The organism is Pseudomonas sp. ACM7, assembly GCF_004136015.1.
In the GTDB taxonomy this organism is placed as follows: domain Bacteria; phylum Pseudomonadota; class Gammaproteobacteria; order Pseudomonadales; family Pseudomonadaceae; genus Aquipseudomonas; species Aquipseudomonas frigoris.
In genome coordinates, this window is the sequence record NZ_CP024866.1 from 3841030 (window position 1) to 3898526 (window position 57497).

50 protein-coding genes, 1 other RNA gene, 2 pseudogenes and 1 riboswitch (1 of these 54 running past the window's edge) are annotated in these 57497 nt (G+C 59.1%); of the genes and pseudogenes, 36 read left to right on the plus strand and 17 right to left on the minus strand.

What is annotated here, in order from left to right:
• On the plus strand, positions 1-262 hold a 262-nt coding region (locus CUN63_RS18185; protein WP_256657542.1), incomplete at its 5' end, for a transposase.
• A 118-nt stretch (positions 263-380) separates the two neighbouring features.
• On the opposite strand, the gene CUN63_RS32775 is transcribed toward CUN63_RS18185, so the two are convergent.
• Together CUN63_RS32775 and CUN63_RS32780 are read right to left on the minus strand one after the other, a co-directional pair.
• Complete coding sequence (locus CUN63_RS32775) at positions 381-1223, minus strand: methyl-accepting chemotaxis protein (protein WP_371928236.1); 843 nt, start codon at positions 1221-1223, stop codon at positions 381-383.
• A gap of 15 nt (positions 1224-1238) precedes the next feature.
• A pseudogene (locus CUN63_RS32780) lies at positions 1239-2639 on the minus strand (HAMP domain-containing protein); the annotation flags it as partial.
• A 156-nt stretch (positions 2640-2795) separates the two neighbouring features.
• Between CUN63_RS32780 and CUN63_RS18195 the strand changes: the two are divergent.
• Entirely contained in the window at positions 2796-3611 is an 816-nt protein-coding gene (locus CUN63_RS18195; RefSeq protein ID WP_129441321.1) for a M48 family metallopeptidase, read from the plus strand.
• A gap of 142 nt (positions 3612-3753) precedes the next feature.
• Here CUN63_RS18195 and CUN63_RS18200 read toward each other — a convergent pair whose 3' ends face one another.
• From CUN63_RS18200 to CUN63_RS18210, 3 genes are all read right to left on the minus strand, one after another.
• The gene (locus tag CUN63_RS18200; protein WP_129441323.1) at positions 3754-4338 is read right to left on the minus strand and encodes a TMEM165/GDT1 family protein; all 585 of its coding nucleotides are present in this window, start codon (positions 4336-4338) and stop codon (positions 3754-3756) included.
• 89 nt (positions 4339-4427) lie between these two features.
• Positions 4428-4550: riboswitch (yybP-ykoY riboswitch) on the minus strand.
• A 51-nt stretch (positions 4551-4601) separates the two neighbouring features.
• Positions 4602-5600 carry a class I SAM-dependent methyltransferase gene (locus CUN63_RS18205; protein WP_129441325.1) on the minus strand — a complete coding sequence of 333 codons (999 nt, stop codon included), beginning with the start codon at positions 5598-5600 and terminating at the stop codon, positions 4602-4604.
• Positions 5601-5634: 34 nt separating this feature from the next.
• Complete coding sequence (locus CUN63_RS18210) at positions 5635-6600, minus strand: 2-hydroxyacid dehydrogenase (protein WP_129441327.1); 966 nt, start codon at positions 6598-6600, stop codon at positions 5635-5637.
• A gap of 91 nt (positions 6601-6691) precedes the next feature.
• Here CUN63_RS18210 and CUN63_RS18215 point away from each other — a divergent pair, with 91 nt between their 5' ends.
• The 5 genes from CUN63_RS18215 to CUN63_RS18235 all read left to right on the plus strand — a co-directional run bounded on the left by CUN63_RS18215 (position 6692) and on the right by CUN63_RS18235 (position 15946).
• Positions 6692-7321 (plus strand): LysE family translocator, encoded by a 630-nt coding sequence (locus CUN63_RS18215; protein WP_129441329.1) that lies wholly within the window; start codon positions 6692-6694, stop codon positions 7319-7321.
• A 161-nt stretch (positions 7322-7482) separates the two neighbouring features.
• On the plus strand, positions 7483-9165 hold the full coding sequence (locus CUN63_RS18220; RefSeq protein ID WP_129441331.1) for a fatty acid--CoA ligase: 1683 nt from the start codon (positions 7483-7485) through the stop codon (positions 9163-9165).
• Between the two features lie 336 nt (positions 9166-9501).
• Entirely contained in the window at positions 9502-11439 is a 1938-nt protein-coding gene (locus CUN63_RS18225; RefSeq protein WP_129441333.1) for a DUF1302 domain-containing protein, read from the plus strand.
• Positions 11440-11467: 28 nt separating this feature from the next.
• Complete coding sequence (locus CUN63_RS18230) at positions 11468-12832, plus strand: DUF1329 domain-containing protein (RefSeq protein ID WP_129441335.1); 1365 nt, start codon at positions 11468-11470, stop codon at positions 12830-12832.
• A gap of 375 nt (positions 12833-13207) precedes the next feature.
• Positions 13208-15946, plus strand: coding sequence for a LuxR C-terminal-related transcriptional regulator (locus tag CUN63_RS18235; protein WP_129441337.1), 2739 nt, complete (start codon positions 13208-13210; stop codon positions 15944-15946).
• A 54-nt stretch (positions 15947-16000) separates the two neighbouring features.
• Here CUN63_RS18235 and CUN63_RS18240 read toward each other — a convergent pair whose 3' ends face one another.
• Complete coding sequence (locus CUN63_RS18240; protein WP_129441339.1) at positions 16001-16819, minus strand: PP2C family serine/threonine-protein phosphatase; 819 nt, start codon at positions 16817-16819, stop codon at positions 16001-16003.
• A gap of 233 nt (positions 16820-17052) precedes the next feature.
• On the opposite strand from CUN63_RS18240, the gene CUN63_RS18245 reads away from it, so the two are divergent.
• Both CUN63_RS18245 and CUN63_RS18250 read left to right on the plus strand, forming a co-directional pair.
• Positions 17053-17697, plus strand: coding sequence for an MBL fold metallo-hydrolase (locus CUN63_RS18245; protein WP_056740859.1), 645 nt, complete (start codon positions 17053-17055; stop codon positions 17695-17697).
• 116 nt (positions 17698-17813) lie between these two features.
• Positions 17814-18542, plus strand: a complete 729-nt coding sequence (locus tag CUN63_RS18250) for an OmpA family protein (protein WP_129441341.1) — start codon at positions 17814-17816, stop codon at positions 18540-18542.
• 255 nt (positions 18543-18797) lie between these two features.
• Here CUN63_RS18250 and CUN63_RS18255 read toward each other — a convergent pair whose 3' ends face one another.
• Entirely contained in the window at positions 18798-19232 is a 435-nt protein-coding gene (locus tag CUN63_RS18255; protein WP_129441343.1) for a YhcB family protein, read from the minus strand.
• Between the two features lie 144 nt (positions 19233-19376).
• On the opposite strand from CUN63_RS18255, the gene CUN63_RS18260 reads away from it, so the two are divergent.
• From CUN63_RS18260 to zapE, 3 genes are all read left to right on the plus strand, one after another.
• Complete coding sequence (locus CUN63_RS18260; protein ID WP_129441345.1) at positions 19377-20006, plus strand: alpha/beta hydrolase; 630 nt, start codon at positions 19377-19379, stop codon at positions 20004-20006.
• 24 nt (positions 20007-20030) lie between these two features.
• Positions 20031-21386 carry a tryptophan--tRNA ligase gene (locus CUN63_RS18265; protein ID WP_129441347.1) on the plus strand — a complete coding sequence of 452 codons (1356 nt, stop codon included), beginning with the start codon at positions 20031-20033 and terminating at the stop codon, positions 21384-21386.
• A gap of 91 nt (positions 21387-21477) precedes the next feature.
• Positions 21478-22572 carry a cell division protein ZapE gene (gene zapE / locus CUN63_RS18270; RefSeq protein ID WP_129441349.1) on the plus strand — a complete coding sequence of 365 codons (1095 nt, stop codon included), beginning with the start codon at positions 21478-21480 and terminating at the stop codon, positions 22570-22572.
• 56 nt (positions 22573-22628) lie between these two features.
• Here the strand turns inward: zapE and CUN63_RS18275 are convergent, their stop codons facing one another.
• The 5 genes and pseudogenes from CUN63_RS18275 to CUN63_RS18295 form a co-directional block, all read right to left on the minus strand.
• Positions 22629-23609, minus strand: a complete 981-nt coding sequence (locus CUN63_RS18275) for an asparaginase (RefSeq protein ID WP_129441351.1) — start codon at positions 23607-23609, stop codon at positions 22629-22631.
• A gap of 78 nt (positions 23610-23687) precedes the next feature.
• A pseudogene (locus tag CUN63_RS18280) lies at positions 23688-24895 on the minus strand (hypothetical protein).
• 16 nt (positions 24896-24911) lie between these two features.
• On the minus strand, positions 24912-25799 hold the full coding sequence (locus CUN63_RS18285) for a nitrilase family protein (protein WP_129441353.1): 888 nt from the start codon (positions 25797-25799) through the stop codon (positions 24912-24914).
• Positions 25800-25998: 199 nt separating this feature from the next.
• Complete coding sequence (locus tag CUN63_RS18290; protein ID WP_129441355.1) at positions 25999-27945, minus strand: FAD-dependent oxidoreductase; 1947 nt, start codon at positions 27943-27945, stop codon at positions 25999-26001.
• 155 nt (positions 27946-28100) lie between these two features.
• Positions 28101-28997 carry a GlxA family transcriptional regulator gene (locus tag CUN63_RS18295; protein ID WP_173860460.1) on the minus strand — a complete coding sequence of 299 codons (897 nt, stop codon included), beginning with the start codon at positions 28995-28997 and terminating at the stop codon, positions 28101-28103.
• A gap of 244 nt (positions 28998-29241) precedes the next feature.
• On the opposite strand from CUN63_RS18295, the gene CUN63_RS18300 reads away from it, so the two are divergent.
• Positions 29242-30378, plus strand: coding sequence for an acyl-CoA dehydrogenase family protein (locus CUN63_RS18300; RefSeq protein ID WP_129441357.1), 1137 nt, complete (start codon positions 29242-29244; stop codon positions 30376-30378).
• Positions 30379-30482: 104 nt separating this feature from the next.
• Here CUN63_RS18300 and CUN63_RS18305 read toward each other — a convergent pair whose 3' ends face one another.
• Complete coding sequence (locus CUN63_RS18305; protein WP_129441359.1) at positions 30483-31523, minus strand: NADP(H)-dependent aldo-keto reductase; 1041 nt, start codon at positions 31521-31523, stop codon at positions 30483-30485.
• 245 nt (positions 31524-31768) lie between these two features.
• Here CUN63_RS18305 and rplM point away from each other — a divergent pair, with 245 nt between their 5' ends.
• The 7 genes from rplM (at position 31769) to CUN63_RS18340 (ending at position 36654) form a co-directional block, all read left to right on the plus strand.
• Positions 31769-32197: a 50S ribosomal protein L13 gene (gene rplM / locus CUN63_RS18310; protein ID WP_007905295.1), complete on the plus strand. Its 429-nt coding sequence runs from the start codon at positions 31769-31771 to the stop codon at positions 32195-32197.
• Between the two features lie 14 nt (positions 32198-32211).
• Positions 32212-32604, plus strand: coding sequence for a 30S ribosomal protein S9 (gene rpsI / locus CUN63_RS18315; RefSeq protein ID WP_003216038.1), 393 nt, complete (start codon positions 32212-32214; stop codon positions 32602-32604).
• Between the two features lie 267 nt (positions 32605-32871).
• The gene (gene petA, locus CUN63_RS18320) at positions 32872-33465 is read left to right on the plus strand and encodes a ubiquinol-cytochrome c reductase iron-sulfur subunit (protein ID WP_129441361.1); all 594 of its coding nucleotides are present in this window, start codon (positions 32872-32874) and stop codon (positions 33463-33465) included.
• Positions 33465-34676 (plus strand): cytochrome bc complex cytochrome b subunit, encoded by a 1212-nt coding sequence (locus tag CUN63_RS18325; RefSeq protein ID WP_008155974.1) that lies wholly within the window; start codon positions 33465-33467, stop codon positions 34674-34676. Before petA ends, CUN63_RS18325 begins: the two co-directional genes overlap by 1 nt.
• Positions 34676-35458: a cytochrome c1 gene (locus CUN63_RS18330; protein WP_129441363.1), complete on the plus strand. Its 783-nt coding sequence runs from the start codon at positions 34676-34678 to the stop codon at positions 35456-35458. Before CUN63_RS18325 ends, CUN63_RS18330 begins: the two co-directional genes overlap by 1 nt.
• A gap of 148 nt (positions 35459-35606) precedes the next feature.
• Positions 35607-36224, plus strand: a complete 618-nt coding sequence (locus CUN63_RS18335) for a glutathione S-transferase N-terminal domain-containing protein (protein ID WP_008155978.1) — start codon at positions 35607-35609, stop codon at positions 36222-36224.
• 16 nt (positions 36225-36240) lie between these two features.
• Positions 36241-36654 (plus strand): ClpXP protease specificity-enhancing factor, encoded by a 414-nt coding sequence (locus CUN63_RS18340; protein ID WP_008155980.1) that lies wholly within the window; start codon positions 36241-36243, stop codon positions 36652-36654.
• A 185-nt stretch (positions 36655-36839) separates the two neighbouring features.
• Here the strand turns inward: CUN63_RS18340 and CUN63_RS18345 are convergent, their stop codons facing one another.
• The 4 genes from CUN63_RS18345 to CUN63_RS18360 form a co-directional block, all read right to left on the minus strand.
• Positions 36840-37418 carry a BON domain-containing protein gene (locus CUN63_RS18345; protein WP_008147477.1) on the minus strand — a complete coding sequence of 193 codons (579 nt, stop codon included), beginning with the start codon at positions 37416-37418 and terminating at the stop codon, positions 36840-36842.
• Positions 37415-38008: a phosphoheptose isomerase gene (locus tag CUN63_RS18350; RefSeq protein WP_123365680.1), complete on the minus strand. Its 594-nt coding sequence runs from the start codon at positions 38006-38008 to the stop codon at positions 37415-37417. The genes CUN63_RS18345 and CUN63_RS18350 overlap by 4 nt, the downstream gene beginning before the upstream one ends.
• Positions 38009-38112: 104 nt before the next feature.
• Positions 38113-38475 (minus strand): YraN family protein, encoded by a 363-nt coding sequence (locus CUN63_RS18355; protein WP_019582357.1) that lies wholly within the window; start codon positions 38473-38475, stop codon positions 38113-38115.
• On the minus strand, positions 38475-40286 hold the full coding sequence (locus CUN63_RS18360) for a penicillin-binding protein activator (RefSeq protein ID WP_129441365.1): 1812 nt from the start codon (positions 40284-40286) through the stop codon (positions 38475-38477). The genes CUN63_RS18355 and CUN63_RS18360 overlap by 1 nt, the downstream gene beginning before the upstream one ends.
• Positions 40287-40462: 176 nt before the next feature.
• Between CUN63_RS18360 and rsmI the strand changes: the two genes are divergently transcribed.
• The 16 genes from rsmI to ftsA all read left to right on the plus strand — a co-directional run.
• Positions 40463-41368 (plus strand): 16S rRNA (cytidine(1402)-2'-O)-methyltransferase, encoded by a 906-nt coding sequence (gene rsmI, locus CUN63_RS18365; protein ID WP_165353260.1) that lies wholly within the window; start codon positions 40463-40465, stop codon positions 41366-41368.
• Positions 41369-41443: 75 nt separating this feature from the next.
• Positions 41444-41797: RNase P RNA component class A (rnpB, locus tag CUN63_RS18370), an RNA gene on the plus strand.
• A gap of 356 nt (positions 41798-42153) precedes the next feature.
• Complete coding sequence (mraZ, locus tag CUN63_RS18375) at positions 42154-42609, plus strand: division/cell wall cluster transcriptional repressor MraZ (protein ID WP_008147486.1); 456 nt, start codon at positions 42154-42156, stop codon at positions 42607-42609.
• The gene (gene rsmH, locus CUN63_RS18380; RefSeq protein WP_008147489.1) at positions 42606-43553 is read left to right on the plus strand and encodes a 16S rRNA (cytosine(1402)-N(4))-methyltransferase RsmH; all 948 of its coding nucleotides are present in this window, start codon (positions 42606-42608) and stop codon (positions 43551-43553) included. Before mraZ ends, rsmH begins: the two co-directional genes overlap by 4 nt.
• Positions 43550-43843 (plus strand): cell division protein FtsL, encoded by a 294-nt coding sequence (ftsL, locus tag CUN63_RS18385; RefSeq protein WP_033053422.1) that lies wholly within the window; start codon positions 43550-43552, stop codon positions 43841-43843. Before rsmH ends, ftsL begins: the two co-directional genes overlap by 4 nt.
• Positions 43843-45582 carry a penicillin-binding protein 2 gene (locus CUN63_RS18390; protein ID WP_178082709.1) on the plus strand — a complete coding sequence of 580 codons (1740 nt, stop codon included), beginning with the start codon at positions 43843-43845 and terminating at the stop codon, positions 45580-45582. Before ftsL ends, CUN63_RS18390 begins: the two co-directional genes overlap by 1 nt.
• A complete protein-coding gene (locus CUN63_RS18395; RefSeq protein WP_129441369.1) occupies positions 45582-47045 on the plus strand; it encodes a UDP-N-acetylmuramoyl-L-alanyl-D-glutamate--2,6-diaminopimelate ligase in 1464 nt (487 codons plus the stop codon). Before CUN63_RS18390 ends, CUN63_RS18395 begins: the two co-directional genes overlap by 1 nt.
• The gene (gene murF / locus CUN63_RS18400; protein ID WP_129441371.1) at positions 47038-48405 is read left to right on the plus strand and encodes a UDP-N-acetylmuramoyl-tripeptide--D-alanyl-D-alanine ligase; all 1368 of its coding nucleotides are present in this window, start codon (positions 47038-47040) and stop codon (positions 48403-48405) included. The genes CUN63_RS18395 and murF overlap by 8 nt, the downstream gene beginning before the upstream one ends.
• Complete coding sequence (gene mraY, locus CUN63_RS18405) at positions 48405-49487, plus strand: phospho-N-acetylmuramoyl-pentapeptide-transferase (protein WP_033061333.1); 1083 nt, start codon at positions 48405-48407, stop codon at positions 49485-49487. The genes murF and mraY overlap by 1 nt, the downstream gene beginning before the upstream one ends.
• Before the next feature lie 5 nt (positions 49488-49492).
• Positions 49493-50839, plus strand: a complete 1347-nt coding sequence (gene murD / locus CUN63_RS18410; RefSeq protein ID WP_129441373.1) for a UDP-N-acetylmuramoyl-L-alanine--D-glutamate ligase — start codon at positions 49493-49495, stop codon at positions 50837-50839.
• A complete protein-coding gene (ftsW, locus tag CUN63_RS18415) occupies positions 50836-52053 on the plus strand; it encodes a putative lipid II flippase FtsW (RefSeq protein WP_095130486.1) in 1218 nt (405 codons plus the stop codon). Before murD ends, ftsW begins: the two co-directional genes overlap by 4 nt.
• On the plus strand, positions 52043-53113 hold the full coding sequence (murG, locus tag CUN63_RS18420) for an undecaprenyldiphospho-muramoylpentapeptide beta-N-acetylglucosaminyltransferase (protein WP_129441375.1): 1071 nt from the start codon (positions 52043-52045) through the stop codon (positions 53111-53113). The genes ftsW and murG overlap by 11 nt, the downstream gene beginning before the upstream one ends.
• Positions 53106-54566, plus strand: coding sequence for a UDP-N-acetylmuramate--L-alanine ligase (gene murC, locus CUN63_RS18425; protein ID WP_129441377.1), 1461 nt, complete (start codon positions 53106-53108; stop codon positions 54564-54566). The genes murG and murC overlap by 8 nt, the downstream gene beginning before the upstream one ends.
• Complete coding sequence (locus CUN63_RS18430) at positions 54563-55531, plus strand: D-alanine--D-alanine ligase (protein ID WP_129441379.1); 969 nt, start codon at positions 54563-54565, stop codon at positions 55529-55531. Before murC ends, CUN63_RS18430 begins: the two co-directional genes overlap by 4 nt.
• Positions 55532-55535: 4 nt before the next feature.
• Positions 55536-56405: a cell division protein FtsQ/DivIB gene (locus CUN63_RS18435; protein ID WP_008147517.1), complete on the plus strand. Its 870-nt coding sequence runs from the start codon at positions 55536-55538 to the stop codon at positions 56403-56405.
• 14 nt (positions 56406-56419) lie between these two features.
• A protein-coding gene (ftsA, locus tag CUN63_RS18440; RefSeq protein ID WP_033061341.1) for a cell division protein FtsA crosses the window boundary here: on the plus strand, positions 56420-57497 show its 5' portion. The gene runs 182 nt beyond the window's last position; 1078 of the gene's 1260 nt are visible here — the first part of the coding sequence; its start codon is at positions 56420-56422; its stop codon lies off the right edge, out of view.

Genomic DNA, 57497 nt, shown 5'->3' on the forward strand with positions numbered 1-57497 from the left:
TCTAGGGATGGACCTTACGGTTGATGACTCCGGGAAGAAGAACGGCCCCCGGCACCTGACCAAAAAAGGGGATCCGGAAGTACGCCGGTTGGCTTACAACGCCGCAATGGCAGCCTGTCGCTCAGCTAAATGGAAACCGTTTTACGAGTCATATTTGGCAAGAGGCTTCTCGAAAACCCAGGCATTGGTGGCCCTTGCCCGGAAACTCTGCCGGGTGGCATTTGCCCTGATGAAAAATCAGAGCAAATACCAGCCGGCCTGAAGTTGCGGGGTTGCCCTGCAACATAGAATCTCCCACATTTGACTTTTAGTGTTCACAAATAATGTGTTCACAGGGAGTCCCTTGTGGGAGCGGGCTTGCTCGCGAAGGGGCCCTTTGATCAGACCTTGAACTGATTGATCAACCGCCGCTGCTGCTCAGCCAGCTTGGTCAGATCCGCACTGGCCGCACTCGATTCATCCGCCCCGCCAGCCACTTCATTGGCCACTTGCCCGATGTTGATCACATTCCGATTGATGTCGTCAGCCACCGCACTCTGCTCCTCAGCCGCACTGGCAATCTGGGTGTTCATGTCGTTGATCACCGACACCGCCTGCGTAATCGTCTCCAGCGCCTCGGCCGCTTTCGCCGCGTGCTGCACGCTTTCGTCGGTACGGTTCTGACTGTCCTCCATCACCCGCACCACATCGCGCGTGCCTTGTTGCAGCTGCTGAATCATGCTCTGGATTTCTTCAGTGGCTTTCTGAGTCTTCTGCGCCAGGTTGCGCACTTCATCGGCTACCACCGCAAAACCGCGTCCCTGTTCGCCAGCTCGCGCCGCTTCGATGGCGGCGTTCAAGGCCAGCAGGTTGGTCTGTTCGGCGATCCCGCGAATTGCGGTGAGGATTGCGTTGATGTTCTCGCTGTCCTTGGCCAATGTTTGCACCACGCCAACGGCCTTACCGATTTCTATCGCCAGTACGCCAATCGAGTTCGACGTGTCGCGCACGATTTGCATGCCCTGCGCTGCTGCTTGATCGGCATGGCTGGCGGCTTGCGCAGCCTGAGTCGCGTTGCGTGCCACATCCTGAGCGGTCGCTGTCATTTCATGCACCGCCGTGGCCACCTGATCAATCTCGGCCATTTGCTTGTGCACGCCGATGTTGGTGCGGATGGCGATGTCGGCGGTGTGTTCCGACGAATCACTGACGCTCTGCACCGAAGTCACCACCTGGGTGATCATCACCTGCAACTTGGCCAGGAAGGTGTTGAAGCCTTTGGCGATCGAGCCCAATTCGTCGGCGCGGTCGCTGGTCAGGCGTCGAGTCAGGTCACCTTCGCCCTGAGCGATGTCGTCGAGCATGGCAACCATCTGCTTCAGCGGCCGGGCAATGCCGTGCCCCACCAGCCAGATCACCAGCAAGCCGATACCGGCAATCAACAAGCCGACCATGGCCATGCCGAAGGTGTCGGACTTGCGCTGGGCGTCCAGATCACCCTGAAGTTTTTGCAGGTCGGCCATCACCGCGTTCAGCGGCAATTGCAGCATGAGGGTCCAGCGAGCGTCGGTCTGGCCAATACCGAACGGCAGGTACAACTCGATCCGGCCCTGGGCTTTGTCGACGGTGTAGGTGACTTCGCCGCGCTTGAGATTGGCCATGTTGGCGATCTGCTGGCTGTCGAGGATGTCGCTGACCTTCTCGCCGAATTTGCTCGGGTCCTTGGTGTAGGCAACGATCCGGCTGTTGCCGCCAATCAGGGCCATTTCACCAGCGCCGCTATACAACTTCTGATTCGCGCCGAGGAGCATTTCCTGGATGAAGTTCACCGAGAGGTCGGCGCCGACGATGCCCTGGAAGGCTCCGTTGAGCATGATCGGTTCTATAAAGGAGGCGAGCATGACGATCTTGTCGCCGACCTTGTAGGGCGCCGGATCGATCACGCAGGATTTTTTGGTTTCTTTCGAGCACAGGTAGTACTCGCTGGCGCGTACGCCGGTGGACAGGGTTTTCTGGTCGTCGACGTCCACCAGTTTGTCCAGGCCCAGGCTGCCGTCTTCGTTGCGGAACCACCAAGGCAGGAAGCGGCCGTTGCTGGCGTCGATGCCGACCACCTGGGTGTCGACGTAGGCCGCGTCGTTGTGATCGAGGGCGTTTTTTTCCCAGCCGATATAGGTGCCGAGAATTTTCGGGTTCTTGACGACGTTTTCCTTGATCAGGCTGATCAATTGCTCACGGCTCAGGTTCAACTGTGGCTGGCCATCGGCGCCCGGTGTGCCGATCAATGCGTTGACTCGCACCAGTCCGCCGGTAATCAGCAGTGGCGCTTCTAGCTCGCGCTGGATCTGACTGACCTGGGTTTGCGCCAGTGACGTCAGGCGTTGTTCGATGACTTGCTCGAATTGTGCCTGGGTCCGCTGCTGGACCATGTCTTGTGTCCGTGCGCCGGAAAACAACGCGTACAGCACCAGGGCTGCCACGACACTAAGAATGATGGCGCCGGCGAGGGCCGCCACAGAAAACTGGATCGACTTGAATTTCATGGGTGCTCCGCACGCAAGAGGACGTCTGCGGTGCTGTATCGGCAGGGGGCTGGATGACCATGAGCGGGCGGTGACGAATTGGCTGTTTTGGAGAGGTTGATGTCGCAAATGAGTCATTGCGGGACCGGACCGGCCGTGGCGGATGAGGTTATGTGAATTTTTTCCTGCGGCGACGGGAGCTTTGTCCGAAATATGCGTCTGAATGTCTGATGTATCTGGCGCCGATACAATTCACCGCCTAGGATACGCGGCATGTTTTCAGAGAGATTTTTGATGAACAAGACATTGGTTTTGTGTGCGCTGAGCGCAGGTTTGCTCCTCGCCGGTTGTCAGTCGGTCAACACCACCAGCGGTGGCGCGGTGGGCGTTGAGCGCAAACAGTACATGTTCAGCATGCTGTCGACCGACGAGGTCAATCAGATGTACGCCCAGTCTTATCAAAAGACTGTCGGCGAGGCGAACACCAAAGGCGTGCTGGACAAGACCAGTAACGAGGCCAGACGTGTCCAGGCGATTGCCGACCGGCTGATTGCCCAGGCGCCGGTTTTTCGTCCGGATTCGGCCCAATGGAAATGGGAAGTCAACCTGATCAAGAGCGACGAGCTCAACGCCAATTGCGGGCCTGGCGGCAAGATCATTTTCTACACCGGCCTGATCGACAAACTGCAACTGACCGATGATGAGATCGCCGCGATCATGGGCCACGAAATCGCCCACGCCCTGCGCGAGCATGGTCGTGAAGCGATGTCCAAGGCTTACGGCATCGAAATGGCCAAACAGGGCGCCGGTGCCTTGTTCGGTCTGGGTCAGGACAGCCTGGCGCTGGCGGACACTGTGGCCAACTACGGCATGACCTTGCCCAACAGTCGCGCCAATGAAAACGAGGCGGACCTGATCGGCCTGGAACTGGCCGCTCGCGCCGGTTACAACCCGAACGCCGCGATCACCCTGTGGAACAAGATGACCAAGGTTTCGGAAGGTTCGTCGCCGGAGTTCATGAGCACTCACCCGGCGTCGGCGAGTCGTATTGCTTCGTTGCAGGCGGCGATCCCGAAAGTCATGCCGCTGTACGAGAAAGCCAAGAAATAATGATAGTCATGTGGTGAGGCCACTGACGCCTTCGCGAGCAAGCCCGCTCCCACATTTGACCGAGTTCTTCCAGAGCATGCGGTCGAATGTGGGAGCGGGCTTGCTCGCGAAGAACGATAACGCGGTCTATAGACCTACCGCATCAGACCCAACCGCTGCTCTGGATCGCCTTGTACACCGCGACAATGGCGAGGATGAAGAATGCCGACGCCGCCAGGCGACGAATTAACGTCAACGGCAATTTATCCGCGGCAAAGTTACCCGCCAAAACCACTGGCACGTTGGCAATCAACATGCCGGCGGTAGTGCCGATGATCACCAGCCACAGTTCCGGGTATTGCGCAGCGAGCATCACCGTGGCGACTTGCGTCTTGTCGCCCATCTCCGCAAGGAAAAACGCGATCAACGTGGTCAGGAACGGTCCGAACTTGCGGGCGGTGCTGGCTTCGTCGTCATCCATCTTGTCCGGCACCAGGGTCCACAATGCGGTCGCGGTGAAGCTCGCGGCGAGGATCCAGTGCAGCGTCGCATTCGAGAAGAAACTACCGACCCAGGCGCCTACCGCACCGGCTGCCGCGTGGTTGGCCAGGGTTGCAGCGACGATACCGGCGATGATCGGCCAGGGTTTGCGAAAGCGAGCGGCGAGAATAAGCGCGAGCAGTTGCGTCTTGTCGCCGATTTCGGCCAAGGCAACGATTGCGGTGGGAACGAGAAGTGAATCCAGCATCAGGGTTTTCCTAAGGGGCGGGTCGACACGGCTATGACACGTACAGCCTTCCCGCCCCGGGTAAGGTGTTCGTGTCATAGGTCTTGTCAAACCCTGCGATCCGTCTGATGCGGACGCTTGGGTCGCATACGCCATGGTCTGTTGACCAAGTATGTTGACGTATGCCGGACGAGCATGGCGCTCGTGGGAGACTACTCCCCTAGGACGGAGCGGATTCTGCCTAGGCAAATCCGATTGGGCAAGCCTCTTTTTTAAAAGAGGTTCTAGCCGCGTTTGGCTCGGTAGATCCTGAAACCCTGTCCTTCAGCCTTGATCGCACACACGCCCAGATGCTCTTCGATCAGCGGCTGGTACTTCAGGAAGCTGTTTGCCACCAAACGCAGTTCGCCACCATTTTTCAGATGTTTGGCGGCTTTTCGCAGCAAGTTCTCAGTAGCGAAGTAGTCGGTGTGAACGCCGACATGGAACGGTGGGTTGCTCAGAATTGCACTCAAGCCCATCGGTGCTGCGTCGATACCGTCACCGGTAATCACGTCAGCTTCCAGACCGTTGGCAGCCAATGTCAGGCGACTGCTGGCGGCGGCAAACGCATCCACATCAAGCAAGGTGACCTGGTTGTGTGGATAGCGACGTTTCACGGCCGCTCCCAACACACCGGCGCCGCAACCGAAGTCCAGCAAATGGCCGCTCGGCAATTTGTCCAAATGTTCCAGCAACAGTGCGCTGCCGCGATCCAGCCGACCGTGGCTGAACACGCCCGGCAGGCTGATGACTTTTAGCGGACCTTCGGCCAGCGGCAACTCATAAGTCTGGGCCAGGCTTTCCAGCGACTTGGCTTCTGGCGCAGTGGCCACGGTCACTTGCCACAGCTGGCAATGCCGCGCGCTGTCGAGCTTACGCGGTTGGCCGAAGGGGTTCAGTTGTTTGGCCGCGCCTTCGATGCCGCTGCGTTTTTCACCCACCAGATACAGTTCACGACCGGCCAGTCTGGAGGCGAGGGCGTTGAGGATGTAGTCGGTCAGGTCCTTGGACTTGGGCAGAAACACCACGGCGGTGTCGAACGCGTGCTCCGTTACAGTCACACCGAAATGGCTGCGCTCGGCGAAGCGGGCATCCAGCGCTGCTTGATCGCCGGCATGCCAGCACCAGCCATGAGCGTCGGGCAGACGGCCCAGGAGGTCATCGGCGGGCAAACCGGCCAGCAGCACCGAACCCTGGAATAACTCGGCCTGACGAAGCAGTACTTCACTGCGCGGATCCATACTCTGCTCCTGTGAAAAAAAGTGCCGCAGTCTATCAACTGACGACCCGCAGCGCTTTACCACTGAAGTATCCCTGCGCGTTTTCGGTCAACTGGCCCACGATCCGCTGGCGTGCCTCGCGACTGCCCCAAGCGTTGTGCGGGGTGACAATCAACCGTGGAATGTCTTGGGCCAGCAGCGGATTGCCGGTGGTCGGTGGCTCGACGCTCAACACATCGGTGGCCGCCCCCCCGAGGTGACCGTTACGCAAGGCATCGGCCAACGCCTGTTCGTCAATCAGGCCACCGCGTGCGGTGTTGACCACGAACGCACCGGGCTTCATCGAGGCCAGCTCACGGGCTCCGATGAAGTGGCGCGTGTGTTCGTTGAGCGGACAGTGCAGGGTCAGCGCGTCGATCTGCGGCAGCAGCTCATCCAGTGGCAAACGATCCGGTCGGGCAGGGCGCCCGGGAATCTGACCGAGCAGCACGCGCATGCCAAAAGCTTCGGCCAGTCGTGCGACCGCGCCGCCCAGTTCGCCGTGACCGAGCAGGCCGAGGGTTTTGCCTTCCAGTTCGACAATCGGGTAATCCAGCAGGCAGAACTGTTTCGCCTGCTGCCAGCGACCTTCGCCAACAGCCTTTTGATAATCGGCCAGGCGCGTTGCCAGATTGAGCAGCAACATGATCGTGTGCTGCGCCACCGACGGCGTGCCGTAACCCTGGCAGTTGCAGACGGTAATCCCGTGGGCGCGGGCGGCGGCGAGGTCAACGTTGTTGGTGCCGGTGGCGGTGATCAGTATCAGCTTCAGCTCGGGGCTGGCGGCGATGGCGGCGGCGTCGATCAGGATTTTGTTGCTGATGGCAACGGTGGCGCCCTTGAGGCGTTCGATCACCTGGTCCGGCGTGGTCTGGGCGAAAAGCTGTAAGTCGCTGAAACACTCTTGCAGCGGGCTGAGGTCGAGGTCGCCCAGGTCCAGGGACGGGTGGTCGAGGAAAACGGCGCGGTGAGTGTTCGTCATCAACTGTACCTTTTGTGCAATGAACTGAAGGCGTAATCTGCCGAGCCTACCAGATGAAACAAACAGTTACGCTTGGCCAAAAGGATCCCCCATGTACTGGACAGAGTTTTTGACCGTTGCCCTGATTCACTTGCTGGCCGTGGCCAGCCCCGGCCCGGACTTTGCCGTGGTGGTGCGTGAGAGCGTGACCCATGGTCGTCGCGCTGGCACCTGGACGGCGCTGGGTGTCGGCACGGCGATTTTCCTGCACGTCGGCTATTCGTTGCTCGGCATTGGCCTGATCGTGTCCCAATCGATCGTGCTGTTTAATGCCCTGAAATGGGCCGCCGCCGCGTACCTGCTGTACATCGGCTTCAAGGCCCTGCGAGCACAGCCGGCCCAACCTGCGGCTGACGATCTGCACAAGGAAGCGGGCGAGCGCACTGCTCGCGGCGCTTTCACTTCGGGTTTCGTGACCAACGGTCTGAACCCGAAAGCGACGCTGTTCTTCCTCTCACTGTTCACCGTGGTGATCAATCCGCACACGCCGCTGGCGGTACAGGCGGGCTACGGCCTCTACCTCGCGGTGGCCACCGCTGTGTGGTTCTGCCTGGTGGCGATGCTGTTCAGCCAGCAGCGCGTGCGCGCAGGTTTTGCCCGGATGGGCCACTGGTTCGATCGGACCATGGGCGCGGTACTGATCGCCATCGGTGTGAAACTCGCGTTTACCGAGATGCATTGATCGCGTTACGAGTCATGGATTAAGAAATACCCGCAGATGCTGGCGCAACGCTAGCATTTGCACGACTTTGCAAATCATTCCTTTGGCTGATTTGGCTGGCGTCCAAGGGCACTAAAGTGCTTACTTTCAGCCACGACCGTGCAGTCAGAAAAGGGACTCTTATGTTGCAGACTCGCGTTATCCCCCCAGCCGAAGGCGCTTACCAGTATCCGCTGCTGATTAAACGGCTGCTGATGTCCGGCGCTCGTTATGAGAAAACCCGCGAGATCATTTACCGCGACCAGTTGCGCTACAGCTATCCGACCCTGATCGAACGGGTCGCAAGGCTGGCCAACGTGCTGACGGCGGCCGGCGTCAAGGCCGGGGATACCGTGGCGGTGATGGACTGGGACAGCCATCGTTATCTGGAATGCATGTTCGCCATCCCGATGATCGGCGCGGTGATCCACACCATTAACGTGCGCCTGTCACCGGAACAGATCCTCTACACCATGAACCACGCCGAGGACCGCTTCGTGCTGGTCTACAGCGAGTTCGTCGGGTTGTACCAGGCCATTGCCGGGCACCTGACCACGGTGGAGAAAACCCTGCTGCTGACCGATCTGCCGGAAAAAACCGCCGACTTGCCGAACCTCATCGGCGAGTATGAGCAGTTGCTGGCGGCGGCGAGCACTCAGTACGACTTCCAGGACTTCGACGAAAACTCGGTCGCGACCACGTTCTACACCACCGGCACCACCGGCAATCCCAAAGGCGTGTATTTCACCCATCGGCAACTGGTGCTGCACACCATGGGCGTGTCGACCATCATGGGCGCCATCGACAGCGTGCGTTTGCTGGGCACCAACGACGTTTACATGCCGATCACCCCGATGTTCCATGTGCACGCCTGGGGCCTGCCGTATGTGGCGACCATGCTCGGGCTCAAGCAGGTCTATCCCGGTCGCTATGACCCTGAGTACCTGGTGGAGCTGTGGCGTAAGGAGAAGGTCACCTTTTCCCATTGCGTGCCGACCATTCTGCAAATGCTCCTTAATTCCAAGGCCGCGCAAGGTACCGACTTTGGTGGCTGGAAAATTGTGATCGGCGGCAGTGCGTTGAACCGCACGCTGTACGAAGCCGCCAAGGCCAATGGCATTCAGCTGACCGCCGCTTACGGCATGTCGGAAACCGGACCGCTGATCTCGTGCGCGCACCTCAACGACGAGCTGATGGCCGGCACCGAAGACGAACGCACTACGTACCGGATCAAGGCCGGTGTGCCGGGGCCATTGGTGGAGGCGGCGATCGTCGACACCGACGGCAACTTCCTGCCCGCCGATGGCGAGACCCAAGGCGAACTGGTGCTGCGTGCGCCGTGGCTCACCGAGGGTTATTTCAACGAACCGCAAAAGGGCGCCGAGCTCTGGGCCGGGGGCTGGCTGCACACCGGTGACGTAGCGACCCTGGACAGCATGGGTGTGATCGACATTCGCGACCGGATCAAAGACGTGATCAAGACCGGCGGCGAGTGGATCTCCTCCCTGGACCTGGAAGATCTGATCAGTCGCCACGCGGCGGTACGCGAAGTAGCAGTGGTGGGGATTGCCGATCCGCAGTGGGGCGAGCGTCCGTTTGCCTTACTGGTGGTCCGCGAAGGCCATGTGATCGGGGCCAAAGAACTGAAGGAACACCTCAAGCCATTCGTGGAGTTGGGGCACCTGAGCAAGTGGGCCATCCCGAGCCAGATCGCCCTTGTTACTGAAATTCCCAAGACCAGTGTCGGCAAACTCGACAAGAAACGTATTCGCGTCGACATCACCGAATGGCAAGCCAACAACAGCACCTTCCTCTCGACGCTTTAAGCGTCACTTGGCGTGCCCAAAAGGGCACGCCAGCCCCACCAAGCAAGCGCTTGGCTTGTCAAATCCGAATTTTCAGCCATCCTAGACGGGCCGACGGGCGTCGGCTTGGCAAAGGACTGTTCCAGAGTGGCTGGCAGCTGCAAATCACACTTTAGAGGGATCAAGCAGTACTACCTGCTGGCTATAGTCCGCTCAAGGATTTTTAAGAACGGAGCAAACGCACAAAAAGGGGCGATGCAACTTTGGAATGACTTAGGGACACCTTGGCTCCCAGTCATCCACAGCGTTTTTAGAAGTGCTCACTGCCATAACAATAATGCACATGGAGTAGCGTCGATGACATCAGTAAACCAGTTCTGGCGCCGGGCGAAACTGCCCCTGGCTGTCAGTCTTGCCTCTACGCTCGCCGGGCCAGCATTCGGCGTCAGTTTCAACGTTGGTGAAATCGAAGGTCAGTTCGACTCGTCCCTGTCGATCGGTGCCAGTTGGTCTACTGAAAATGCCAACAAGAACATCATCGGCGTCAACAACGGCGGCCGCGGCCTGTCCCAGACTTCCGACGACGGTCACCTGAACTTCAAGAGCGGCGAAACGTTCTCCAAGATCTTCAAGGGCATCCATGACCTTGAATTGAAATACGGCGATACCGGCGTTTTCGTCCGTGGCAAATACTGGTACGACTTTGAACTCAAGGACGAAAGCCGCGAGTTCAAGGACATCAGCGACAGTAACCGCAAGGAAGGCGCCAAATCCTCCGGCGGTCAGATCCTCGACGCCTTTGTCTACCACAACTATTCCGTTGCCGATCAGCCGGGCTCCGTGCGTCTGGGCAAGCAAGTAGTGAGTTGGGGTGAAAGTACCTTCATCGGCGGCGGTATCAACTCGATCAACCCGATCGACGTGTCCGCGTTCCGTCGTCCAGGTGCCGAGATCAAGGAAGGCCTGATCCCGGTCAACATGTTCTACGTGTCCCAGAGCCTCACCGAGAACCTCTCGACCGAAGCCTTCTACCAGCTCGAATGGGACCAGACCGTTACCGACAACTGCGGCACTTTCTTCTCGCAGCCGGACGTGATTTCGGATGGCTGCGACAACAACCTGGCCGTACTGCGCACCCGTAACGGACTCAACAGCGCACTGACGTCTGCAGGGCTGCCGGCTTCGCTGCGTAATGCCACCATCAACACCCTCGCTGCCAGGGGCGTGAACTGGGGTGATCCGGATGAAGGCGTCATCGTTCGTCGCGGTCCGGATCGCGATGCCCGTGACAGCGGTCAATTTGGCGTGTCCTTCAAATACATGTTCGATCCGCTGGACACCGAGTTCGGCGCCTACTTCATGAACTACCACAGCCGTGCGCCGATTTTCAGCGGCAAAGGTGCTCCAGCGAGCGCTTACAGCGCGGCGGGCTTGGTGGGCTCGCTGGTGGCCAGGGGTGTTCCTCTCGCTGTCGCGCGTAACCTGGCACCGACCTTGTTGCCATTGAATGTGGCCGGTAACTCCAGCTACTACGTCGAGTACCCTGAAGATATTCGCCTGTATGGCTTGAGCTTCTCTACCACGTTACCGACAGGTACTGCGTGGAGTGGTGAAGTCAGCTACCGGCCGAATGCTCCGGTTCAGCTCAACACCACCGACATTCTCTTTTCCGGTCTGACACCTCTGAACCCTAACGTTTCCGTACTCCAAGGTACGCCAGGGGCGGATCAAAAAGGCTATCGCCGCAAGGAAGTGACCCAGCTCCAGACGACCCTTACTCACTTCTTCGACCAGGTGATGGGCGCTGAGCGACTGACCCTGGTGGGCGAGGTCGGCTTTACTCACGTAGGTGGTCTGGAAAGCACTAACAAAGCGCGTTACGGCCGTGACCCGAGCTACGGCCCTGGTCCATTGCCAAGTGGTCAGTGCGTGGCATTGAACACCTCTACCCTGGCAGGCGGCCCGCAAAACAACGTCAGTCGCTATTGCGAAAACGACGGGTTCACCACCGCAAACTCCTGGGGCTACCGCGGTCGTGCCATCTGGGAATACAACGACGTATTCGCCGGTGTGAACCTCAAGCCGAACGTGGCCTGGTCTCATGACGTGGAAGGCTACTCGCCTGGCCCTGGCGGCAACTTCGAGGAGGGTCGCAAAGCGGTGAGCCTGGGCGTCGATGCCGAGTACCAGAACACCTACACCGCGAGCCTGGCTTACACCAACTTCTTTGATGGCAAGTACACCACCGTCGATGACCGCGACTTCGTTGCGCTCAGCTTCGGCGTGAACTTCTAAGCACTGCATTATCAGGACGAACACACCTATGAAAATAACAAAGAGTCTGTTCCACGTCGGTGTTCTGGGGCTTTCGCTGCTGGCGACCGGCGTCATGGCGGCGGTTCCTGCGGCCGAAGCGGACAAACTGGGCAAGAGCCTGACCCCGATGGGCGCCGAGATGGCGGGCAACGCCGACGGATCGATCCCGGCCTGGAAGCCGATGGCGAAAAACGCCGGTACTGCCGACAGCAAAGGTTTCCTGTCCGACCCGTTCGCCAGTGAAAAACCACTGTTCACCATCACGGCGCAGAACGTCGACCAGTACAAGGACAAACTCGCACCGGGTCAGTACGCGATGTTCAAGCGCTACCCGGAAACCTTCAAAATGCCGGTCTACCCGTCCCATCGCGGCGCGACCGTGCCGGATGCCGTGTTTGCCTCCATCAAGAAAAACGCCACCGCCACTAACCTGGTGTCCGGCGGCAACGGTCTGGAGAACTTCGAAACCGCAGTTCCATTCCCGATTCCGAAGACCGGCGTCGAAGTCATCTGGAACCACATCACCCGCTATCGCGGTGGCAGCGTGACCCGTCTGGTGACCCAGGCCACGCCGCAGCCGAACGGCTCGTACAGCCTGGTGTACTTCCAGGACCAGTTCGTGTTCCGCGACAAGATGAAGGATTACGATCCGGCGAACCCGGGCAACATCCTGTTCTACTTCAAGCAGAAAGTGACCGCGCCGGCACGTCTGGCCGGTGGTGTGCTGCTGGTGCACGAAACCCTCGACCAGGTGAAAGAGCCACGTTCGGCGTGGGTCTACAACGCCGGTCAGCGTCGTGTGCGTCGCGCACCACAAGTGTCTTATGACGGGCCGGGTACCGCAGCCGATGGCCTGCGTACCTCCGACAACCTGGACATGTACAACGGTGCACCGGATCGTTACGACTGGAAACTCGAAGGCAAGAAAGAGATGTACATCGCCTCCGACGCCTACAAACTCGACTCGCCGCAACTCAAGTACGACGACATCATCAAGGCCGGTCACATCAACCAGGACCTGGCTCGTTACGAGCTGCGCCGGGTCTGGCATGTGGTGGCTACCTTGAAGGAAGGTCAGCGTCACATCTACGCCAAGCGTGACTTCTACATCGACGAAGACACCTGGCAAGCGGCCGTGATCGACCACTACGACGGTCGTAATCAACTGTGGCGTGTGGCGGAAGCTCACTCCCAGAACTACTACAACGTTCAAGTGCCGTGGTACACCCTGGAAACCTTGTACGACCTGCAATCGGGCCGCTACCTGGCACTGGGCATGAAGAACGAAGAGAAATCGGCGTATGACTTCGGCTTCACCGCCACCACCAGCGACTTCACTCCGGCCGCTCTGCGCCAGGATGGTGTTCGCTAAGCTGTCCTGAAAAGAGGCCGCATCCTCGAGAAACGCCCCGACTGGTTCGGGGCGTTTTTTTTAATTTCATAACGATCGTTGTAGCAGCTGTCGAGCTTGCGAGGCTGCGTTCGAGGACGAAGTCCTCGCAAATTCGGTGCACGCGGTTTGTCTTACAGACCGCGTTTCATGGTTTTACGACTGCTGCGCAGCCGAACGCAGCCTCGCAAGCTCGACAGCTGCTACGAGGGCGGTGTGACTGTCGGGTTTGCTCGACACTTCTGCTTGTATTCTTTTTGTAGCCATTTGTAGCAATAACCTTCATTCCCTCTTCGTTTACCGCTAGGCTGCGGACATCTGCAACGCCGCCAACCGCCATTCAAACAAGAGCCGGCCATGACTGATCTGTCCCCACACCCGGGCCCTGCAAGCGTTGCCGTCGCGGTACTGGACGGGCGTTTTTTTCGGCCTCCGTTGCCTGACGGCCATGTGCTGCGGCCTCGTCTGTGCGAACGCCTGAGTGCGGGCCTCGGTGGCAGGTTGTTGCTGGTCAGCGCGCCGGCGGGGTTTGGCAAGAGTTCGTTGGCGGTGGAGTTCTGTCAGGGCTTGCCGGCTCACTGGCAAAGTCTGTGGCTGGGGTTGAGTCCGCGAGACAGCGATCCCGGACGTTTTCTTGAGCGGTTGCTCGAAGGCCTCCAGGACTTTTTTCCGCGACTGGGCAGCCAGTCCCTGGGGCTGCTGAAAATGCGGCAGCGCCACCAGCCGTTTGCCTTTGAAGAATGGCTGGACGGTTTGCTCGATGAGTTGGCCGTGCACCTGTCTGCGAGTACGCCTCTGCTGTTGGTGCTGGATGACTACCATCTGGCGCAGGGCCCGGTTCTCGATCGCTGCCTGCAATTTTTCCTCAATCACCTGCCTGACGGCTTGCTGGTCATGGTCACCAGTCGGCAGCGGCCGGACTGGCATCTGGCGCGCCTGCGCCTGTCGCGGCAACTGCTCGAGTTGAATGAACAGGACTTGCGCCTGACTCACGATGAAGCCTTGACCCTGCTTGATCGGCACAGCAGCTCCTTGCGCGGCGAAGCGCTGGAGAGCCTCATCCAGCGCAGCGAAGGTTGGGTCGCCGGACTGCGTTTCTGGCTGCTGGCGGCGTCTGAAGCGGGCTCCCAGGGTGCTTTGCCGCAGGCCTTGCATGGCGGGGAAGGGCTGATCCGCGATTACCTGCTCGAAGAAGTTATCGATTGTCTGCCCGCCGAGGTGCAGTCATTCCTTTACGACACAGCACCTCAGGAACGCTTTTGCAGCGAACTGTGCGACGCCGTTCGCGAAGCCCATGACAGTGCCGAGATCCTGCGTTTTCTGCTGGCCCATCAGGTGTTCCTGGTGCCACTGGATGAGAACGGTCACTGGTATCGCTACCACCATTTGTTTTCCGACCTGTTGCGCACCCGGCCTACCGCGCAAGCGATGGTGCCGGCGGCCAGCCTGCACTTGCGCGCCTGTCGCTGGTTCAATGCCCAGGGACTGCTCGATGAAGCGGTTGAGCAGGCGTTGCGTGCCGGGCACCTGGACGTCGCGGCGAACCTGGTGCAGAACCTCTCCGAAGAACAACTGCTGGCCGAACAGAACGTCGGCATGTTGCTGCGCTGGAAAATGGACTTGCCCGACAGCCTGCTGATCAGCACGCCACGGTTGATCGTGCTGTACAGCTGGGCGTTGGGGCTGGCTTGTCAGCTGGACGCCGCCGAGGAGCTGGCCAGTCATTTGAGCCGCTTCCTGCCGGCCCCGTCGGCCACTGCGCAGAAATCCATGCTGGCGCAATGGCTGGCCCTGAGCGGGATCATCGCCCGCGGGCGCGGCAATCGCGAGCTGACGCTGCTCTATTGCACCGAAGCGCAGGAGAGCCTGCCCGCCAAACGCTACGGGCAACGCCTGATGTGCCTCTCGACCCTGTCCAACCTGGCCATTGCCGACGGCGACTTGTGGCGTGCCCGCGGGTTGAACCGTGAATCTCTGGAGTTGGCGCAACGGGTCGGCAACCCGCTGTTCGAAGCGCTGGCCCATTACGACCGCGCTCGCGTGCTGCAAGCGCGAGGGGAAATCCTTCGTTCGCTGGATGAAGTGCGTCAGGGGCTGCAACGCCTGCAACGGTTATCCCCGCAACGGCTGTATGCCGTACGCGCCCGACTGACTTTGTACGAAGGTTTTTTGCTAGCCCTGCGCTTGCAGCCCCAAACCGCACGGGCACGCTTGCAAGCCGGTTTGAATGAAGCACGCGCCTGTCGTGATATCAGCGTATTGATCGGTCATTGCGTGATCGCCAGGCTTGAGGGCAGCAGTGGCGAATTCGCCAAAGCCTTCGCTGAACTCGCCGAAGCCGAGCGCCTGATGCACATCTGGGACGTGCCACCGATCTACTACCTGGCGATGATCACCCTGGTCAAATGCGAACTCTGGCTGGCTCAGGGGCGTACCGATCTGGCCGAAGCCTGGCTCGCTCGCTTGGGTCAGACCTATAACGGTGAACACGCGGCAGCCCCTCCGGAGTTCCATCCGCATCTGCCGCTGCATATCGAGTTGCAGCAGGCCTTGCTGGAGGTCATTCAGGGGCAGCCGATGCTGGCCGAAGGACGATTGAATGCGTTGCTTGAGCATGGGCAGCAAACCGGCAGGCAACTGCTCAGCGTGATGGCACTGACTCAGAAAGTGACGTTATTGCTGGGGTGCGGACGCGAACCCGAAGCCCGCAAGGCCTTGAGTCAGGCGCTGGAAGCAGCGGCCGGGGGAGTTCTGCAACCGTTTGACAGGTTGTTGGCTGAACATTCGGACTGGCTGCGTGGACAACTTCAACTCGGTGCGCTGACGCCCGTTTCACAGAGCCTTTCAGAACAACTTCCGACAGTGGCAGCCCGTCCCGCAGCGGAGTCATCCGCCGCGGCGGAACAGCTCAGTACGCGGGAAATGGCTGTCCTGCGACTGATCGCCCAAGGCTGTTCGAATCAGGAGATTAGCGATCAGTTGTTTATCTCGCTGCACACGGTGAAAACCCATGCCAGCCATATCAACAGCAAGCTTGGGGTTGAACGGCGCACGCAGGCGGTCGCCAGGGCGAAAGAGTTGGGTGTATTGCAGTAATCGCCGTTTGAAGACCTCCGAAGCAAGTTGGGCCTTGCGATCAGAGGTTTTCGGTCATTTCTCCTCTGAGACAGTCACTCCGGATGTCTGCCCCACGTCGATGGAGTGCTTCAGGATCGACAGTAAGCCGATGGAGCAGTCATCTCCGGTTTTACTGGCGATGGACTGTTGCAGGTTGTCACGCAACACTTCCCTCATTTTTTTTCTGGGCAACGTTGCATTCCACTCCAGCAGCTCTTGGATCGCCGGGGCGGGGACGCCGCTGGATTTGTCATAGAGGCTTTCTGCGGTGCCGTCGCTCATGATCGCGAAGCCAGTGGTGGCTTCTATTTGCCCACGGTACAACCTGAGCCGCGACGCCGCTTTATGGTCAGTCAGAAGCAGGGTGGTATTGGCGATCTCGCCATTTTCTGGATGAGAAAGGGCCAGGAGTTGTCCGTCCGCATCAACGCTTGCGATAACGCCATCGCCCAAGTGGCCCGCCAGGTAGCGGCCTCGTGAGTAAGCGACGAACGACAAGGTGCAGGCCAGGTCGTTGATATCGCCGCCGAGCTTTGCAGATTTGCGTCTGAACGCGTCCAGGCAGCGATTGACCAGTCGCTGGGCTGCCTTCACGTTGTGTTTGTCCATGTTTTGCCAGAGGCTTTCAAAGTTTTTGCAGACAAAGGCCAGGGTGGCCGTGACCGCTACTTGGGCGCCGATGTCGGATCTGGCTCTGGAGTCAGCCCCATCGGCCAATGAAATGCACGTCACTTCGTTGGACTCTCTGGCCGCGACATAGTCCTGGCAAGGCGTTTGAGTCTTGAGGTGCGAGCGTCCTGCCACAAACGCGCAGGTCGTTTTACAGCTGAAGTCTTCCGGGATCTCAGGCATGGTTCAGACCTGTGCCCGGGCTTCAATACCTTTAATGTCCTGACGAAGGAGATAGTCTTCTTGCATGGGATTATCCTTTTTAGGCTGAGCGTTACAAATACCGCTTCAAGAATCGTTTGAACCAGGCATTGGCTTCCTGCCGTCTTGTTTCAAAATAGGCGCGGCGCGAGGATAACCTATCAATTTTGCGCATCACAACCGCAGTACCCAGCCTTGGCACCAGGATTAAACCCATGCAAACCCCGAATACAGCCCTCATCCGCGAAACCTTCCCCGTCGGCCCATTGCAGTGCAACTGCACGATCATCGGCGACCCGATTACTAAAAAAGCCATCGTGGTCGATCCAGGTGGTAATCACGAACTGATCCTCGCGCGGCTCGACGCACTGGGCCTGAAGGTAGTCAGCATCATTCATACCCATGCGCACCTCGATCACTTCCTGGCTTCCGGTCAGTTGAAGGAGAAAACCGGCGCAACCCTGCACCTGCATAAAGAAGATCAATTTCTGTGGGACAACCTGGAGATGCAGTGCCAGATGTTCGGTGTGCCCTACACTCCGGTGCCGTCGCCGGATCGCTGGTTGGCCGATGATGAAGAACTGGCCTGCGGTTGCGGCGTGGCGTTGCACACGCCGGGTCATACGCCGGGTTCCATGAGCTTTTGGTTTTCAGAGGCTAAGCTGCTGATTGCCGGTGACACGTTGTTTCGTCGCGGGGTAGGGCGCACGGATTTGTGGGGGGGCGATCAGGCAACCATCGTGCGGTCGATCAAGCAGCGGCTGTACACCCTCGATGAAGAGGCGACGGTGGTGACCGGGCATGGTCCGGACACCCGTCTGGGCGATGAAATGCGCGAGAACCCTTTTGTGCGGGCCTGATTTCTAACGTTGTGAGGGGCGTGGCGGAATTATTTTCATCCGCAATGATCCAACGCCCGCAAAGATTTAATGCCTTAGTCCGTTGCACCACAGAATGCAAAAAGTAGGAGCTCTTCATGTTCACCAAGCAGCGTTTGATTATTGTCGCTACGGCTGTGGCCTTGCTGTCTGGCTGCGCCTCGCCTAACCCTTACGACAACCAGGGCCAGGCCGACGGTGGTTCCACGGGCATGAGCAAAACCGCTAAATACGGTGGCCTCGGCGCTCTGGCCGGTGCTCTGGCCGGTGCCGCCATCGGTCACGATAACCGTGGCAAGGGCGCGCTGATTGGCGCTGCGGTGGTGGGTGCTTCCGCTGCCGGTTACGGTTATTACGCCGACCAGCAAGAGAAAAAGCTGCGCGCCAGCATGGCCAACACCGGGGTGGAAGTGCAGCGCCAGGGTGATCAGATCAAACTGATCATGCCGGGTAACATCACCTTCGCCACCGATTCGGCGAACATCGCGTCGGGTTTCTATCAGCCGTTGAACAATCTGGCGGGCTCGCTCAAGGAGTTCAGCCAGAACCAGATCGAGATCGTCGGCTACACCGACAGCACCGGCAGCCGCCAGCACAACATGGACCTGTCCCAGCGTCGCGCCCAGAGCGTGGCGACTTACCTGACGTCTCAGGGCGTGAGCGGTGCCAACCTGTCGGCTCGCGGTGCCGGGCCGGATAACCCGATTGCCAGCAACGGTGACGTCAATGGTCGGGCGCAGAACCGCCGGGTCGAGGTCAACCTGAAGGCGATTCCGGGTCAGCAGTATGGTGGTCAGCAGCAGGGTACGGTTCAGCAGTACCCTTGATCGCCTGATTGAACCCCAGGCATAAAAAACCGCCCGATCCTCAACAGATCGGGCGGTTTTTTTGTGTCGCCAGTTCTGGCCCCTTCGCGAGCAGGCTCGCTCCCGCAGGGGAACGCATTCCAAATGTGGGAGCGAGCTTGCTCCGGGCGGCGTTCCGACGATGGGGCCTGATCAGGCAACAAAAAAACATCAGCAATTAAAAAAGCCCCCGGACAATCACTCATCCGGAGGCTTTTTGTGTCGCGCGAAACCTGATTACTTCTTCAGGCCGTAATGCTCATCGAGCATGCCCGGCGCGTTCGGGGCTTTGGGGGCGTAATCGCGTGGCGGCTCCTGATTGCGCGGTGGCGTCAGGCGTTCGCGCGGGGCCTGGGCCGCGTCGGCGTGCAGGGAGGCCAGCAGGCGTTGGCGGGTCTGCTCGTCCAGGGCCAGGCGGTTGGCACCCTCGGCGAGATGATCCTGCACTTCCTGATAGCTCGCAGTCAGTTTCTTGACCAGCGTTGCAGTGCTGTTGAAGTGGGTGACCACCTCGTTCTGATAACTGTCGAAACGTTCCTGAACGTCATCCAGCTGACGTTGTGTGCTGCTAGGCGCGGCATTCGGCACCAGGCGAGCGATCAGGAAACCAATGGCGACACCCACAACCAGGGCAAGAGTCGGCAACAACCAAACTAAGAGCGAGTGTTCCACGAGTCCTTCCTCTATAAACGGCTTTGCTTTACGTTAACGGCTCGAACCTGCGCTGTATACCGCGATTCACTCGCAATAGATTGGCACAGACAATTTGCTAGACGAGTCGACCCGATTCGAGGTCACGGAGTTCCTTCCTTGCTTATGCGCGAAACCCCTGTAGTGATTGATGGCCCGGTTGGTCAACTGGAGTCCCTCTACCTGGATAACGAACAGCCCCGCGGCCTGGCGCTGATCTGCCATCCGAACCCGGTGCAGGGCGGCACCATGCTCAACAAAGTCGTCTCGACCTTGCAGCGCACCGCGCGTGACGCAGGTTTGATTACTTTGCGCTTCAACTACCGTGGCGTCGGTGCCAGTGAAGGCACCCACGATATGGGCACGGGCGAAGTCGATGACGCCCAAGCCGTTGCCGAATGGCTACGAGCCAAGCACCCCGAGTTGCCGCTGACGCTGTTCGGATTCTCCTTCGGCGGTTTTGTTGCAGCAAGTCTCGGCGGACGTCTGGAAGCCAAGGGTGAGCAGCTCAAGCACCTGTTCATGGTCGCGCCTGCGGTGATGCGTCTGGGCGATCAGGATCAACTGCCGCAACACGGCGAGCTGACCCTGATTCAGCCAGAAACCGACGAAGTCATTGATCCGCAGCTCGTTTACGAATGGTCCGACAAGCTCGAACGCCCCCATGAGCTGCTGAAAGTGGCAGAATGCGGACACTTTTTTCATGGCAAGCTGACCGATCTCAAGGATCTGATCCTGCCGCGTCTTTCGAATTGATTGCAGTCTGACAAGCGATTACCCATGACGACTCGTACCCGTATCCTCACCGGCATCACCACCACCGGCACGCCTCACCTGGGCAACTACGCCGGCGCCATCCGCCCGGCGATCCTTGCCAGCCGTGACAGCAATGCCGATTCGTTCTACTTCCTGGCCGACTACCACGCCCTGATCAAATGCGATGACCCGCTGCGCATCCAGCGCTCGCGTCTGGAAATCGCCGCGACCTGGTTGGCCGGTGGCCTGGATGTGGACCGCGTAACCTTCTATCGCCAGTCCGACATCCCGGAAATCCCCGAGTTGACCTGGCTGCTGACCTGCGTTGCCGCCAAGGGCCTGCTCAATCGCGCCCACGCCTACAAGGCTTCGGTGGACAAGAACATCGAAACCGGCGAAGACCCGGACGCCGGCATCACCATGGGCTTGTACAGCTACCCGGTGCTGATGGCCGCGGACATTCTGATGTTCAACGCCCATAAGGTGCCGGTCGGCCGTGACCAGATCCAGCACGTGGAAATGGCCCGTGACATCGGTCAGCGCTTCAATCACCTGTTCGGTCAGGGCAAAGAATTCTTCACCATGCCCGAGGCGCTGATCGAAGAAAGCGTCGCCACGCTACCCGGCCTCGACGGTCGCAAGATGTCGAAGAGCTACGACAACACCATTCCGTTGTTCAGCAGCGCCAAGGAAATGAAGGACGCGATTTCGCGGATCGTCACCGACTCCCGTGCGCCGGGCGAGGCGAAAGATCCGGACAACTCGCACCTGTTCACCTTGTTCCAGGCCTTCGCCACCCCGGCGCAGTCCGACGAATTCCGCAGCGAACTGTTGCAGGGCCTGGGGTGGGGGGAGGCGAAGAATCGTCTGTTCCAGCTGCTGGACAACGAATTGGGCGAGTCCCGCGAGCGTTATCACCAGCTGATCGAACGCCCGGCGGATCTGGAAGACATCCTCCAGATCGGCGCCAAGAAGGCCCGCTCGGTGGCGACACCGTTCCTTCACGAACTGCGTGAAGCGGTTGGCCTGCGCTCTTTCGTCGCTCAGACCCAGGTCGCGACCACCACCAAGAAGAAAGCCGCGAAAGCCGCGCGTTTTGTCAGTTTCCGCGAAGAAGACAGCAGCTTCCGTTTCCGTCTGCTGGCGGCCGATGGCGAGCAGCTGCTGTTGTCGCGCAACTTCGCCGACGGCAAAACCGCAGGTCAAGTGACCAAGCAGTTGCAATCGGGTCAACCGTTGGATGTGCGCAGTGAAGACCGCAGCTTCAGCGTCTGGCTGGAAGGCGAGTGCGTGGCCGACAGCCCGACTTTCGCTGACGACGCCGCTCGCGACGTCGCCATCGACACTTTGCGGGTTGCTCTGACGCCAGTTCAGGAATAAATCAGCGGCTCGGCCCGACCAAGGGCCGATTGCCATTCCCACGGGCCGTCGCTACAGTGACGGCCCGTTTTTGTTGCCTTGCTAACGAATTATGACGCCCCTAGAACGATATCAAGCTGATCTGAAACGCCCGGAATTCTTCCATGACGCCGCGCAGGAAACTGCGGTGCGCCATTTGCAGCGCCTGTACGACGATCTGGTCGCGGCCTCGCACAGCAAACCGGGTCTGTTCGGCAAACTGTTTGGCAAGAAAGACGCGGCACCGGTCAAGGGTCTGTACTTCTGGGGCGGCGTCGGCCGTGGCAAGACCTATCTGGTCGACACCTTCTTCGAAGCGCTGCCGTTCAAGGAAAAGGTCCGCACTCACTTCCACCGCTTCATGAAGCGAGTGCACGAAGAGATGAGGACCCTCGGCGGCGAGAAAAACCCGCTGACCATCATCGCCAAGCGCTTCTCTGACGAAGCCCGGGTGATTTGTTTCGATGAGTTCTTCGTGTCCGACATCACCGACGCGATGATCCTCGGCACGCTGATGGAAGAGCTGTTCAAGAACGGCGTGACCCTGGTCGCGACCTCGAACATCGTGCCGGACGGTCTGTACAAGGACGGCCTGCAACGTGCGCGCTTCCTGCCGGCCATTGCGCTGATCAAGCAGAACACCGAGATCGTCAACGTCGACAGCGGCGTCGATTATCGTCTGCGTCACCTTGAGCAAGCGGAGCTGTTCCACTTTCCGCTGGATGATGCGTCCCACGAAAGCCTGCGCAAGAGCTTCCGCGCCCTGACGCCGGAATGCACGGCAGCCATCGAGAACGATGTGCTGATGATCGAGAACCGCGAAATTCGCGCCTTGCGTACGTGCGATGACGTGGCCTGGTTCGACTTCCGCGAACTCTGCGACGGCCCGCGCAGCCAGAACGATTACATCGAACTGGGCAAGATCTTCCACGCTGTGTTGCTCAGCGGTGTCGAGCAGATGAGCGTCACCACCGACGACATCGCCCGACGCTTTATCAACATGGTCGACGAGTTCTACGACCGCAACGTGAAGCTGATCATTTCCGCTGAAGTCGAGTTGAAAGACCTCTATACCGGCGGTCGCTTGAACTTCGAGTTCCAGCGCACCCTCAGCCGTCTGCTGGAAATGCAGTCTCACGAATTCCTGTCCCGGGCGCACAAGCCGTAGGAAATTTCGGATAACAAAAAAGGCCTGCATTGCAGGCCTTTTTTGTGCGCTGTGTGTCAGTTTTGAACGAGAAAGCGCGCCACTTCATCTTGTCGCTGGCAGCCGACGAGCAGCCACAGCAGGATTCTGGCTTTGCGTGGACAGAGAAATCCAGCCATCAATGCACCTTTACTGATCAGGTCCATCTCGCTGCCAATAAATCCGTAGGTCGATTGAGCCGTGGAGCCGGAACCTGTCCGGGTGGCAACGATGACAGGGATTTTTCTGGCGATGGTTTCAATTACATCTGTCCAGCTCGCGCCAACGTGTCCTGCACCGAAACCCGCAATCACCAGTCCGTCGTAACCCAGTTCTAGGATGTTCTCGATTAACAGGGTATCGGCGCAAAGTGACGCTTCCAGCAGGGCAATCTTCTGTGTGGTCAGCTGGGGCAGCGGCAGGACCCTGCGCTGGACTGGCAGGCGCAGATAGTTGACGGTGTTTTCCATCAGCATGCCGACAGGACCAACGATGGGGGAGGAAAACGCCTGCAATGCTAATGAATCGGTTTTGCGGACGGCGTTCGCTGAATGAATCTGTCCGTTCATCACCACGTGAACGCCTCGATGACGGCTGCTTTCAGCCAGTGCAACCCGGCAAGCATCCAGCAGATTCGCCGGACCATCGGCCCCTGCCTGGGCTGCCGAACGCATGGCGCCGGTCAGGACCAACGGCTCGTCGTTGTCCCACAAATAGTCAAAAAATGTGGCGGTTTCCTCGAGGGTGTCTGTGCCTTGAGTGATGACAACACCCACCGCACCTTGTCTGATTTGAACATTAGCCCAGGAAAGGACGCTCAGCAAAAAGTCGAAATCCAGTGAGGCACTGGGCAACAGTCCGAGCGTTTCTACGGTGACCTGTGCCAAGGTCGCCAACTCTGGCACCGAGGCCAGCAGGGTTTCGCCGCTGACGGTCGGGATCACCCCTTCGCCGGTGTTGCTGGCTTGCATGCTCACGGTGCCGCCGAGCGCCGCAATGGCCAGTTTGGGCAGGTCCATGTGATACCTCATTAGCTTGTGATGAGAAGTGGCTGTATCCGGAATTGAGTCCGTGATACAGCCCAATCGTGACGTTCGTCAGTTGGCTACCAGCAGTCCGATAAACGGAATGATCAGCAACGTACTAATGGCCATGGCCAGTACATTGCCGATGAAACCGTGCATGTCGGCCGGCAACCGCTTAGCAATCGCGCACGCCAGCGGTGGCGCAATCAGTGCCCCCAGCAGTGCGCTTGAGGCTATGACCTGCCAGCTGCCACCGTACGTCAGAACGGCCGCGGGAACGACTGACACCAATGGAACATAGGTGGGATACCAGCCGCGCAATATCCATTGTCGACGCCAGATCGCTACCCCTAACGCCGAAGTCAACGCCTGCGCGGCGATCAGTTGGGGCAGCAAGCCCGTGCCATACACTGGGCTCGTCGGGTTCAAGGTGTAAGCCAGCAAGGCTCCCGCGATCAAGCCGAGACTGGCCCATTCATTGCCGAAGAACGGCGCTTCCGAAAGTCAGCCAACACCCGACGTAGACTCCACACGACACCATAGTCGGGCGTTTTGGTTATGGCGGGTGCGGGCACAGGGGCGGACGGCTTCTCGGGTCGATCGGAGTTCACCAGGCTCGGCAGGTAACGGCAGAGCAGAAAAGCGCCGACACTGGCGACCGCCATGCCCGAGACATTGCCAATCACGGCTGGTAATCCGAGGGGATTGCAGACGTAATTGACGATCAGCAAGCACATCGGGGTGACGAACACGGCGCCCATGATTGCGCCATTGATCGTGACCTTCCAGCCGCCACCGAACATCAGCACCATCGCCGCCGGCAACGAAACAAAGGCGGCAAACGTGGGTTGCCAACTGGTGGCCGTGACCGTCCAGCCCCACAGCAGGTTACTCAGCAACAGCCCAAGCAATGAGCTGGTGACGAGCCACGGCCATAATCCGCTGCCGTAGCAAATGGTAAAGCCTTGCCAGGCTTTTCCCGTTCGATTCGCCCAGTAGGCCAGATAGGCGCCTGCAAGCAGCCCGATCGAAGCGAACTCATGTTTGTAGAACGCCACCTCGCTGATGTCTCCCAGGACCCAACGCAGCCAGGCACTCGGTTCCGGGAGGCTCGATACCATGTGACTGTAGTCTGGCCAATGCGCTGACCAGGATGACCGGTAGGTGAATGAAAGCCAGATGATCAACAGTGCCGCGCCGAGCATCAGCCAGATGACCGCCGTATCCAGCGGCGTCCTGGCGACAAGCCGGTTTTGCGGTTTTTCGTTTGTGGTGTCCATCAGTCATGCCCCCTTATCAGCGCGGCAGACAAGGGTGCTGGGTGTAGCCGAGCATTTGATCGTAGAGATCGGCTCGACGATCGCGATGCAAATCGTTCAAGTTGTTCCAGATGGGCGCGCTGCGCGAGCTGGTCAGGTCGATGTCGGCAAACAGGATCTCCTGCTTGTCCGCTGAAGCCACCTGGCCAATCGGCCAGCCATTGGTGCCCGCGATCAGCGAACAACCCAGGTAACGTGCACCTCGCTCTTCGCCGATCCGGCTCGCCGCCGCAATAAACACATTATTGACGTGAGCCGCCGTCATCGTCAGGTACGACGCCATGCACTTGCCGGCGTCATCGAACAGGGGTGGCGGGGTCCAGACCCAGTTGTTCAGGCTGCAAATAATGTCGGCGCCTTGCTGGCTCAAAATGCGCGGTACTTCCGGGAACCAGATATCCCAGCAGATCAACATCCCTATACGACCGATTGGGGTGTCGAAAACCGGGAAGCCTAGATCGCCCGGCGTGAACCACAATTTTTCCAGATTCCATAAATGTGCTTTTCGGTACTTGCCGATGAAGCCGTCAGGCCCGACAAGAACGCCGGTGTTGAACAGCTGCATGCCGTCGCGCTCCGTCAAACCGGCGACCAGATAAACCTTGTGCTGGCGGGCAAAGTCCATCCAGCTCTGCACGCTCGGCCCGCTGGGAACGGCCTCCGAATGATCGAACGCATCCTGCCGGGTTTTAAAGAAGTAACCTGTGCTTGAAAGCTCGGGCAGGACGATGAGATTCGCACCGTCATTTGCCGCTTCCAACGCTAATTCCAGGCTGTTACGCAGATTTGCTTCGCGATTTTGCCTGCCGACTTGTGGATCGAATTGCACGACTGCTACACGAACAGGACTTGTTGGCTCGCTCATTCCGATGACCTCTTTTTATTGTTATTCACGCTGTTTAATTGCGTGCTTATGAGAGTCGAATCGGCGAGAACGTGTAAGTCAGCTATTTCCGTTTAGGGTGTAGTCCGTATCCCAAGATGACTGCGCGAGGCGCTTGGCAGGAGGGTCGCCAAAGTAGAGCCAATGCACGTCGTGCATGGCTCCAGAGCAAGGAAGCTAATCAGGTTCTGACGTTATAGTGCGGATAGTCGCTCATGGAAAAACCGCCATGGAAGGCTGCGCCGGTTTTGTTGCAGATATGAATGACCGCATCGACGGCGCCCCGAAAGCACGGCTCGGTCCAGCCAGCATCGACTGAAAACGACTCCCCGGAAAAATACAGACCTGAAACATGCGCGAAGTCCCGGTTGTACTTCATCAGGCTGACGGCGTCGTAGTAGGTGCCGGGTCGGTATAACTTTGCACAACCCAGCGCATTTTTATCGGTGATCCAGCGTTGGACCACGGCTTGATCCAGGGCAATGTAGGGAGTGATTTTCTCCTGGATATTGGCGGCGTTCATGAGGATCCGGTCCAGCTCTTTGGCGCACTTGTTCACCAGTTCCTTGTCGGTGAATGAGGCGAGTTTGGTAGCGTCGTCCTCCCATGTGTAACTTAAAAGGATGCAGTCATAACTGTAGCTATCGTTGTAGCGGTAGGTGTAGACGTCGTGGATAAAACTGTCAGTGACGATGGCTTGCGGGATTTTTCTGTTTTTCGAAAGGAAGGATTTTTTTAACGGTGCGAAGACTTTGCAACTGGTTTCCCAGTGCGCGGTTTTATAGGCATTGATCGTCTCGAACGGCAGCATCTGTGGCGTGAAGTTTTCAAGCTTGATGCGAGTTTCGATCAGCCAGGAGGGAAGGGTCATGATGACCGAATCAAAGTCATCGTAGTGCTCCTGGATTTGCTCGGGTTGACTATGTTTCGAGTTGTAGTAGACGCGTGTTTTCTGGTTCGTCAGTTTTTTAAGTTTTGTAACGGATGAGTCCATGAGCAAACCGTTGTTTCTTTCCTGGCAGTGTTCGTAGAAGGACTTTCCGGTTTCGTCGGTTTTCATGAACAGCAGGCATTCGTCCAACGCTGCAAGACCGATGTAGCGGGGCCTGTCGAAACTCAGCCCCGTCGAGTCAAAAACGGCTTCGCTGTGCAGGCAGGGTGAATCCAGCGGATCGCCAATTGAGTCGACCCGACCATGGATCAATTGCAGTTGGCTGCTGAATCCAAAAATGGCAGTGCGCAGAGGATAAAGGGAGCAGACATCGTAAAAGGCTCCCCAACTACCGTCGCCGATGCCAATGGCATAGAAGATCGCGGACTCCTGCGCGGACATTCCCATTCCGCCAAAGTCCCCCGGTGAGCGTTCATCCCAAGCTTGCAGGGCGGGCATGCTGACCAGATCGCGAAACGAAACGCTCTCGTATTTTTCGACGATAGCAGCCCACATGGCTTCCCATGCCTGACTGGCGTAAACCTCTGCGACGTGCCGGGTCATGCGATCGGCAAAGGCCTTCCACTTTGCATAAACCTTTTGCAGTTCTTCACCGGGAGGTGGTGTCTGGCCATCTTCATTTTTCCAGATCAGCATCTGCGGAGTCGGTCCGCCGCCCATGCTGCCCTCTCGCAGATAGATACCGGTCGAAGTGACCCACTGGCTTCCGGGATTGGCAAAATCTGAAAACGCCAGGTCGAATGCCTTGGCGTAGTAAGCCATCAGCGACCGGCCCTCTGTCGGTGACTCGTCCGCCCGGTTGAAGAAGGGCATGCGCATGGCCCCCATTTCAAACGGTGTATGACTCATCGCCGAGTTCGGGCTTCCAGGGACGGTCAGGTGTCTGCCGCCTATGCGTCTGGATTGTTCTATGAGGGTGATATGGGTGAACCCGCAACGATAAAGCTCTCTGGCGGCCGTCAGTCCGGTGACGCCGGCGCCAATAATGCAAATTTTATGTTGTGGGTCAGTTGCCTTGGCGATGCCGTTTTCCTGTTCAACCAATGCGCGATAGTCGAAGCACAAATCTGGCGGGTTGGGGAAACGGGCCTTCCACTTGTTTTCCGCCGAGCGTTTTGGGCGAGCGGCATCCTTCGTGGCATAGGAGGGGTAGTTGTAGCTTGATCCGATAGTCACTGTTGATCTTCCCTGATGGTGTTTTCAGGGACGATGTTGAGGTTCTGAACGCGCAGCGTATAGGAGACAAGTAAGGCTCGCAGATACTCTTTATTCGTTTTTTAGCGTGGGAAAAGACCAGCAGGGCTCCGGCTAAGGATCCCTGCGGTATTGGGCTACGCCGCCTGCTGGAACTGCTGCCGATACTGGTTCGGCGACAATTCCGTGTGCTGGCGAAACAACCGCGCGAAGAAGCTCGCATCGTCGTAACCGACTTCATAGCTGATGGTCTTGATGCTCTTGCGGCTGCCGGACAGCAAGCCTTTGGCCGTCTCGATACGCAGTCGTTGCAGGTAATGCAGCGGCTTGTCGCCGGTGGCGGTCTGGAAGCGCCGCATGAAATTGCGGATGCTCATGCCGTGTTCGCGAGCCACGTCTTCGAAGCGGAATTTGTCGGCAAAGTGTTCTTCGAGCCAGTGCTGGATCTGCAGGATGATCACATCCTGGTGCAGCTTCTGACCGCCGAAACCGATTCGTCCTGGCGAGTAGCTGCGCTGCACTTCATAAAGAATGTCCCGCGCCACGGCCTGGGACACGTTGGCGCCGCAGAAGCGTTCGATCAGGTAAATGTAAAGGTCGCAGGCCGAGGTGGTTCCGCCAGCACAGTACAGGTTGTCGGCATCGGTCAGGTGCTTGTCCTGATTGAGCTGAACCCGTGGGAAGCGTTCGGCAAACGCATTGAAGAAACGCCAGTAAGTGGTCGCTTCCTTGCCGTCGAGCAGCCCGGCCTCGGCCAGCCAGAACACCCCGGTGGCTTCGCCGCAGAGTACTGCGCCGCGAGCATGTTGCTGGCGCAGCCAGGGCAGGACCTGTGGATAACGTTGGCAGAGGGTGTCGAAATCGTCCCAGAACGCTGGAAGGACAATGATGTCGGCGTTTTCCAGGCCGCCGTCCACCGGCATGATTACATCGCTGAAGCTGTTTACCGGTTTGCCGTCGGGGCTGACCAGGCGGGTTTCGAACGCCGGAGTCAGGCCTTGGCCCAGTTGTTTGCCGTAACGCAGGCTGGCCAGGTGGAAGAAATCCTTGGCTTGCATGAGGGTGGAAGCGAAAACCCGGTCGATAGCCAGGATGCTGACGCGCCGCAAGGGCGTGGAGACTTGGTTAGACATAATTCAACTTTATTCTTATAGGGGAAAGTGGTCACCAGACGGCTGGATCGTCTTATTTTTTGTCGGATGTGTCCAGTGTCCTGTATCGGATGCGAGGCATAGTCTCTGAAGGTCAATTCCGGCTAACAATAACGACAGGTGCCGCATGATCCCCAGAACCTTGTTCAGCTCCGAGCACGAACTTTTTCGCGACAGCGTGCGAACGTTCCTCGAAAAAGAGGCCGTGCCGTTCCATGGGCAATGGGAAAAACAAGGCTATATCGACCGCAAACTCTGGAACAAGGCAGGGGAGGCGGGGATGCTGTGTTCGCATCTGCCGGAAGAGTACGGCGGCCTGGGGGCGGACTTTCTCTACAGCGCGGTGGTGATCGAAGAGATCGGTCGTCTCGGCCTGACCGGTATCGGTTTTTCCCTGCATTCGGACATCGTCGCGCCTTACATCCTTCATTACGGCAGTGAAGCGCTGAAACACAAATACCTGCCGAAACTGGTGTCTGGCGAGATGGTCACGGCGATTGCCATGACCGAGCCGGGTGCCGGTTCCGACCTGCAAGGGGTGAAAACCACCGCGGTGCTCGATGGCGACGAGTATGTGATCAACGGTTCGAAGACGTTCATCACCAACGGCTTTCTCGCTGACCTGGTGATTGTCGTGGCCAAGACCGATCCGAAGGCTGGCGCGAAAGGCACCAGCCTGTTTCTGGTGGAAGCCAACACCCCAGGCTTCGCCAAGGGCAAGCGTCTGGAAAAAGTCGGCATGAAGGCTCAGGACACCTCGGAATTGTTCTTCCAGGACGTGCGAGTGCCAAAAGAAAACCTGCTGGGGCAAGCGGGGATGGGCTTCGCGTACCTGATGCAGGAATTGCCGCAGGAGCGTCTTACCGTTGCCATCGGCGGGCTTGCTTCGGCTGAAGCTGCGTTGCAATGGACGCTGGATTACACCCGCGAGCGCAAGGCATTCGGCAAGGCGATCGCCGACTTCCAGAACACCCGCTTCAAACTGGCGGAGATGGCGACCGAGATTCAGATCGGTCGAGTCTTCGTCGATCGCTGTCTGGAACTGCACCTGCAAGGCAAACTCGACGTGCCGACCGCGGCGATGGCCAAGTACTGGGGCACTGACTTGCAATGCAAGGTGCTCGACGAGTGCGTGCAGTTGCATGGCGGTTACGGTTTCATGTGGGAATACCCGATCGCCCGGGCGTGGGCGGATGCGCGGGTGCAGCGGATTTATGCGGGGACCAATGAAATCATGAAGGAGATTATTGCGCGGTCGCTTTGACCTTGCGGTGACTGTTAGGCCGCCATCGCAAGCAAGCTCGCTCCCACAGGTATTGCGCAAAACCTGTGGGAGCGAGCTTGCTCGCGATGGGGTCTATGAATCAATCAAGGTGCCGGGTTCGGGTGATCCTTGTGAATCGCCTCGATCCCCTCCAGTACTTCATCCGACAGTTTCAGCTCGAAGCTCGCTAAATTGCTTTCAAGCTGCTCCATCGTCGTTGCGCCAATGATGTTGCTGGTCACAAATGGCTGCTGAGTGACAAACGCCAACGCCATTTGCGCCGGGTCCAGGCCGTGTTCACGCGCCAGTGCCACATAACGACTGCACGCAGCTTCCGACTGCGGGTTGAAATAGCGGCTGAAGCGGCTGTAGAGGCTCAGGCGGCCTTTAGGCGGACGCGCGCCACCTTCGTACTTGCCTGACAGGAAACCGAACGCCAGCGGCGAATAGGCGAGCAGGCCGCACTGTTCGCGGATGGCGATTTCCGCCAGACCGACTTCGAAGCTGCGGTTGAGCAGGTTGTACGGATTCTGGATCGACACCGCGCGTGGCCAGCCACGGGCTTCGGCCAGGGCGAGGAAGCGCATGGTACCCCATGGCGTTTCATTGGACAGGCCGATGTGGCGGATCTTGCCGGCCTTGACCTGTTCGTCCAGCGCTTCGAGGGTGTCCTCCAGCGGCGTGAGGTTGGCTTCGATTTGGTGTTTGTAGCCGAGCTGACCGAAGAAATTGGTGCTGCGCTCCGGCCAATGCAGCTGGTAGAGGTCGATGTAGTCGGTCTGCAAGCGCTTGAGGCTGGCGTCCACGGCTTCGGTGATGTGCTGGCGGTTGTGCCGCAGGTTTTTGTCGCGGATGTAGTCGATGGTGTTGCCGGGGCCGGCGATCTTGCTGGCCAGGATCCAGTCGGCGCGATCACCGCGGCTTTTGAAGTAATTGCCGATGTAGCGCTCGGTGGTGGCGTAGGTTTCGGCTTTTGGCGGCACCGGGTACATCTCGGCGGTATCGATGAAATTGATCCCGGCGCTTTTGGCCCGTTCAATCTGGGCGAAGGCTTCAGCCTCGCTGTTTTGCTCGCCCCAGGTCATGGTTCCGAGGCAGATGGCGCTCACGTTCAGATTGGTTCGGCCTAGCTGGCGATAGTCCATCGGGTGCTCCTTGGGCAAAACAATCATAAAAGCAGGTTGAATTATTTTTCGCAATCTGCATAATTGCGCACCTCTTTCTGCAGTGGAAGTGATGCGCCGCCGCCGAAGAATCTTGCCGTTGAACGGACGCGCCGACCCGAGCCCCCGAAAGCGTCTGTATCCGGCTGCCTTTGACTTGTCAAAGTACGCACTATTCAGTAAGATCCGCCGTCTAATTTACAGGGCGGCCCCTGAGGCTATAAAGAATGAAAACTTTTACTGCTAAACCGGAAACAGTACAGCGCGACTGGTTTGTCGTCGACGCTGCAGGTCAGACCCTGGGTCGTCTGGCCACCGAAATCGCGAGCCGTCTGCGTGGCAAGCATAAAGCTGAGTACACTCCTCACGTTGACACCGGCGATTACATCGTCGTTATCAATGCCGAGCAGATTCGTGTAACCGGTGCTAAAACCACCGACAAAATCTACTACTCCCACTCCGGTTTCCCGGGCGGCATCAAGTCGATCAACTTCGAAAAGCTGATCGCTAAAGCCCCTGAGCGCGTGATCGAGACCGCGGTCAAAGGCATGCTGCCTAAGAACCCGCTGGGTCGCGACATGTATCGTAAGCTGAAAGTCTATGCGGGCGCTGTACACCCTCATACTGCTCAGCAGCCCCAAGAACTGAAGTTTTAACGGAATAGTTCATTATGTCGGCGACTCAAAATTACGGCACTGGCCGTCGCAAGACCGCAACCGCACGCGTTTTCCTGCGTCCGGGTACTGGTAACATCTCCATCAACAACCGCACCCTGGAAAATTTCTTCGGCCGCGAAACTGCCCGCATGGTAGTTCGTCAGCCGCTGGAACTGACTGAGACTGTCGAGAAATTCGACATCTACGTCACCGTGATCGGTGGTGGTGTAAGTGGTCAAGCTGGCGCAATCCGCCACGGTATCACTCGCGCACTGATGCAGTACGACGAAACCCTGCGTGGCGCTCTGCGCAAAGCTGGCTTCGTTACTCGCGATGCACGTGAAGTTGAACGTAAGAAAGTTGGTCTGCGTAAAGCGCGTAAGCGTCCGCAGTACTCGAAGCGTTAATTCGCTTTTACGTTCAAAAAGAACGCCCAGTTTCCTCGCGAAGCTGGGCGTTTTTTTATGGGCGCGATTTATCAAAGAATTGCTCTGTGACAACTTGCCACAGCCGTAGAAGCCCTATACTGCAAGGCTTGGCAGTGGAGCCCCTCGGTAATTACCTTGTCAGAATTGGGGCTTTTCATTACCATTCGGCAAAATTTTTATAAGTTCAGATTTTTACTTAGTAGACGCCTGATTTAACAGGCCACAAAGCTGATGGGAGAGGACTGAATGAGCAATGACGGCGTGAATGCAGGCCGGCGTCGCTTCTTGGTAGCAGCCACATCCGTGGTGGGTGCTGCAGGAGCGGTGGGGGCTGCGGTCCCGTTCGTGGGGTCATGGTTTCCCAGTGCCAAGGCGAAAGCTGCAGGTGCACCGGTGAAGGTGAATGTCAGCAAAATCGAGCCAGGCCAGCAGATGATTGCTGAGTGGCGCGGTCAGCCGGTGTTCATTGTCCGCCGAACCGCGGAAATCCTGGGGAATCTGAAAAAGATCGAGGGCCAGCTGTCTGACCCGACCTCCAAGAACTCGACACAACCGACCTACGTCGATCCAGAAACGCGTTCGATCAAGCCAGAGGTTCTGCTGCTGATCGGTATCTGCACACACCTGGGTTGCTCGCCGACCTTCCGTCCAGAAGTGGCACCTGCGGATCTGGGCAAGGACTGGGTAGGTGGTTATTTCTGCCCTTGCCACGGCTCCCACTACGATCTGGCTGGCCGCGTCTACAAGTCGCAACCTGCGCCTTTGAACCTGCCAGTTCCCCCGCATTCCTATGAAACCGATGACGTCATTGTCATTGGCGTCGATACGGAGAAAGCGTGATGAGCAAGTTCATGGATTGGGTTGATGCGCGCTTTCCCGCGACCAAAATGTGGGAAGACCATCTCAGCAAGTACTACGCCCCGAAGAACTTCAACTTCTTCTATTTCTTTGGCTCCCTCGCACTGCTCGTTCTGGTCAACCAGATCGTTACCGGTGTCTGGCTGACCATGAGCTACACCCCGTCGGCGGAAGAGGCGTTTGCTTCCGTCGAATACATTATGCGCGACGTCGAGTACGGCTCGATCCTGCGTCTGCTGCACTCCACCGGCGCCTCGGCGTTCTTCATCGTGGTCTATCTGCACATGTTCCGTGGCTTGCTCTACGGTTCGTACCAGAAGCCGCGTGAGCTGGTGTGGGTCTTCGGCATGCTGATCTATCTGGCGCTGATGGCTGAAGCCTTCATGGGTTACCTGCTGCCGTGGGGCCAGATGTCCTACTGGGGGGCTCAGGTGATCATCTCGCTGTTCGGTGCGATCCCGGTCATCGGCAACGATCTGACTCAGTGGATCCGTGGTGACTACCTGATTTCCGGTATCACCCTGAACCGCTTCTTCGCCCTGCACGTTGTTGCGTTGCCGATCGTGATCCTCGGTCTGGTGGTGCTGCACGTTCTGGCGCTGCACGAAGTCGGTTCGAACAACCCGGACGGCGTGGACATCAAGAAATTCAAAGACGAAAACGGTGTACCGCTGGACGGCATTGCCTTCCACCCGTACTACACCGTGAAAGATATCGTCGGCGTGGTGGTGTTCCTGTTCATCTTCTGCTCGATCGTGTTCTTCTTCCCGGAAATGGGCGGCTACTTCCTCGAGAAGCCGAACTTTGAAGTGGCGAACGCCTTCAAGACGCCAGAGCACATCGCTCCGGTCTGGTACTTCACGCCGTTCTACGCGATTCTGCGGGCGATTCCGGACAAGCTCCTGGGCGTTATCGCCATGGGCGCGGCCATTGCTGTGCTGTTCGTCCTGCCATGGCTCGATCGTAGCCCGGTCAAGTCGATGCGCTACAAAGGCTGGCTGAGCAAGATCTGGCTCTGGGTGTTCTGCATCTCGTTCGTGATCCTGGGCGTGCTGGGCGTACTGGCCCCAACCCCTGAGCGGACGTTGCTGTCGCAGGTATGTACCTTCCTGTACTTCGCCTACTTCATTCTGATGCCGTTCTACACCAGGCTCGAGAAGACCAAACCGGTTCCGGAAAGGGTGACTGGCTGATGAAAAAGCTATTTGCTGTACTGATTCTTGCTGCTTTGCCTGTGCTGTCCTTCGCGGCCGAACACGGTGGTCCTGAGCTGGAAAAGGTCGATATCGACGTTTCCGACAAAGCTGCAATGCAAGATGGCGCGCGTACATTCGCCAACTACTGCATGGGCTGTCACAGCGCCAAGTTCCAGCGTTACGAGCGTGTCGCCGATGACCTGGGCATCCCGCACGACCTGATGCTCTCGAAGGTGGTGTTCACCGGCGCCAAGATCGGCGACCACATGAGCATCGGCATGCAGCCGGCTGACGCCAAGACCTGGTTCGGTGCGGCGCCGCCCGACCTGACCCTGGTCGCCCGCGTTCGTGGCACTGACTGGCTCTACGGTTACCTGAAATCTTTCTACGAAGACCCATCGCGTCCTTGGGGCGTGAACAACAAGGTGTTCCCGAACGTCGGGATGCCTAACGTTCTGGTCGGCCTGCAGGGTCGTCAGGTGGTAGGCTGTAAACAAGTTCAAATCGTCGAAGACGGCAAGAAGCAATACGATCCGCTGACCGGCACGGCTTTGACTCATGAAGCCTGCGACCAGCTGACCATACTGCCGAAAACCGGCACGCTGAACGAAGAGCAGTTCGACGAGAAGGTCAAGAATCTGGTGACCTTCCTGGCCTACTCGGCCAACCCGGTGAAGCTGCAGCATCAGCGCATCGGTACCTATGTGTTGCTGTACCTGGCGTTCTTCTTCGTATTCGCATACTTGCTCAAGCGTGAATACTGGAAAGACGTCCATTGATAATGCTGTAAAATTGCTGTCAATCGCGCGCGCCCAAGGGCGTCTCTGAAGGTGTAACGAGCCTGGTGATCCAGGCGTTACGGGAGGCGCCCTCTGGGCGCGCGCGTTTTTCCGTTTCCGATAATTTCAACAAGCGAGGAGTACCGCCATGGGCGTGACCAATCGGTTGGCCTGTTACTCCGACCCCGCCGACCACTATTCCCACCGAGTGCGTATCGTACTTGCAGAGAAGGGTGTCAGCGCCGAGATCATTTACGTGGAAGCTGGTCGCCAGCCGCCTAAACTGATTGAAGTGAACCCTTACGGCAGCTTGCCCACCCTGGTCGATCGTGACCTGGCGTTGTGGGAGTCGACCGTGGTGATGGAATATCTGGATGAGCGTTACCCGCACCCGCCTTTACTGCCGGTTTATCCAGTGGCGCGTGCCAACAGCCGTCTGCTGATTCATCGTATTCAGCGTGACTGGTGTGGTCTGGTGGATCTGATCCTGGATTCCCGGTCCAAGGAAGCAGCCCGTGTCGTGGCTCGTAAAGAGCTGCGCGAAAGCCTGACCGGCGTGTCGCCGTTGTTCGCCGACAAGCCGTTTTTCCTCAGTGAGGAACAAAGCCTGGTGGATTGCTGCCTATTGCCAATACTCTGGCGATTGCCGATTCTGGGTATAGAACTGCCGCGGCCTGCCAAGCCGCTGCTTGATTACATGGAGCGCTCGTTTGCGCGTGAGGCTTTCCAGGCGAGTCTGTCTGGTGTCGAACGCGATATGCGCTAAGGCTTAAGGAGCCGCTATGAACTCCAGTCGACCTTATCTGGTCCGCGCGCTCTACGAGTGGATTGTGGACAACGATTGCACCCCGCACATGCTGGTCAATTCCGAGTATCCGTCGGTACAGGTGCCTCAGGGTTTTGCCAGTGACGGACAGATTGTCCTGAACGTATCGCCGGCAGCCGTGCGTCATCTGCACATGGACAACGAAGCGGTCAGCTTCGAAGGGCGCTTCGGTGGCGTGCCGCACACCTTGTACGTGCCTATCGCATCGATCCTGGGCATTTACGCCCGGGAGAACGGTCAGGGCATGGTGTTCGATCTGGAATCGCCTATGGAAGACGAGGAAGAGATCGAGCCGGATGACGACATTCCGCCACCCGACAGCGAGCCGCCGCGTCCCAGCGGTCGACCGAGTTTGAAGGTGGTGAAATAAAAAAAGGGTGATCCGCAAGGATCGCCCTTTTTTTATTTCACTTCAAACGTAGGAGCTGTCGAGTGAAACGAGGCTGCGATCTTTTGATCTTTTAAAAGCAAAATCAAAAGATCGCAGCCTCGTTTCACTCGACAGCTCCTACAGGTCGATGGCGATCCAAGGATGCCATCACCTGCAAGCAAATATCAGTCGATGTACTCAAACAGTTTCACGATCTTCTGTACGCCGGAAACGCCTTGCACCAGGTTGGTCGCTTGGGCAGCTTCCTGTTTGGTCAGCAGACCCAGCAGGTAGACGATGCCGTTCTCGGTGACAACCTTGATGCGCGAGCCCGGAATGTTCGGATCGGTGAGCATCTGGGTCTTGATCTTGGAGGTCAGCCAAGTGTCGTTCTGGCGGGCAAGGAAGCCGGAAGGTGGCAGGACTTGCAGTTCGTTGTGGACTGTCTTCACCCGCTGAACAGCCGCAGCGGCCTGTTCGGCCTTGGCCTTGAGGTCGGCACGCGGGGTTTGCCCGGCGAGCAGCACGACGCCATTGAAGCTGGTGACGACGATGTGCGAGTCGTTATCCAGGGCTGGATCGGCCTTGGCAATGTTCACGCCGACCTTGGTGTCGATCAGAGAGTCGTCGATCTTGCTGCCGAAGGTGCGGGTGCCGCGGTCATCTTCGATCGGTGCTTCACGGCTGGCGTTAACCACCGAGGTGCAGCCGCTGATGCCGAGGCACAGGGTCAAGGCCAGAAGGCCTAGGCGATTAGGGGTCATTCTTCACTCCCGAACAGTTGGCTGTCGATCAAATCGCAAAGGCAATGGATCGTCAGCAGGTGGACTTCCTGAATACGTGCGGTGACGTTGGCCGGTACGCGAATCTCGACGTCCTCGGGCAATAGCAACGACGCCATGCCGCCGCCATCGCGACCGGTCAATGCTACGACAATCATTTCGCGATCATGTGCGGCCTGGATCGCTTGAATAATGTTTGCCGAGTTGCCGCTGGTGGAAATCGCCAGCAAAACGTCACCCGGCTGGCCGAGGGCGCGGATCTGTTTGGAGAAAATTTCGTTGTAGCTGTAGTCGTTGGCGATCGAGGTGATCGTCGAGCTGTCGGTGGTCAGCGCGATGGCTGGCAGGCTCGGACGTTCGCGCTCGAAGCGGTTGAGCAGCTCGGACGAGAAGTGCTGGGCATCACCGGCAGAGCCGCCGTTGCCGCAGGACAACATTTTGCCTTCGTTGAGCAGGGCGTTGACCATCACCTGGCTGGCTTGCTCGATGTGCGGTGCAAGTACGTCCATCGCCATTTGCTTGGTATCGATACTGGCCTGAAAAAGCTGGCGAATTCGGGATTGCATGTCCATCTGTGTGACCTTAATTAGCGCGGCTACTCGGCACATGAATGTGCAGCCCGCAAAGCAAAGAGCAAAAGTGTTGGGTGAAAGTGTCCGGTTCGGAACGTACGCGATCAGCTGTCGAAGGCATTCTGCAACCAGTTCAACTGATCGAGGTTGCTGTCGATGGCAACCACGTCGAAACGGCAAGGGGAATTGGCCCAACGCGACTCGCGCTGAAGAAAATACTGCGCGGCAAAAATCAGTTTCTGCCGTTTGCGCTCATCAATGCTATCGAGCGCGCCACCCCATTGAGTGTTTTTTCTGTAGCGGACTTCAACGAATACTACTGTATCGCCATCAAGCATGACCAGATCAAGCTCGCCGCGTTTACACAACCAGTTCTGCGCCAGCAGGCGCAGACCTTGTTGTTGAAGATGCTCGAGCGCATGGCGCTCGGCATCTTTACCGCTTTGCTGGCGTGACCTGTCGGGCATCAGCGCGGGGTGTCCGGCAGGCGTTGAACCTGACCGCTCACGAACTGTGCCCATGGCAACTGACGCACGACTCGCTGGTTTGCAGTCATGCCCAGGCTGCCCGATTGGCCTTCGATGCGGCTGTCCGGCAATGCCTTGAGTTGCCCCAGGCGTGGTGCCAGGCGATAGGCGTCAACGCCCATCGCGTACAGACGACCCAGACTGCCAGCAGCTTGTGGCCATTGAGCGGTAACCTGTTTGCGCAGTGGATCGTTGGCCTCCAGCAACCATGGGGTTTCGCAGAAGCGAATGCCGTTCATGTCGTTGTACTGATTCACATCGCCGCTGGCGCTGAACACGTGGGAGGTGGCATAAACCGGCACGTCGCCAGCGTACTGGAAGTTCAGTGTCGGCTTGATCTGCTGGGCTTGCTGAGGCGTTGCGGCCAGGAAGATGAACTCGATGTCCTGGCGACGCGAAGGCTGGGCGGCTACCTGCCCGCCAACGGTGCTTTGCAGGCTCTTGGCACGACCTTCGCTCTGACGCAGCTGGAACATGTCGGCAATCTGCTGGGCCAGTTGAACCGGTTGGTCGACACGTTCGGTAGCGACGATGCTGCCACCGTTAGCCTGCCAATCCTGGCTGAACGCTCTCAACACGCGATCGCCCCATTCGCCTTTCGGCACCATGATGGCTGCGCGATGCAGGCCATCGGCGCGAGCACGGCGGGACACTTCGCGGGCTTCGTCTTCAGCCGCAAGACCAAACTGGAACAGCTGGGCCGGACCTTGTTCGCCTTCGCTGTAGTTCAGCGCCAGGGTGGTGATCGGCAGTTGCGGGCGAGCGCTGAGCTGTTTGACCAGCGGCTTCTCCAGCGGACCGACGACCAACTGCACGCCATCGGCTTGGGCCTTGCGGTAGAACTCGTCCATCGAAGTGAGTTTCGAGCTGTCATAGAACTCGATGGCTGGCGGCTTCTGCCCGGCTTGTTGGGCCTGGTAGTGAGCAGCCATGAAACCTTCGCGCAGTGCTTTGCCGACCGACGCCAACGGGCCGTCTTGTGGCAGCAGCAGGGCGATTTTGCTCAGGGGCTGGCTGGCCAGTTCCTTGAGTTTGGTCAGTGGCAACGGCAGTTGAATGGCGGCCGGGTGCTTTGGATTCTGTGCGCGCCAGTTGTCGATCGCCGCTTGCTGTTGTTCCACGGTGCCGGCACTTTTCACTGCCAGAGCCAGGCCCATCCAGCCGCCGAGGTCGTCGGAGGTGTTTGGCTGCAATTGGTCGGTCGGCAGCGAAGCGATCAGGGTCCAGATCGCTTCGTGGTTTTTGCTTGCCGCTTCACCTTCGAGCATTGGCGCAATGAAGATGCGCTCCCGTGCGGCAGCCAGGGTCTGGCCATCGGCTTCAAGGGCGCGGGCATGAACAGTGCCGGTGCGAACCTGTTGCTCAACCGGCAGTTCACTCAGGCGTTGCAGGCTCGGATGACTCAAGGCAGTCAGTGCCGCTTTGGGCTGATTGCGAACCATGGCCAGTTCAGCCGCCAGGGTGCTGGCGAAAACCTGTTGGCCAGGCTTGAGTGTTTCGACGGGGACTTGTTGCAGGATTTGCGCGGACTGGCCGGCATTCCCCTGACGATAGGCCAGGTCTGCCGCGCTCAGGCGCAACAGGGAGGCTTTTTCCGGGTCTTTGCTTTGAGCGGCCTGTGCGAGCAATTGCTCGATACTGGCATCCGGGGTCCGTGGAAGTTCGCCAAGGCTGGAGGAGGGCGAGCTGGCGCAAGCCGCCAGCAAGGCAGCGAGGCAGAGGGCAGTGAACAGCCGCAGGCAAGCGATCATGTAGTGTTCCTGATACTCGATCAAATTAGCGTGGAATTGTACCCAAGCACTGGCCGGGGCGCGATGTTACTGGTGTGAATCGATCAATTTAGCTCGTGCAAATGTTGCGGCACTGCACAAAAGGCTGCAAAACCGAGGGTTGCTTGCGCGTATCGCGAACGTCGCGACGCGCTACAATGGCGGCTTTTACCGATCATGAGGTGTGCGCTTTGACTGCTCCAGGTGCTTTGAATTCCGCTGCTGGCTCGCTTTATGTGGTGGCGACGCCCATCGGCAACCTGGACGACATCAGTGCGCGTGCGCTGAAGATCCTGCGCGAGGTCGCCCTGATCGCCGCCGAAGATACCCGTCACTCTCAGCGATTGATGCAGCATTTCGGCATTCCTACACCGCTGGCGGCCTGTCATGAACACAATGAGCGGGATGAAGGTAGCCGCTTTATCACTCGCTTGCTCGCCGGCGACGATGTGGCGCTGATTTCCGATGCCGGCACGCCGTTGATTTCCGATCCGGGTTATCACCTCGTGCGCCAGGCTCGTGCTGCGGGAATTAATGTTGTGCCGGTTCCGGGCGCCTGCGCTCTGATCGCGGCGTTGTCGGCGGCGGGGCTGCCGTCGGACCGTTTCATCTTCGAAGGCTTCCTGCCGGCCAAGGCTGTCGGTCGGCGCGCCCGACTTGAGTTGGTAAAGGAAGAACCGCGCACGCTGATTTTTTATGAGGCGCCACACCGCATCCTTGAATGTCTGCAAGACATGGAACTGGTGTTCGGTGGGGAACGCCCGGCTTTGCTGGCCCGTGAAATCACTAAAACCTTTGAAACCCTTAAGGGCTTGCCACTGGCTGAGTTGCGCGAGTTCGTCGAGTCAGACAGCAATCAGCAACGCGGCGAATGCGTGGTGTTGGTGGCGGGTTGGTCTGCCCCCGAGACCGAGGACGCCGTCAGCAGTGAAGCCATGCGCATTCTGAATCTGTTGCTTGAAGAAATGCCGCTCAAGCGAGCCGCGGCGTTGGCGGCGCAAATTACCGGCGAGCGCAAGAATGTGCTCTATCAGGTCGCGCTGGATAAACAGAAGGGCGAGTAAAAACCGACGTGCAGGCGCGGCCCAAGGCGTTTAGCGCTTGTCCTTCGGCCGCTCTGCCGTTAATCTTCGCGGCGGAGAGTCGATCGGACAGTCGCTGCCCTCTATGAAAATTAGGGGGGGGAGGAAAGTCCGGGCTCCATAGGGCGAAGTGCCAGGTAATGCCTGGGAGGCGTGAGCCTACGGAAAGTGCCACAGAAAATAACCGCCTAAGCGCTTCGGCGCCGGTAAGGGTGAAAAGGTGCGGTAAGAGCGCACCGCACGTCTGGCAACAGTTCGTGGCTAGGTAAACCCCACTTGGAGCAAGACCAAATAGGGTCCCAAGGCGTGGCCCGCGCTGGGACCGGGTAGGTTGCTAAAGATGTCCAGTGATGGCCATCGTAGACGAATGACTGTTCAAGACAGAACCCGGCTTACAGATCGACTCTCCACCTTTTTCCCCCTCCCTGCTTTAATCATTGAGCAGGGCGCCTGTAGTAGCAATTTCCCTCCTTACAGAATCAACAGCAGAAGCACTTTCCTAATACCGAAAAAATCTTACTCTTAACAAATTACTTTAACTTTCGAACGCAGCCTTCTGTGCTGATTCAAGTTATTGAGCAGGACGACAGGTCAGATTCTGGCTACCCCTCCTTTTACACTCCTAAATCTCAGTTCTGTAAGGGTTTTCCTTTAATCCGCGCCTTGACGGTGCGGTGGCCGCATTCCTATAGTGTGCGCAAGTGGCGGAAAGTGGCATGAAGTGGGTTTTTTGAGCTCAAAACGCTAATATTTGGAGAAACGCTGACGTGTTTCGCGGAGCTAACGCTATCAGTCTCGACGCAAAGGGCCGTCTCGCTATGCCGAGCCGGTACCGTGACGAGCTCGTTTCGCGTAGTTCCGGTCAGTTAATCGTCACAATTGATGCCGTTGATCCGTGTTTGTGTGTTTACCCCCTCGACGAGTGGGAAATTATTGAAACCAAACTGCGCGCACTGCCTTCGCTTCGCGAAGAGAACCGCCGCCTGCAACGTTTACTGATTGGTAATGCCGTCGACCTCGAGCTCGATGGCAGTGGTCGTTTTCTGGTTCCGCCGCGTCTTCGTGAATATGCCAAGTTGGATAAGCGCGCGATGTTGGTAGGCCAACTGAACAAGTTCCAATTGTGGGACGAGGATGCCTGGGATGCGGTTTCTGCCGCTGACCTGGCTGCCATTCAACAACCGGGCGCCATGCCTGATGAACTGCGTGATTTGATCCTGTGACTATTGATAGCGGCTTTAACCACATCACCGTACTGCTTGACGAAGCCGTGGAGGCTCTCGCCGTACGTCCTGATGGCTGCTATCTGGACGGTACGTTCGGGCGCGGCGGACACAGCCGGTTGATCCTCAGCCAGCTCGGCCCCGATGGTCGGGTGCTCGGATTCGATAAAGATCCTCAAGCGATTGCCACCGGGCAAACGCTAGCGGCCGAAGACGGCCGCTTTGTCGTTGTACAGCGCAGCTTCGCCGAGCTCGGTTCGGAAGTCGCCGAACGTGGTCTGGCCGGCAAGGTCAGCGGCGTTTTGCTCGACCTCGGCGTATCTTCGCCGCAGCTCGACGACCCTGAGCGCGGCTTCAGTTTCCTCAATGATGGCCCGCTGGACATGCGCATGGACCCGTCCCGCGGGATCAGCGCTGCCGAATTCGTCAACACCGCCCCGGTGGAAGAAATCGCCCGGGTGTTCAAGCAATACGGCGAAGAACGTTTCTCCGGCCGGATGGCCCGTGCCGTGGCCGAGCGTCGCGACATCAAGCCGTTCGAGCGCACTGCCGATCTGGCTGAAGTCCTGAAAGTCGCCAACCCTGCATGGGAAAAGGGCAAAAACCCGGCGACCCGTGCGTTCCAGGGCTTGCGTATTCACGTCAACAACGAACTGGGTGATCTGGAAGCCGGCCTCGAAGCCGCACTGGAATGCCTGGAGGTCGGCGGCCGCCTGGTGGTCATCAGCTTCCACTCGCTGGAAGACCGCATCGTCAAACTGTTCATGCGCAAACTGGTGAAAGGCGAAGCCGACAACCTGCCGCGCAACCTGCCGGTACGTCACGTCGCCTTCGAACCAATAATCAAAATCCATGGCAAAGCGCAGTCCGCCTCCGAGGCCGAACTCAAAGCCAACCCACGCTCCCGTAGCGCCGTCATGCGCGTCGCGGAGAAGCTGCGGTGAGCAAGCTTTTCGCCAAGCCACTTCCCGGCGGAAGCTTTTTCATGTTTCTGCTGTTTATTGGCGTGCTCGTGTCGGCCATCGGCGTTTCCTATAGCGCCCACTGGAACCGTCAACTGTTGAACTCCCTGTACAACGAGTTGAGCGTGCGCGACAAGGCGCAAGCGGAGTGGGGCCGTTTGATTCTCGAACAGAGCACCTGGACCGCCCACAGCCGTATCGAAGTCCTGGCGACCGAGCAATTGAAGATGCGCATTCCTGGCGCCGCTGAAGTGCAGATGGTGGCGCCATGATGAAACTCGAGGGCGCACTCTTTCCATGGCGGTTCCGCCTGGTGCTGGGTTTGCTCGGCGTCATGGTCGCGGCGATTTCCTGGCGCATTATCGATCTGCAAGTAGTCGACCGTGCCTTTCTTAAAGGTCAGGGCGATGCGCGCAGCGTTCGTCATATCCCGATTCCGGCTCACCGTGGTCTGATCACCGACCGTAACGGCGAGCCTTTGGCCGTGAGTACCCCAGTCACCACCCTTTGGGCCAATGCCAAGGAAATGCAAACGGCCAAAGAGAAGTGGCCTGCACTGGCGGCTGCCTTGGGGCAGGACCCGAAAGCCCTGGCCGAACGTCTCGAGGCCCAGGCCAACAAAGAATTCATTTATCTGGTGCGCGGGCTGACCCCCGAACAGGGCCAGTCGGTGCTCGATCTGAAAGTGCCGGGCGTTTATGGCATCGAAGAATTTCGTCGTTTCTACCCGGCCGGTGAAGTCACTGCCCATATGGTCGGTTTTACCGACATCGATGACCACGGTCGTGAAGGCGTCGAGCTGGCCTACGACGAATGGCTGGCCGGGGTCCCCGGCAAGCGACAGGTGATCAAGGATCGGCGTGGCCGACTTATCAAGGATGTTCAGGTCACCAAAAACGCCAAGGCCGGAAAGCCCTTGGCGTTGTCCATTGACCTGCGTCTGCAATACCTGGCCAACCGTGAACTGCGTAACGCGATCATCGAGAACGGCGCCAAGGCCGGCAGCCTGGTGATCATGGACGTGAAGAGCGGCGAGATCCTCGCCATGGTCAACCAGCCGACCTACAACCCGAACAACCGTCGCAACCTGCAACCGGCGATGATGCGTAACCGCGCGATGATCGACGTGTTCGAACCGGGTTCGACCATGAAAGCGATTTCCATGAGCGCCGCGATTGAAACCGGGCGCTGGAAACCGAGCGACACTGTCGAGGTGTATCCGGGCTCCTTGCAGATTGGTAAGTACACCATCAAGGACGTATCGAAGACCGAAGGCCCAGTGCTCGACCTCACCGGCATCCTGATCAACTCCAGTAACGTCGGCATGAGTAAGGTCGCCTTCGATATCGGTGGCGAAACGATTTTCCGTCTGGCGCAAAAAGTCGGCCTCGGCCAGGACACCGGCCTGGGCTTCCCAGGCGAGCGCGTCGGCAACCTGCCGAACTACCGCGAATGGCGCAAGGCTGAAACCGCCACGCTGTCGTACGGCTACGGTATCTCTGTGACCGCGATCCAGTTGGTCCACGCCTTCTCAGCCCTGGCCAATAACGGTCGCCTCGCGCCGTTGACCCTGATCAAAACGGACAAGCCAGCGCAAACCACACAGGTATTGCCGGAAGCGGTCGCGAAAACCATGCAAGGCATGCTGACCCAAGTGATCGAAGCCCCGCGTGGTGTCTTCCGTGCGCAAGTGCCGGCGTATCACGTGGCAGGCAAGTCGGGTACTGCGCGTAAGACGTCGGTGGGCACCAAAGGCTACGCCGAGAATTCCTACCGTTCGCTGTTCGCAGGCTTTGGCCCGATGAGCGATCCGCGTTACGCAATCGTGGTGGTGATCGATGAGCCGACCAAGGCCGGTTACTTCGGTGGTCTGGTATCGGCCCCGGTGTTCAGCAAAGTGATGTCCGGGACCTTGCGCCTGATGAACATCACCCCGGACAACCTGCCACCTACTCAACAAGCGAACGCAGCACCGGTCGTTCCGCTGAAAGCCAATGGAGGGCGCGGCTGATGTCTCTGAGTCTGAACAAGATTTTCGCCCACGCCGGCCGCGATCTGTTGATCCGCGAACTGACCCTGGACAGCCGCAACGTGCGGGCTGGCGATCTGTTTCTCGCCGTTCCTGGCGGCAAGTTCGACGGTCGCGCGCACATTGCCGACGCTCTGCAACGCGGCGCTGCCGCTGTGGCGTATGAAGTCGAAGGCGCGACCGTGTTGCCGATTACCGATGTGCCGCTGATTCCGGTCAAAGGCCTGGCGGCGCAGCTGTCGGACATCGCCGGACGTTTTTACGGTGACCCCAGTCGTCACCTGAACCTGATCGGCGTGACCGGCACCAACGGCAAAACCAGCGTGACGCAGCTGGTTGCGCAAGCATTGGATTTGCTCGGCCAGCACTGCGGCATCGTCGGCACGTTGGGCACCGGTTTTTACGGCGCGCTCGAAAGCGGCTTGCACACCACGCCGAACCCGATCGCCGTGCAGGCAACCCTCGCCGACCTGAAAAAGGCTGGTGCCAAAGCCGTCGCCATGGAAGTTTCTTCCCACGGTCTGGATCAGGGCCGCGTTACCGCGCTGGCGTTCGATGTGGCGGTGATGACCAACCTGTCCCGCGATCACCTGGATTACCACGGCACCATGCAAGCCTACGGTGAAGCCAAGGCCAAGCTGTTTGCCTGGAACGATTTGAAGTGCCGGGTGGTCAACCTCGACGACGATTTCGGCCGGCAACTGGCTGCGGACAAACGTGAATCGCGCCTGATCACCTACAGCCTGGAAGATGCCAGCGCTTATCTTTATTGCCGTGAAGCGCAGTTCGATGACGAAGGCGTGCGCGCCACGCTGGTCACGCCGCAGGGTGAGCATCACTTGCGCAGCACCTTGCTCGGTCGCTTCAACCTGAGCAACGTACTGGCCGCGGTCGGCGCCTTGCTGGGTCTGGACTACGCGCTGGATGAAATCCTCAACGTGCTGCCGAAACTCGAAGGCCCGGCCGGACGCATGCAGCGCCTCGGCGGCGGTACTCAGCCGCTGGTAGTGGTTGATTACGCCCACACACCGGATGCGCTGGAAAAAGTCTTGATGGCCCTGCGTCCTCACGCCAAAGGCCGTTTGCTGTGCCTGTTCGGTTGCGGTGGTGATCGCGATCGCGGCAAACGTCCGCTCATGGCTGAAGTGGTCGAGCGTCTGGCTGACGGCGTGCTTGTGACCGATGACAACCCGCGCACCGAAGACCCTGCCGTGATCTTCGACGACATCCGCGCCGGTTTTACCGCTGTGGATAAAGTCACCTTCGTCGCTGGCCGTGGCCGGGCGATTGCCCAATTGATCGCCAGCGCTTCGGCAGATGACGTGATTGTCCTGGCCGGTAAAGGTCACGAGGACTATCAGGAAATCAACGGCCAGCGTCACGCTTTCTCCGATCTGGTCGAGGCCGATCACGCCTTGACCGCGTGGGAGGTGGCCCATGCTTAAGGCCTTGAAACTGAGCGAACTGACCGGCGCGCTGAATGCCCGCTTGGTCACTGCCGATGCCAGCTTCGACGGCGTCAGCATCGACAGCCGCGCGATCAAACCAGGCCAACTCTTTATTGCCCTGACCGGTCCGCGCTTCGATGGGCATGACTATCTCAATGACGTAGCCGCAAAAGGCGCCGTAGCGGCGCTGGTCGAGCGTGAAGTCGCCGACAGCGCACTGCCGCAATTGCTGGTGAAAGATACTCGTCAGGCGCTGGGGCAACTCGGCGCGCTGAACCGTGCGGCCTACACCCATCCTGTCGCAGCGATCACCGGTTCCAGCGGCAAGACCACGGTCAAGGAAATGCTCGCCAGCATCCTGCGCACGCGCGGTCCAGTGTTGGCGACCCGTGGCAACCTGAACAATGACCTCGGCGTTCCGCTGACCCTGCTCGAACTCGCACCGGAACATACCGCTGCGGTGATTGAACTGGGTGCTTCGCGGCTCGGCGAAATTGCCTACACCGTCGACATGACCAAGCCTCATGTGGCCGTGCTCAACAACGCCGGGACCGCCCACGTCGGCGAGTTCGGCGGGCCGGAAAAAATCGTTGAAGCCAAGGGCGAGATTATTGAAGGGCTGGATGCCGATGGCGTCGCCGTTCTCAATCTTGACGACAAGGCGTTCGACATCTGGAAGACCCGCGCTGCCGGTCGCAAAGTGCTGACCTTCGCCCTGAGCAATGTCAGTGCCGATTTCTACGCCAGCGATCTGGACCGCGACGCTCGCGGTTGCCCGGCGTTCAACCTGCACACTCCTGAAGGTATGGAGCGCGTTCAACTGAACCTGCTCGGCACCCATAACGTCGCCAATGCCATGGCCGCCGCCGCCGCCGCCCATGCGCTGGGCGTGTCGCTGTTCGGCATCGCCACCGGTCTCGGCGCGGTGCAACCGGTCAAGGGTCGCACCGTCGCGCAACTGGCCACCAATGGCATGCGCGTAATCGATGACACGTACAACGCGAACCCCACCTCCATGTGCGCCGCCGTTGATATACTCGCCGGCTTTTCCGGCCGCACCGTTCTGGTGCTCGGAGATATCGGCGAGTTGGGTGATTGGGCGGAGCAGGGGCACCGCGATGTGGGCGAGTACGCCCGCGGCAAGGTTTCCGCGCTTTACGCTGTCGGGCCAATGATGGCCCACGCCGTGAACGCTTTCGGTCCACAGGCCTTTCACTTCAGCACTCAGGCTGAACTGATCAAGGCCCTGGGCGCCGAGCAAGACACAAACACCACCATTTTGATCAAGGGCTCGCGCAGCGCTGCGATGGAAAACATCGTCGCCGCTTTGTGCGGGACCAGCCTGGAGAAACATTAATGCTGCTGCTGCTAGCGGAGTATCTGCAACAGTTCTACAAAGGCTTCGCGGTCTTTCAGTACCTGACCCTGCGCGGGATTCTCGGTGTGCTGACCGCGTTGGTTTTGTCGCTGTGCTATGGCCCGTGGATGATCCGCACTTTACAGAACCGTCAGATCGGTCAATCCGTTCGTAACGACGGTCCACAATCGCACCTGTCCAAGTCCGGCACCCCGACCATGGGCGGCGCGCTGATCCTGTCGTCCATCGGCGTCAGCACGTTGCTTTGGGCTGACCTGACCAACCGTTATGTGTGGACCGTTCTGCTGGTGACCTTGTTGTTTGGCGCGATCGGCTGGGTCGACGATTACCGCAAAGTGATCGAGAAGAACTCCCGTGGCTTGCCGAGCCGCTGGAAGTACTTCTGGCAATCGGTGTTCGGCCTGGGCGCGGCGATCTTCCTTTATATGACCGCAGCGACACCGGTGGAAACCACCCTGATTTTGCCGATGCTCAAGGACCACAGCATTCCGCTGGGCATAGGCTTCGTCGTCCTGACCTACTTCGTGATCGTCGGCTCGAGCAACGCGGTCAACCTGACCGACGGCCTCGACGGTCTGGCGATCATGCCCACCGTAATGGTCGGCGGCGGGTTGGGAATCTTCTGCTACCTGTCGGGTAACGTGAAATTCGCTGAATACCTGCTGATCCCGTATGTACCGGGCGCAGGAGAGTTGATCGTGTTCTGCGGCGCCTTGATCGGCGCGGGCCTCGGGTTCCTCTGGTTCAACACCTATCCGGCTCAGGTGTTCATGGGCGACGTCGGCGCACTGGCGCTGGGCGCGGCACTGGGCACCATCGCGGTGATCGTTCGTCAGGAAATCGTCCTGTTCATCATGGGCGGCGTGTTCGTGATGGAGACCCTGTCAGTCGTCATTCAAGTTGCTTCCTTTAAGCTCACCGGTCGCCGTGTGTTCCGCATGGCACCGATTCACCACCACTTTGAACTCAAGGGCTGGCCCGAGCCACGCGTGATCGTCCGTTTCTGGATCATCACCGTGATTCTCGTGCTGGTTGGCCTTGCCACCCTGAAGCTGAGGTAGAACGAGTGTCTCTGATCGCTTCTGACCACTTCCGCATCGTTGTCGGCCTCGGCAAGAGCGGCATGTCCCTGGTTCGCTTCCTGGCGAACCGGGGCACGTCGTTTGCCGTCGCCGACACGCGGGAAAATCCACCGGAACTGGCCACGCTCAAGCGTGACTATCCGCACGTGGAAGTGCGTTGTGGCGAGCTGGACGTCGAATTCCTGTGCCGCGCCGACGAGCTCTACGTGAGCCCCGGCCTGGCGCTGGCGACCCCGGCCCTGCAGGCTGCCGCCGCCCGTGGCGTGAAATTGTCCGGTGACATCGAGCTGTTCGCGCGTAACGCGAAGGCGCCGATCGTCGCCATCAGCGGTTCCAACGCGAAAAGCACCGTCACCACACTGGTCGGCGAGATGGCTGCGGCGGCCGGCAAGCGTGTCGCCGTTGGCGGCAACCTTGGCACGCCGGCGCTGGACCTGCTCAGCGACGACGTCGAGCTGTACGTGATGGAACTGTCGAGCTTCCAGCTCGAAACCACCGATCAACTCAACGCCGAAGTGGCGACCGTGCTCAACGTCAGCGAAGACCACATGGATCGCTACAGCGGTCTGCCGGCCTATCACCTGGCCAAGCACCGGATCTTCCGGGGTGCCAAGCAGTTTGTGGTCAACCGTCAGGATGCCCTGAGCCGTCCGCTGATTGGTGAAGGTCAGCCGTGCTGGACCTTCGGTTTGAGCAAACCTGATTTCAAGGCATTCGGTATCCGCGAAGAAGATGGCGAGAAGTACCTGGCCTTCGAATTCCAGAACCTGATGCCGGTGCGCGAGTTGAAAATTCGCGGCGCCCACAACCAGTCCAACGCCCTGGCGGCATTGGCGCTGGGCCACGCGGTCGGCTTGCCGTTCGACGCCATGCTGTCGAGCCTGCGCACCTTCGCCGGGCTTGAGCATCGCTGCCAGTGGGTCCGCGACTTGAACGGCGTGAGCTACTACAACGATTCCAAAGCCACCAACGTCGGCGCCGCACTGGCTGCCATCGAAGGCCTGGGCGCGGACATCGACGGCAAGGTCGTGCTGATCGCCGGTGGAGATGGCAAGGGCGCCGAGTTCAATGATCTGCGTGCTCCGGTGGCGGCCAACTGCCGCGCCGTGATCCTGATGGGCCGCGACTCCGACAAGATCGGTGAGGCCATTGGCGATGCCGTGCCGCTGATCCGCGCCGCTTCGCTGATCGAAGCAGTCGAGCAGTGCCGCGCCGCTGCGCAACCGGGCGACGTCGTGCTGCTGTCGCCCGCCTGCGCCAGTTTCGACATGTTCAAGAATTACGAAGACCGTGGTCACCAGTTCGTCCGCGCTGTGGAGGATCTGGTATGAGCCTGATGAACATCATCAAACCCTATCCGTCGCCGATCATCACCGGACGCGGCATCGACCTCGACTTCCCGATGCTCGCCGGCTGCCTGGCATTGATCGGCCTCGGGCTGGTCATGATTGCATCGGCATCGACCGAAGTGGCGGCTGTGCAGTCGGGCAGCGCCCTGTATTACATGATTCGCCACCTTATTTACATCGTGCTGGGCCTGGGTGCCTGCATCGTCACCATGATGATTCCGATCGCCACTTGGCAACGCCTGGGCTGGCTGATGCTGATTGGTGCGTTCGGTTTGCTGGTGATGGTGATCATCCCGGGGATCGGCCGTGAGGTGAACGGTTCGATGCGCTGGATCGGCTTCAGTTTCTTCAACGTTCAGCCGTCGGAAATCGCCAAGGTATTTGTCGTTATTTACCTTGCCGGTTACCTGGTGCGTCGCCAGAAAGAAGTGCGTGAAAGCTGGATGGGCTTCTTCAAGCCGTTCATCGTTCTGCTGCCAATGGCGGGTCTGTTGCTGATGGAGCCGGACTTCGGTGCCACCGTCGTGATGATGGGGGCTGCTGCTGCGATGCTGTTCCTCGGCGGGGTCGGGCTGTTCCGTTTTTCCTTGATGGTTGTCCTGGCGGTCGCGGCGGTGGTGTTGTTGATTCAAGTGCAGCCGTATCGAATGGCGCGCCTGACCAACTTTGCGGATCCGTGGGCCGACCAGTTCGGTGCCGGTTATCAGTTGTCTCAAGCGTTGATCGCTTTTGGTCGCGGCGAATGGCTGGGCGTTGGCCTGGGCAACAGCGTGCAGAAACAGTTCTACCTGCCGGAAGCCCACACCGACTTCGTGTTCTCGGTCCTGGCCGAAGAACTGGGTGCCGTGGGTTCGTTGTGCACGGTAGCGCTGTTCGTCTTTGTCTGTATTCGTGGCATGTACATCGGTTATTGGGCCGAGAAGGCCAAGCAGTTTTTCGCCGCCTACATCGCGTACGGCTTGTCGTTCCTGTGGATTGGTCAGTTCCTGATCAATATCGGGGTGAACGTCGGTCTGCTGCCAACCAAAGGTCTGACCCTGCCGTTCCTCAGTTATGGCGGTAGCTCGTTGGTGATCTGCTGTGCCTGTCTCGGCTTGTTGCTGCGCATTGAATGGGAAAGTCGAACCCACTTGGGCAGCGAAGAGATGGAGTTCCATGAGAGCGACTTCGCCGAGGAGCCGACCCATGGGCGCTAACGTATTGATCATGGCGGGCGGCACCGGTGGCCACGTGTTCCCGGCGCTGGCCTGTGCTCGCGAATTCCAGGTCCGTGGTTACACCGTGCATTGGCTCGGGACCCCGCGTGGCATCGAGAACGATCTGGTTCCGGTGGCCGGCATCGAATTGCATCGGATCAATGCCAGCGGTCTGCGTGGCAAGGGCAAGCTGTCCCTGCTCAAGGCTCCGTTCATGTTGCTCAAGTCGATCTGGCAGGCGCGGGCGATCATTCGTCAGCTGCGGCCGGTGTGTGTCGTCGGCTTTGGCGGTTATGTGACCGGTCCTGGTGGCGTTGCAGCCAAACTGGCCGGCGTGCCGGTGATCGTTCATGAACAGAACGCCGTAGCCGGTACCGCCAATCGGTTGCTGGTGCCGTTGGCCGCCCGAGTCTGTGAAGCGTTCCCCGACACCTTTACCCTGTCGGGCAGCCGTCGTACCACCGGTAACCCGGTGCGCACCGAGCTGTTCCTCGAAACACCGCGACAGGCTCTGGCCGGTCGCAGGGCGCGTTTGCTGATCCTGGGTGGAAGCCTGGGCGCAGAACCGTTGAACAAGTTGCTGCCTGAAGCCCTGTCGCAAGTCGCCCCCGACCTGCGCCCGGAAGTGTTTCATCAGGCCGGCAAAAACCACGATGAAGTGACTGCAGAGCGCTATCGCGCGGCTGGCGTCGAGGCGCAAGTGCAGCCTTTCATCAAAGACATGGCCCAAGCCTATGGCTGGGCCGACCTGGTGGTGTGCCGCGCAGGCGCGCTGACCATCAGTGAACTGGCCGCCGCCGGTCTGCCCTCGATGCTGGTGCCTTTGCCCCACGCGATCGACGATCACCAGACCCGCAACGCCGATTATTTGGCCCGTGAAGGCGCTGCCTTCCTGATGCCGCAAAGAACGACTGGCGCAGCGGATCTTGCCGCACGCCTGACAGAGGTCCTGATGCAACCACAACGACTCACCGACATGGCCACCGCGGCACGCCGCCTGGCGAAACCCGATGCAACCCGTAACGTGGTCGACACCTGCCTGGAGGTGGCCCATGGTTGAGAATCAGAAAGCCATGCCGCAACCGGAAATGCGCCGCATCCGTAAAATCCACTTCGTCGGTATCGGCGGCGTGGGCATGTGCGGCATCGCGGAAGTGTTGTTGAACCTGGGCTATGAAGTGTCCGGTTCCGACCTGAAAGCCTCGCCGGTGACCGAGCGCCTGGAATCCTTTGGCGCGCACATCTATATAGGCCACCGCGCCGAGAACGCGGCGAACGCTGACGTGCTGGTCACCTCCAGCGCCGTGAACACCTCCAACCCAGAAGTCGCCACTGCCCTGGAACGCCGCATCCCGGTGGTGCCTCGCGCTGAAATGCTGGCTGAGCTGATGCGCTACCGCCACGGCATCGCCGTCGCCGGTACCCATGGCAAAACCACCACCACCAGCCTGATCGCTTCGGTGTTTGCCGCCGGTGGCCTGGACCCGACATTCGTGATCGGTGGCCGTCTGAATGCAGCGGGCACTAACGCCCAGCTTGGCACCAGCCGTTACCTGATCGCCGAAGCTGACGAAAGCGATGCGAGCTTCCTGCACTTGCAACCGTTGGTGGCCGTGGTCACCAACATCGACGCCGATCACATGGCGACCTACGACGGCGACTTCAACAAACTGAAGAAAACCTTCGTCGAGTTCCTCCACAACCTGCCGTTCTACGGTTTGGCGGTGGTGTGCCTGGACGATCCGGTGGTGCGTGAAATCCTGCCGCTGGTCAAACGCCCGACGGTCACCTACGGCTTCGGCGACGATTGCGACGTGCGCGCGATCAATGTGCGCCAGCAAGGCATGCAGACCTTCTTCACCGTGCTGCGCCCTGACCGCGAGCCGTTGGATGTCTCGGTGAACATGCCGGGCAACCACAACGTGTTGAACGCACTGGCAACCATCTGCATCGCCACCGATGAAGGCGTCAGCGATGAAGCCATCGTCCAGGGCCTGTCCGGGTTCCAGGGTGTCGGCCGACGCTTCCAGGTCTACGGCGAACTGCCGGTAGAAGGCGGCAACGTGATGCTGGTCGACGACTACGGTCACCACCCGACCGAAGTCGCCGCGGTCATCAAAGCCGTGCGCGGTGGCTGGCCGGAACGCCGTCTGGTGATGGTCTACCAGCCGCACCGTTACAGCCGGACCCGCGACCTGTACGACGATTTCGTCAATGTATTGGCCGACGCCAACGTTCTGCTGCTGATGGAAGTCTACCCGGCCGGTGAAGAACCGATCCCGGGCGCTGATAGCCGCAAGTTGTGCAACAGCATCCGTCAGCGCGGTCAGCTCGACCCGATCTACATCGAGCGCGGTGTCGACCTCGCTCCAATCGTCAAACCGCTGCTGCGTGCCGGCGACATTCTGCTGTGCCAGGGCGCCGGTGATATTGGTGGTCTCGCACCGAAATTGTTGATCAGTCCGTTGTTCGCTGGCGCCATTGCCGCGCCAACTGTGGGGAAGTTGAAATGACTGCTGCTTACGCCAACCTCGTCTCCACTATTGCGCCGAAAGATTTCGGCCGCGTCGCCGTGCTCTTCGGCGGCAAGAGTGCCGAGCGTGAGGTTTCCCTGAAGTCGGGTAACGCAGTTCTCGACGCGTTGCTGAGCGCCGGTGTGGACGCGTTTGGTCTCGACGTGGGCGATGATCTTTTGCAGCGTCTGCTGAACGAAAAAATCGATCGCGCCTTCATCATTCTCCACGGTCGTGGCGGTGAAGACGGCAGCATGCAGGGCCTGCTGGAATGCCTGGGTATTCCGTACACCGGCAGCGGCATTCTTGCTTCCGCGCTAGCCATGGACAAGCTGCGGACCAAACAGGTCTGGCACAGCCTCGGTATTCCGACGCCACGCCATGCCGTACTGAGTTCTGAGGCCGATTGTATTTCGGCGGCGACGGAACTGGGCTTCCCTTTGATCGTCAAACCGGCCCATGAAGGTTCAAGTATCGGGATGGCCAAAGTGACCTCCGCGTCGGAGTTGATCGACGCGTGGAAAGCGGCCAGTACCTACGATTCGCAAGTGTTGGTCGAGCAATGGATTCAAGGTCCGGAGTTCACCATCGCCACCCTGCGTGACCAGGTGTTGCCACCGATTGCCCTGGGCACGACGCACAGTTTCTACGACTACGACGCCAAGTACGTGGCTTCCGATACCCAGTACCGGATTCCGTGTGGCCTGGACAGCAGCAAAGAAAAAGAACTGATGGACCTCACGGCGAAAGCCTGTGAGGCGCTGGGTATCGCCGGTTGGGGCAGGGCTGACGTGATGCAGGACGCCGACGGGCAGTTCTGGTTCCTGGAAGTCAATACTGCACCGGGCATGACCGATCACAGTCTGGTGCCGATGGCGGCTCGTGCTGCCGGTCTGGATTTCCAGCAACTGGTTTTGGCGATTTTGGCCGCTAGCGTTGCCAATAATGTTGAGCCGCGAGGTTAAGACCATGCAAGGCGCACAGCTGAGACATCAGCCCTCCGCACCACCCGGCCGCAAGCCGGTACCGCGGGGTGCCAGCCGAATGGTGGCCAAAGAGCCGATGTCTGCGCGCCTGCCGAAAGCCAATTTTGGTTTTCTGAAAAGCCTGTTCTGGCCCGTGCTGCTGGTCGCACTGGGTTTCGGTACTTACGAAGGCGCACAGCGTTTGCTGCCGTACGCCGACCGGCCGATCACCAAGATCAACGTGCAGGGCGACTTGAGTTACATCAGCCAGCAAGCGGTGCAGCAGCGGATCGCTCCGTACGTGGCGTCGAGCTTCTTCACCATCGATCTTGCGAGCATGCGTACCGAGCTTGAAACGATGCCATGGATTGCCCACGCCGAAGTGCGTCGGGTGTGGCCGGATCAAGTGGTGATCCGCCTGGAAGAACAACTGCCGGTGGCCCGTTGGGGCGATGAGTCGCTGTTGAACAACCAGGGTCAGGCGTTCACCCCGCGTGAGTTGGCGAATTACGAACACCTGCCACAGCTGTTCGGCCCACAACGGGCCCAACAGCAAGTTATGCAGCAATACCAGGTGCTGAGCCAGATGCTCAGGCCGTTAGGCTTCTCGATTGCGCGCCTGGAGTTGCGTGACCGAGGCAGCTGGTTCCTGACCACCGGCGCCGGCAGCGCAGGCCCGGGAATCGAACTGCTGCTGGGACGCGGCAACCTGCTGGAAAAGATGCGCCGGTTCATTGCCATCTATGACAAGACGCTTAAAGAACAGATTACGAACATTGCGCGCATCGATCTGCGCTACGCCAACGGCCTCGCTGTTGGCTGGCGGGAACCTGTAGCGCCCACGACAGCCCAACCCGCTGTCGCGAAGAATTAAGAAGAGGCAGGACCATGGCAAACGTGCAAAGCGGCAAAATGATCGTCGGTCTCGATATCGGCACCTCCAAGGTGGTGGCGCTGGTCGGCGAGGTCTCGGACGACGGCACGCTGGAAATCGTCGGGATCGGTACCCATCCGTCCCGTGGCCTGAAGAAAGGCGTGGTGGTGAACATCGAGTCCACCGTGCAATCGATCCAGCGCGCGATCGAAGAGGCGCAACTGATGGCTGGTTGCCGCATTCACTCGGCGTTCGTCGGCGTGGCTGGCAATCATATCCGCAGCCTGAACTCTCACGGCATCGTGGCGATTCGTGATCGCGAAGTCAGCTCCGCCGACCTCGAGCGCGTTCTCGACGCCGCCCAGGCTGTAGCGATCCCGGCTGACCAGCGCGTGCTGCACACCCTGCCGCAGGATTACGTGATCGATAACCAGGAAGGTGTTCGCGAGCCGCTGGGCATGTCGGGCGTACGTCTGGAAGCCAAGGTTCACGTGGTCACCTGCGCCGTCAACGCCGCACAGAACATTGAAAAATGCGTGCGTCGCTGCGGCCTGGAAATCGACGACATCATTCTCGAGCAACTGGCGTCGGCCTACTCGGTCCTGACCGACGACGAGAAAGAGCTGGGCGTGTGCCTGGTGGACATCGGTGGCGGCACCACCGACATCGCGATCTTCACCGAAGGCGCGATCCGTCACACCGCGGTGATCCCGATTGCGGGCGATCAGGTGACCAACGACATCGCCATGGCGTTGCGCACCCCGACCCAGTACGCCGAAGAAATCAAGATTCGCTACGCCTGCGCCCTGGCCAAACTGGCCGGTGCCGGTGAAACCATCAAGGTCCCAAGCGTTGGCGACCGTCCACCGCGCGAGCTCTCCCGCCAGGCCCTGGCCGAAGTGGTCGAGCCGCGTTACGACGAGCTGTTCACGCTGATCCAGGCCGAACTGCGTCGCAGTGGCTACGAAGACCTGATCCCGGCCGGCATCGTGCTGACCGGTGGTACGTCGAAGATGGAAGGCGCGGTCGAATTGGCCGAAGAAATCTTCCACATGCCGGTCCGCCTGGGCGTGCCGCATGGCGTCAAGGGCC

Excerpts from the sequence above, each read along its gene's own strand:
- CUN63_RS32775 (WP_371928236.1), bottom strand. The coding sequence starts at position 1,223 with ATGATCACCCAGGTGGTGACTTCGGTGCAGAGCGTCAGTGATTCGTCG.
- CUN63_RS18195 (WP_129441321.1), top strand. The coding sequence starts at position 2,796 with ATGAACAAGACATTGGTTTTGTGTGCGCTGAGCGCAGGTTTGCTCCTC.
- CUN63_RS18200 (WP_129441323.1), bottom strand. The coding sequence starts at position 4,338 with ATGCTGGATTCACTTCTCGTTCCCACCGCAATCGTTGCCTTGGCCGAA.
- CUN63_RS18205 (WP_129441325.1), bottom strand. The coding sequence starts at position 5,600 with ATGGATCCGCGCAGTGAAGTACTGCTTCGTCAGGCCGAGTTATTCCAG.
- CUN63_RS18210 (WP_129441327.1), bottom strand. The coding sequence starts at position 6,600 with ATGACGAACACTCACCGCGCCGTTTTCCTCGACCACCCGTCCCTGGAC.
- CUN63_RS18215 (WP_129441329.1), top strand. The coding sequence starts at position 6,692 with ATGTACTGGACAGAGTTTTTGACCGTTGCCCTGATTCACTTGCTGGCC.
- CUN63_RS18220 (WP_129441331.1), top strand. The coding sequence starts at position 7,483 with ATGTTGCAGACTCGCGTTATCCCCCCAGCCGAAGGCGCTTACCAGTAT.
- CUN63_RS18225 (WP_129441333.1), top strand. The coding sequence starts at position 9,502 with ATGACATCAGTAAACCAGTTCTGGCGCCGGGCGAAACTGCCCCTGGCT.
- CUN63_RS18230 (WP_129441335.1), top strand. The coding sequence starts at position 11,468 with ATGAAAATAACAAAGAGTCTGTTCCACGTCGGTGTTCTGGGGCTTTCG.
- CUN63_RS18235 (WP_129441337.1), top strand. The coding sequence starts at position 13,208 with ATGACTGATCTGTCCCCACACCCGGGCCCTGCAAGCGTTGCCGTCGCG.
- CUN63_RS18240 (WP_129441339.1), bottom strand. The coding sequence starts at position 16,819 with ATGCCTGAGATCCCGGAAGACTTCAGCTGTAAAACGACCTGCGCGTTT.
- CUN63_RS18245 (WP_056740859.1), top strand. The coding sequence starts at position 17,053 with ATGCAAACCCCGAATACAGCCCTCATCCGCGAAACCTTCCCCGTCGGC.
- CUN63_RS18250 (WP_129441341.1), top strand. The coding sequence starts at position 17,814 with ATGTTCACCAAGCAGCGTTTGATTATTGTCGCTACGGCTGTGGCCTTG.
- CUN63_RS18260 (WP_129441345.1), top strand. The coding sequence starts at position 19,377 with ATGCGCGAAACCCCTGTAGTGATTGATGGCCCGGTTGGTCAACTGGAG.
- CUN63_RS18265 (WP_129441347.1), top strand. The coding sequence starts at position 20,031 with ATGACGACTCGTACCCGTATCCTCACCGGCATCACCACCACCGGCACG.
- zapE (WP_129441349.1), top strand. The coding sequence starts at position 21,478 with ATGACGCCCCTAGAACGATATCAAGCTGATCTGAAACGCCCGGAATTC.
- CUN63_RS18275 (WP_129441351.1), bottom strand. The coding sequence starts at position 23,609 with ATGGACCTGCCCAAACTGGCCATTGCGGCGCTCGGCGGCACCGTGAGC.
- CUN63_RS18285 (WP_129441353.1), bottom strand. The coding sequence starts at position 25,799 with ATGAGCGAGCCAACAAGTCCTGTTCGTGTAGCAGTCGTGCAATTCGAT.
- CUN63_RS18300 (WP_129441357.1), top strand. The coding sequence starts at position 29,242 with ATGATCCCCAGAACCTTGTTCAGCTCCGAGCACGAACTTTTTCGCGAC.
- CUN63_RS18305 (WP_129441359.1), bottom strand. The coding sequence starts at position 31,523 with ATGGACTATCGCCAGCTAGGCCGAACCAATCTGAACGTGAGCGCCATC.
- rplM (WP_007905295.1), top strand. The coding sequence starts at position 31,769 with ATGAAAACTTTTACTGCTAAACCGGAAACAGTACAGCGCGACTGGTTT.
- rpsI (WP_003216038.1), top strand. The coding sequence starts at position 32,212 with ATGTCGGCGACTCAAAATTACGGCACTGGCCGTCGCAAGACCGCAACC.
- petA (WP_129441361.1), top strand. The coding sequence starts at position 32,872 with ATGAGCAATGACGGCGTGAATGCAGGCCGGCGTCGCTTCTTGGTAGCA.
- CUN63_RS18325 (WP_008155974.1), top strand. The coding sequence starts at position 33,465 with ATGAGCAAGTTCATGGATTGGGTTGATGCGCGCTTTCCCGCGACCAAA.
- CUN63_RS18330 (WP_129441363.1), top strand. The coding sequence starts at position 34,676 with ATGAAAAAGCTATTTGCTGTACTGATTCTTGCTGCTTTGCCTGTGCTG.
- CUN63_RS18335 (WP_008155978.1), top strand. The coding sequence starts at position 35,607 with ATGGGCGTGACCAATCGGTTGGCCTGTTACTCCGACCCCGCCGACCAC.
- CUN63_RS18340 (WP_008155980.1), top strand. The coding sequence starts at position 36,241 with ATGAACTCCAGTCGACCTTATCTGGTCCGCGCGCTCTACGAGTGGATT.
- CUN63_RS18345 (WP_008147477.1), bottom strand. The coding sequence starts at position 37,418 with ATGACCCCTAATCGCCTAGGCCTTCTGGCCTTGACCCTGTGCCTCGGC.
- CUN63_RS18350 (WP_123365680.1), bottom strand. The coding sequence starts at position 38,008 with ATGGACATGCAATCCCGAATTCGCCAGCTTTTTCAGGCCAGTATCGAT.
- CUN63_RS18355 (WP_019582357.1), bottom strand. The coding sequence starts at position 38,475 with ATGCCCGACAGGTCACGCCAGCAAAGCGGTAAAGATGCCGAGCGCCAT.
- CUN63_RS18360 (WP_129441365.1), bottom strand. The coding sequence starts at position 40,286 with ATGATCGCTTGCCTGCGGCTGTTCACTGCCCTCTGCCTCGCTGCCTTG.
- rsmI (WP_165353260.1), top strand. The coding sequence starts at position 40,463 with ATGGCGGCTTTTACCGATCATGAGGTGTGCGCTTTGACTGCTCCAGGT.
- CUN63_RS18390 (WP_178082709.1), top strand. The coding sequence starts at position 43,843 with ATGAAACTCGAGGGCGCACTCTTTCCATGGCGGTTCCGCCTGGTGCTG.
- CUN63_RS18395 (WP_129441369.1), top strand. The coding sequence starts at position 45,582 with ATGTCTCTGAGTCTGAACAAGATTTTCGCCCACGCCGGCCGCGATCTG.
- murF (WP_129441371.1), top strand. The coding sequence starts at position 47,038 with ATGCTTAAGGCCTTGAAACTGAGCGAACTGACCGGCGCGCTGAATGCC.
- mraY (WP_033061333.1), top strand. The coding sequence starts at position 48,405 with ATGCTGCTGCTGCTAGCGGAGTATCTGCAACAGTTCTACAAAGGCTTC.
- ftsW (WP_095130486.1), top strand. The coding sequence starts at position 50,836 with ATGAGCCTGATGAACATCATCAAACCCTATCCGTCGCCGATCATCACC.
- murG (WP_129441375.1), top strand. The coding sequence starts at position 52,043 with ATGGGCGCTAACGTATTGATCATGGCGGGCGGCACCGGTGGCCACGTG.
- murC (WP_129441377.1), top strand. The coding sequence starts at position 53,106 with ATGGTTGAGAATCAGAAAGCCATGCCGCAACCGGAAATGCGCCGCATC.
- CUN63_RS18430 (WP_129441379.1), top strand. The coding sequence starts at position 54,563 with ATGACTGCTGCTTACGCCAACCTCGTCTCCACTATTGCGCCGAAAGAT.
- CUN63_RS18435 (WP_008147517.1), top strand. The coding sequence starts at position 55,536 with ATGCAAGGCGCACAGCTGAGACATCAGCCCTCCGCACCACCCGGCCGC.